Raw genomic sequence first — 57,671 nt, 5'->3', positions numbered from 1 at the left:
GATTCTAACGTTCTTGACAAAGTAGCAATGGTCTACGGTCAGATGAACGAGCCACCAGGTAACCGTTTACGTGTAGCGTTAACTGGTTTGACTATGGCTGAATACTTCCGTGATCAAAAAGACGAAAATGGTAAAGGTCGTGACGTATTATTATTCGTCGACAACATCTACCGTTATACACTTGCGGGTACTGAAGTATCAGCATTGTTAGGTCGTATGCCATCTGCGGTAGGTTACCAACCTACACTTGCAGAAGAAATGGGTGTTCTTCAAGAGCGTATTACGTCTACTAAATCTGGTTCGATCACTTCGATCCAAGCAGTATACGTACCTGCCGATGACTTAACAGACCCATCGCCTGCAACTACATTTGCTCACTTAGATGCAACAGTAGTATTGAGCCGTGACATCGCATCTTCTGGTATTTATCCAGCGATCGATCCACTTGACTCGACTTCACGTCAGTTAGACCCATTAGTTGTTGGTCAAGAGCACTATGAAATTGCGCGCGCAGTACAAAACGTATTGCAACGCTATAAAGAGCTTAAAGACATCATCGCAATCTTGGGTATGGATGAATTGGCAGAAGAAGATAAATTGGTTGTTTACCGTGCGCGTAAAATCCAACGTTTCTTCTCTCAACCATTCCACGTAGCTGAAGTATTTACTGGTGCTCCTGGTAAATTAGTACCACTTAAAGAAACGATTCGTGGCTTTAAAGGTCTATTAGCTGGTGAATACGATCACATCCCAGAACAAGCGTTCTATATGGTTGGTGGTATTGACGAAGTGATTGCTAAAGCTGAGAAACTCTAATTTAAGGAGATCATCTCATGGCGACTATGCAATGTGATGTCGTAAGTGTTAAAGAGTCTATTTACTCTGGCGCAGTGACGATGTTAATCGCGAAAGGTGCAGGTGGTGAACTTGGTATTTTGCCAGGTCATGCTCCACTTGTAACTTTGCTTCAACCGGGCCCGATTCGTGTTCTGTTGGAAAATGGTACAGAAGAAATCGTCTATGTATCTGGCGGTGTTTTAGAAGTTCAACCTCATGTTGTAACGGTTCTTGCAGATACTGCAATCCGTGCTGACAATTTGGATGAAGCTGCAATTTTAGAAGCACGTAAAAATGCTGAACAATTGCTTGCAAACCAAAAGAGTGATTTGGACTCAGCTGCTGCTTTGGCATCTCTTTCAGAGATCTCAGGCCAGCTTGAAACAATCCGTAAAATCAAAAACCGCGCTCAATAAGACGCGGTTCGAGATTGAAAAAGCCACCTTAGGGTGGCTTTTTTTATTGCTAGAAAGAAAATTAAGAATCAGTTTTTGAATCAGACTTTTCATCTCCTGCCATAATCAGTGCAGCAAGTTTGACCATATCCATTTGGATGGTATTGAGTTGCTTCTCAATTTGGTCGAAATCAATTTGTTCTAATTTCCCATTTAATAAAGGCATACTTAAAGCTTGTTGGTTTGCTTGTAGTAAGTTTTGGCGAATATTTTCAACTTCCTGACTTCTTATATCTAAAGTCAATAGTGCTTGATTTAAGCCTTTTAACTGCTGTTTTAAAGTGGTCACAGTTGTTTTTAGTTCTTGTTGATCTTTATCTTGGATGGCTTGCTCAACATCAATTTGAGTGTCTTTAAGCTTTTCAATATAGTCGCCTGCCTTTAACTGTAAGTTAGCTGCATCACGAACGATATAAAAAACATTACCGCTTTTTAACTCAGCTTTATTTTTGGTAGGTACGATTTCTTGTTGAGAATCATCTGCTTGTTCTGATACTTCGTCATTGGTTTGAGCAGATTCTTGTTCCTTAGCATGGTCTTGTGCCTGATCGCATCCAAGTAACAACATACCTGAAGCAAAAATCACAAATGGAAAAAATGCGCCTTGTAAAACTTTTTTCATAACTACAAACAATACCAAGTAAAGCAAGTGCGTACTATATGCATAAAATATGTAGAAATAAGGTATTGTTGCAAATGAACAACATTTTGACCAGACAATAAAAAGAGTGCCGTAGCACTCTTTTTTCTTAAATTGCGCTAAAAATTATTTAGCGAGTTCAGCTTCAACTGCTTTTACAATTTGTTCATCGTCTGCTGTTAAGTTTGGCGCAAAACGAGCAACAACTTCACCTTTTTTATTGATGAGGAATTTCTCAAAGTTCCATAATACTTCTGGAGCAGGGTTTGTTGGAATGCCTAAACCTTCTAAACGCTCACGGAAAGGACCATCACCAATGCGTTCTGGTTGAGCTGTTGTCAGTGCCTGATAAAGAGGATGTTTATCTGCACCTGCTACAGAAATTTTAGAGAAAAGCGGGAAATGAACATCGTAGTTTAATGAACAGAATTGTTGGATTTCTTCATCTGAACCAGGCTCTTGTTCTTTGAAGTTATTTGCAGGGAAACCTAAGATTTCAAGACCTTGATCTTTTTTCGCTTGATAAAGCTTTTCTAAACCTTCGTATTGTGGAGTTAAACCACATTTAGATGCTGTGTTTACGATTAATAAAACCTTACCTTTATATTGGTCAAGGTCAACCGTTTCGCCTGAAATAGCTTTTACTGGAATATGGTATACAGATTGAGTCATATGTCTTTCCTGAAGATTGTAATTGATATCAAGTAACGCATTTGTTTTAACTGCTATTCTTGAGGAGTGCAATAATATTCGTGTTCAAAAAATAAAAAGAGAAGAAAAAACTGTCTGCGATCTAATTGTTTCTGATTTGAACAGGTGTTTGACCTGTATATCTTTTAAAAAATTCAATAAAACTAGAACTATGCTGGTAACCCAAATCGTATGCTAAACGTTTAATGGGCATACCTTGTCGAATTTGATGAATGGCATAAACAATTTTGGCTCTATTACGCCATTCCGATAAAGAAAGTTGTAATTCTTGTTGGCTTAAGCGCAATAAATGGCGATCACTGACAGAAAAATTCTGCAGTAATTGTTGTAAAGAGTGATTAAAAAACAAGGGGTCTGAAAGCTTTTCCAAAATTGGCAATAAAACAGGATGTCGTGTTTGTGGCAAATAATGAGAATATGCGGTGGCTTGCTGTAATTGATCGAATAAAACTTGCAGAAGGTGTACTAAATATTCAGGTTTTCCATTTTGTTTTTGCTGTTCCAGAATTTGTAAAACTAGAGTTCGAAAGAAAGGCTGAATGCTAAAGCACTTACAGACATTACCTAAAATAGGACATAAACGAGGGTGGAGGCGGATACAAATATAGTGAATTTCATGATCGATATGAGTAGATTGATGAACCGTTTGAGGTGGAATCCAAAGCCCATAGCTTGGAGGTGACAAATAGATTTGTTCTTCTACCTGCATTTCCAAAATACCATTCAAACTGAAATTAAAATCTCCCCAAAGTGAAGCATGAGGACGAACAATATCTTCTTTTTCATATAGAAACTCATGAACTTCTATATCATTCAATAAAGAAAATTGTTGGTCCTCATTTTTCATCTACTTACTCTGAATAATATTTTAGTTTTCACAAGTCGCTTTAGGATTATTTAAGCCTTTGGCAAAGGTAAATGTACTAATTAATGCTAAAGCAACGAAGCTTAATACACCATAAATTAAAGTATTTTCATTGAAATGATCAACTACATAACCACCTAATAATGAACCTGTAGCAATCATGACTTGAAACATGCCAACAAAAAGCGGCATACCTTTTTCTACAGCATGGGGTGCGTGTACAAACATCCAAATATTGGCAGAGGTAGGAAAGGCACCGAATGCGAAGCCCCATAGCGCAGTAAGAACGATGGCACCAAATTCATGAATAGCAAAGATAGGGAAGCCAAAAAATACGATTGCAAAACATGTCCCAACAAATGCGAGTGTGTAACGAACATTTAAGTTGCCACTATATCCTGCAAATGCATTTCCAAAGATACCAGCAATTCCGTAAAGCAATAATAATGAACTAATAGTGGTGCCATTGAACCCTGCAATATTCTTAAAAAAAGGCGCTAAATAACTGTAGGCACAGAAATGAGCAAGACCAATTAATAAAACAATAAGCATACCGCTACGTGCTTTGGGCGTACGTAATAGAGCAGGTAAATCACGAATATGAATGGCTGATTCTGGTAAAAGTTTTGGTAAGAAAATAAGCTGAAGGACGAGTACAACAAGGCCGATCGCAGCGGTAATACCAAATGCACTACGCCATCCATAAAACTCGCTTAGCCAAGTTCCAATCGGGACCCCTAATACAGTCGCAAAGGTTACACCAGCCATGACTACGGCAGTTGCTTTAGCAATAGGCAAATGTGCAGGTGCCAGCTTGCCGCTTAACGCAATAGCTGTGGCCCAAAAGCCACCGATTGAGATACCTAAAATTAAGCGGCTCAGTAATAAAACATGAAAGTTTTCAGCAAAAGCAGTAATGCTATTGGCAATCACCATAATTGCAGTCAGTAAAATAAGCACGTAACGACGGTCAAGTTGTTTTACTGAAACAGGTAATAGAGGGGCCGCAATGGCTGCCATAATGCCAGGTACAGTAATAATAAGACCAGCGGTACCGACAGAAATATGTAAATCAGCTGCAACGCTATTTAAAACACCAACCGGTAAAAATTCACTTGTTACTAATGCAAATGCTGCAATGGCAACCGCCAAAATAGCAAACCAGCTCCCTTGTGTGGAAGTCATGGGTCGCGGTTTAGAGGTAGTAGATTGGTCCATAATAAATCCTTACTTGGCTAAATTTAGAGTGAAGAAAGGCAATTTTTAATTAACTAACGATCATTATGAAAATAAAATAGTTGATAAAAAATCGAACGTCAATTAATTTAATAACGATTGTTATAAAAATAGATGTGATCTTTATGACAAATAGGTATGAAACAGATCTTATGGTTAATGAAGATACGTTGAAAAAGAAGCGTGGACGCCCTAAATGCTTTGATGAACAGCAAGTTTTAGAGAAGGCTATGTTGCTTTTTTGGGAACATGGTTATGAAGCAACGTCTATTAGTGACTTAACGCAGGCTTTAGAAATTACGGCGCCTAGTTTATACAGTACTTTTGGCGATAAGGCAGGCTTATTTTATAAAAGTATTGATTATTACTTAGCTCATGAAGCATGTCCTATTGAAACGATCTTTTTAGAAGCAAAAACTGCAAAAATTGCTTTTGAGTTGTATCTTTATGACAATGTAAAACGATTGGTTCAACCCAATAAACCAGCAGGTTGTATGTTGGTGGTTGCAGCTATGAATTGCTCTGATGCGACACAAGAGGTCCAACAAAATCTATTAGATAAGCGTATAAAAACTAAAGAAAAATTATTAAAACGTTTGGAACAAGGTGTAGAGCAGGGTGATTTATCAGCTAATGCTCCTCTACAAGAAATGACAGACTTCTATGCTACTGTTATTCAAGGACTGACTATTCAAGCGAGAGATGGCGCGACCACTGAGCAACTACATAAAGTGGTAGAACATGCCATGAAAGCTTGGACATTATTTTAAAAAATTAATGATGTCCTAAGTTCAATATCAATGTCGGAAATGCGATATTTCAATTTATTAAGACATTCTTCAAAATAAAATCTCTTTTGTAGATGGTGTATTACTATGAGTCAGGTCATGAAATATCACAAATGGGCATTTATTTTTCCCATTCTGGCAGTACTGATTTGGTCTTTAAATATTGTAGTCACCCGCTATGTCTCGGACTATATTTCTCCGGTAAGTATTAGCTTTTATCGGTGGTTAATTGCCTTTATTATTTTGACTCCATTTATGTTTATATCTGTTTGGAGACAAAGACGAATAGTAATACCCTATTTACCTAAGCTTGCTGTGTTAAGTGCATTTGGGATGGTGCTTTATCAAGGCCTTGCTTATACGGCGGCTCATTATACCAGTGCAACTAATATGGGTATTGTTAATGCCTTTATTCCGATTTTTACTATTTTTGTTTCTCTTGTGATTTTAAAAGATGTACCTAATCGTTTTGCTGTTTTTGGTAGTATTTTATCTTTTGCGGGTTTGCTATATGTCATGTCCCAAGGAAATATTAATAAGCTATTAAGTGGTGGAGGGCATCTTGGTGATGCGCTCATGATTGTTGCTGTATTCTTCTATGCATTTTATGGGGTTTTCTTAAAGAAATGGCAGCTTCCACTTCCAATTATGACGAGCTTATATGTCCAGATTGGGTTTTCTGTGCTGTTCCATTTACCTTTAATTTTCTGGTTTGGTCTTGATGGCTTAAATGCACAAAATGCGCCAAGTGCAATTTATGCCGGTGTATTTGCTTCTTTAATTGCGCCGTTAGTTTGGATGTTGGCTGTACAACAACTCGGGCCAAATAGAACCAGTATATTTATGAACCTTGTACCAGTGTTCACAGCCATTATTGCAAGCCTCTGGTTATCTGAGCAGTGGACGATCTATCATACTTTCGGTGGGATTATGATTCTCGTGGGTATTATCATGGCACAAAAGAAGGTTAAATCTAAAAAATCAGATCTCCTGCCAGAGCAAAATTAAGAATAATAAAAAAACTATGGCATATTTTTAAAAAAAGTAATGAAAATATGCCAATTTTTTTGTTAATCCAAGCTTTTCTATATGATTTATAAATATATTTATAAAAATATTGTGTAATATAAATATTAAAAAAGACCAATAAAAATATTAATATAATTTTAACTTAATTGCTAAAAACGCCAAATTCCCTACACTTTTCATGCTTTTTTTAGAGAAATAATATATTTCTCTCATTTAGTCTCTTACCACATAATAGCGACCACTACGAAAGATGCTCTTTTAAGCAATTTTTCTTTCGTTCCAGAGATATCCAAACCCTCTGGATGTGGTATATACCCATCCTTTTTTATGCTCAGTTATCCCTATATAACTGAGCTTTTTTTTGTCTGGAATTAAGGACGAATGACTTCACCAGTTAAGGCGTTAATGATGCGGCTCGGCTGTTGGCTTTGACCTAAATCACCATTAAGATAGTTTAATTGTGAACCAAAGTATTGGCAGGCATCTTGTAAAGAATGGGCTGGTTCTTGTCCACTAGGGTTGGCACTCGTCGAGACAATAAATCCATGAAAAGCATTGCATAAAGCGACACATAAAGGATGTGTCGTTACACGGACTGCAACAAGAGGATGCTCGCCTTTAATCCATGAAGGAATGTGTTGATCGGCTGGCAATAGCCAAGTTGTGGCTCTTTCTGATGGTTGGTGGTTCGTCCAGCAATCAATAATTTCTTGCTGAGTCGTTTGCGGTAAGGAAGTTAGTAGATGTTCTACTTGACTAATATGGCCAGCCAATAAAATGACGCCCTTTTCAATAGGGCGCTGTTTCAATTCAAGAATCTTTTGAAAAGCTTGTTCATTAAATGGATCACAGCCTAGTCCCCAGACTGCCTCAGTTGGATATGCCAAAACTTGACCTTGTTGTAAACATTCGGCTGCTTCGGTCACTGAGGTCGTAATCATGGTAATACTTTCCTTTCAATCAAACAGAATCGCTATTGTGCGCTCTAATACTAAGAACGACAACGTAAATACAGCCCTGATTGTTGCATACATAAACCGAGTAGTTCTAGTTCCATTAGTGAAGAGGTCAGTTCAGAAACCGAAACATTATGATGAATTACAAGCTGGTCAATATTTTGTCCTACCCAGTCTAAAGACTGATAAAGATCAATCAAATGCTCAGGAATTTCTGAAGTATACGTATTAGTTTCTTCATTTTGACTTTGTTGCTGGCTTTGCCATTGAGTTGGTAAGGCGAGGTCTTCAATAATTTGTTCGGGATGATCAACTAAAATTGCTCCCTCACGAATAAGTTGATGGCATCCTTGATGGAACTCACTATAAATATGGCCCGGAATGGCGAATACGGTTTTGCCTTGTTCAGCAGCTTTATTGGCCGTGATGAGCGAGCCACTTTTTAATGTCGCTTCTACCACCAAAACACCTAAACTCAAACCACTAACAATTCGGTTTCTACGTGGAAAATGCTGTTGTAATGGCGGTGTACCAGGTAAAAACTCAGTAATAATGGCGCCGTTCTGAGCCAAAATATGTTCTGCCAGTTTTTTATTTTGAGCTGGATAGGTAGTGTCTAGGCCCGTACCAGTGACTGCAATTGTACGTTGATGAGCGGATGCACCTTGATGAGCTGCTTCATCAATGCCATAAGCCAGACCACTACTAATAAAAAAGCCCTTTTCACTTAAATAGTAGGCGAAATCATAAGCCACCTGACGTCCATGTGGGCTTGGTTTTCGGCTACCGACAATCGCAATTTGCGGTTGCAATAATGCCTGTGCCTGACCTTTTCCAAAAATAACAGGTGGATGATCTGTATAAGGGAGTAATTGAGTAGGGTAGCCAGAGTCATCTAACGTCAAAATAAAATCAGTATGCTGCTGAACTTGTTGTATAAGCTGTTCGAACTGAGCTTGGCCTTGTGCTGTTTGAAATTCGTTTACACGCTTTAAGTGATTAGCATGTAACCCCAAAGAGGACCACTTTGCTAAACCATCAGGTTGAGTTGCTTTTTCACAAGTTCCAAAATAATCGATAATTTTTTTAAAACTAACTAATGAGTGCTGCACCAAATACCACACTTTAAGCGTGTGGTAATGGTGTGAAGAAAGTTGGGTGAGCATTGTAGAAGGTACATCCAACATTAATCATTAAAGCGAGGTGGCTGAATGCTTGAGCCGACTTTAATAGGCAAATCGCTTTCTAGAACATAGGCATAACTCAGCTGATCAAAAGTTCTAAAAACCATCAGACTCCCAATTTGTTGACCAGGAAGTTGAATCGCTTCTTTAGTTTTAGGATCGCGAATTGTCTCGCCTTGTTGTGTAATATCAAAAACTTGACCTACCTGAACACCTTGTGCTGTACCGCGGTCCAAAGTCACTACACTATGTTTTGCAGCTCTACCGATTGAACCCATGACACGAATAATTTTGCCCCCATCAGTCACTTGTTTGGCATCTACTGGGTAAAATAAGGTTGGCAAAGTAGCTTGTTCTTCAGGCATAACACGATCGCCACGACGTACTTCAGCGTTATAACTATCTGTTAGCTCTAATGTAGTAATGTCTTTTTCAGAAGATACCGCAACACCTGAAGCAACCTGTAGTAGCTCAATACCAAGGCTATGCTTTTTACCTTTACTATCTGTGAAATAGTAAGGTTCACCTTCTCGATAGACTGCATAACGCTGACCATCAACTAGACCTTTTCCTCTTGCATAAATAGTTTGACCTTTTCCTGCAAGTACACGTTGGTCGGCTGTACCAACAACGTAAGGTGTGTTGGTAATTGAATCGGCTGGTAAAATAGTGCTGTTCTCTAGCCACTGTTTAATATGTTCAAGTGGAATAACTGGCACACTATTATTTAATGCTTCTACGCGAACTTGTGGTTGTAAGTTTGTGGTTTGGCCTGTGTAACGACGAATAATGCCTACACAGCCATCCCCTTCATCTTTGCCCACAAGTGGACGTCCATCTAAGCTACATAACAGTAACCGATCGCCCGGATAAATCCAGTGAGGGTTTTTAACATGTTGATTACTTGCCCAAATTTCAGGCCAACGCCATGGCTTATTGAGAAAATGGCCGGAAATATCCCATAGGGTATCCCCACGTTTTACAACATACACATTCGGTGCATTGCTTTTAAGAGAAGGTGGATTATGATTTGGACTGGCAGCATGAACCTCTGCTACCGTACCTAGTGCGACAGTTGTACAGAGTGCTAAAGCAAGTAAATGCTTCTTTATCCCCAAAGCATGAAATTCAGCCATGCCGTTAAAAACCTTTTTCATTATGATAATTCCTAAAAATTATGCGTGCAGATGCGTTATAATAGGCGGCTTACACACAATTTTTCGATGAAGTATTTCCTTCATTTGGTTTTTCAATCAATGGCATAAGTGAGGACGTCAGTATGGCCTTATTACCTATTTTAAGTTTTCCTGATCCCCGTCTTCGTACCATTGCTAAGCCTGTTGAAGAAGTTACTGATGAAATTCGTCAACTTGCAGCAGATATGTTTGAAACCATGTATGCGGCACCCGGTATTGGTTTAGCAGCTTCTCAGGTCGATCGTCATATTCAGCTTATCGTCATGGATTTGTCTGAATCTAAAGATGAACCTATGGTTTTCATTAACCCCAAAATAACTCCACTGACTGAAGAGACGCAGCCGTACGAAGAAGGCTGTCTATCAGTGCCACAAATATACGATAAAGTTGACCGTCCGTCACGTGTGAAAATCGAGGCAATTAACCTTGAAGGTCAAGCATTTGAGATAGAAGCTGACGGACTTCTCGCTGTTTGTATCCAACATGAAATGGATCACTTAAAAGGCAAATTGTTTGTGGATTATTTATCGCCACTTAAACGTCAGCGTGCACGTGAAAAAGTCGAAAAGATTGTTCGCCAACGCGAGCGTGAAAAAGTTGCGGTAAAACGTTAAAAGTTTTCAAACATCAATATAGCGTGGATGTGATTTTTGGTTTTTCGTAGTGGTCTGTTGCTCGCATGTGCAGCAGTGTTTTTACAGATTGCGGTATTTCTACAGCCGCTATTACCGAAGCAATATCAAATTGCTCCGGTCTGTGAAACTATTACCCGTGCTTTGCTTAAACCTAAGGCACAGATGGAAACCATGTCACATGCCATGCATCATTCACATCACGACCACCATATCGGACAGGCACAAGTACCTGAACATCATGACCACCATGATGCAAATCACCAGTGCCAATATTGTACCGTCTATGCCAATCTGGTTTTACCACCTGAATTTGGCGTAAAAGAGGTACTTGTTCGTATACAAGTTCGCTTAGTCGCTTATCAACAAGCATTTAGACATGTTTATTTTGCGCTACAGCGACTCTTCTTACTCCCGCAAGGGCGTGCACCGCCTCTATTTGCATAAATAAAAGCAATTTTTGTTGGGGTCTTTATTGACTTCGATATCACTTTATTTATGTTTTAGAGCGTATAAAAATGCCACATTCTAAATTTTTACTACAACCTTTATGGGTTGCGATGCTTGCTGTTTCTCATTCAGGCTTAGCTTTTGCCGATTCAGAGAAAAATGATGCTGATACCAACACACTTCATTCATTAGCACCTATTGTTGTTACAGCACAGCAAGGCAACGATGCAAATGGTCTGATTGTACATGCGGACCCGAAACAGCCAATTCAGCCAGTACCTGCTACAGATGGCGCAGACTATTTACAAAGTATTATGGGTTTTAACTCAATACAAAGCGGTGGAACAAATGGTGATGTGACATTCCGAGGGATGTTTGGTTCACGTATTAAAATTCTAACAAACGGTACGGAGAATCTCGGTGCATGCCCAAACCGTATGGATGCTCCAACTTCTTATATTTCACCAGAAAGCTATGATCGTATTTCTGTGATTAAAGGTCCGCAAACGGTTCAATATGCCAATACAGGTTCGGCAGCAACAGTCCTGTTTGAACGTCAGCCTGAGAAACTTACCTCCGAAAAACCTTATCGTGGGCAAGCAAGTGTTTTACTAGGTTCATATGGACGTATCGACCATAATGTTGAAGCAGCAGTTGGCGATGAGAAAAAATATATTCGTTTAAATGCCAACCGTTCAGAGTCCAATAGTTATCAAGACGGTGATGGTAATACTGTACCTTCAGCATGGAAGAAGTGGAATGCTGATGTAGCACTTGGCTTTACTCCAGATGAAAACACGTGGATCGAACTCACAGGCGGAAAATCTGATGGTGAGTCGCTTTATGCAGGACGTTCAATGGATGGTTCTCAGTTTGCGCGTGAAAGCTTAGGACTGCGTTTCGAAAAGAAAAATATCACCGGTATCATTAAAAAAATCGAAGGGCAGGTGAACTACAGCTATAACGACCATATTATGGATAATTTTAGTTTGCGCACACCGCCATTAGTTGAAATGAACCATGGTGGTATGACCATGCTCATGCCAAACGCGATGGCCATGCAAGTAACGCGCCGTACACTAAATTCTCGCTTAGCCATGACCTCTGAATGGGATAAATGGAGCCTGATCACTGGGGTAGATTCACAATTTAATAAACATGGCGGTAGCATGTCATCGCCAACAATGCCTTCTATGAATGTTCCATATCGACAAGATATGCGTTTTCAATCATATGGAGCTTTCGGTGAACTTGGCTATCAATGGAATGATAAAAACAAGTTAGTGACAGGTGCACGTTTAGATCGGGTAACAGTTGAAGATGAGCGAGCCGATTCTAAAGCCCAAGGCTTTAATACGAAGCTTGAGAAGACTTTGCCAAGCGCATTTGTTCGCTGGGAAAACCAACATCCTGAGCATGACTTCAAAAGCTATATCGGTTTAGGTTATGTAGAGCGTATGCCTGATTATTGGGAGCTTTTCTCTCCTAAACATGGTAATGCTGGCTCAACCAACACCTTTAACGGTGTGAATCCTGAGAAAACATTGCAGTTAGATCTAGGCTTCCAACAACAACATGGTGCTTTAAACACATGGGCTTCTGCTTATGCAGGCTTAGTAGATGACTACATATTAATGAGTTATCACCATCACCCGAGTATGGGAATGGGTGGGCATGATATGAGCCATGATATTACTGCAGGTGCCAAGAATGTTGATGCAACTATTGCTGGTGCAGAAGCAGGTATTGGATATCAATTTACCGATCATATTCAGGCAGATTTGAGTGCTATGTATGCGTGGGGTAAAAACACCACAGATGACAAACCGTTACCTCAAATTTCCCCGTTAGAAGGTCGATTAAATATTCGCTATGTAGCCGACAAATATAACTTAGGCCTGTTGTGGCGAGCTGTTGCTGAGCAAAACCGTGTGAGTCTACATCAAGGTAATATCGTGGGATATGACCTAAAACCAAGTAAAGGTTTCTCAACACTTTCTTTAAACGGAAGTTATAACCTTCGTAAAGATATTGATGTCTCTATTGGTATCGATAACGTACTAGATAAGACCTATACCGAACACTTAAATAAAGCTGGTAGTGCAGGCTTTGGATTTGCGAGCGAAGAGCAGTTTAACAATATCGGAAGAAATTACTGGGTTCGTATGAGCATGAAGTTTTGATCAGCTTAGCGAATTAAATGAATTAATTTAAGAGAGAAATGAAATGACTAATAAATTATCGCCTGAACAGTCTTGGTGGGGATGGAAGTTACTTATTGTGGCGTCTATCTTGAGTGTATTGTTTATGATTGTTTTTTACTTGGCCATTAACAATGAACCTGACTATATGCCTAGTCAAAAAAATAAGCAGATGATGGAAACGCATGAGCAAATGAATCACGCTGAAATGCACGGTTCATCAGCTCAATAAGGTTTTTAATATTTGAAAATGGAAGTCCGGATAACGGGCTTCCATTTTTTATTTTTAGGTTTTAATAATTATTGATGCATACTTGCTAAGGTTTTTATCTTGCCTTGATTTTCATAAAGACGTAGACCAAGTTTTTGTAAATTACGACCCGATTGAGTTAAAAAACTTTCAACCTTTGGTGAAAATTTTGCGCCGTTAAAAAGTACTGAATTACGCAAAATCAGATAATAAGCAAACCATGAAGCAGACTGCTGAGGCAATCCGAGTAGTTTCATCCTTTTCTTACCAATAAAAAATTGGGTAAGTTCTAAATGTTGCCGATAAGCAAGTTTCTGCTGTAAAGAACGCAAATACAGATATTGTCTCTCAAAAGGCTCTTTAGATAAGCTTGATCCTAATTCAATACTGCTGTGATCGGAACGAGGATGAGCAAACTGCATCCAGTAAAGTAATCGCCAGCCTTCAGTTTCAGATTGAATAAGCCACTTTTCATCGATTCCCATTAACCAACCAACATAACGCCAGAAATGTAAAAAACTCTTTGCCTCTTGTTTTGTTGGCCATATACCTAAAGCTCTAATACCGAGTAAAACTACACTACTAAAAGCCAAATTAGTCATGGCTAAATCAAATTGATTAAGAGGAATTCCCCAAACCCCACTATCCCAACGATCAGACTTTTTTAATTGCCGGCGAACGAGTGCATGAATAAAGCGAACATAAATCGTTGACGTAAAACCTGCACTCAAACGACAAAGCCCTTGAGGTTCAGTAATATCCACCCACCATTTTGTGGTTTCTGCTAAACGAGTACCTGCTTGTTTCTTTAATGCCCCGGTTAAAATTAGGGGTTGATTAAATCCCGGATATAAATATCCCCCCATTAAAGATAAATCTCTAAGAATAAAACCATTATTTATTCCTAAACGATGAGTAAATTTAATAGCCTCATCAATTTGTTGCTGGTCTAACCATTCAGGCTTTTGTTCAATGTAATTAAAGAAATTTTCTAACTCAGTAGGTAGAGACTCAGATAGATCATCGCGGCCTTGAAATAATATTTTCTCAAAAATTATTCGGTGATCTTTGGGATTTTGCATAACCCAATCAATCAGCTTATCCATTTCAACGTCCCCTTCGCAAAGAGCACGTTGTAAAGATACATATTCTGTATAGTTTGGTTGTACTGGTTTTTCACAGCAGATATTTAAAAACTGAGTAAAGAAATTACTGTCTTGCATATCATTAAAAGAAGCAAGTCGAGTCGGGTTAATCATTTGCATATCTTTACTTGCGTATTGAACTGAATAATAAATAGGCTAATATGAATAATTATTCGCATTCAATTCGCATTTAATGAATTCAAACTAATGAGAAAAGCTCCACAGCAACAGCGTTCAAAACTTATTGTTGACAATATTTTAGAAGCGACACAGCAATGTATTGCCCAATATGGATTGCTTCATACAACAACTCCCAAAATTGCAGAGAAATCTGGAGTGAGTGTAGGTTCGATTTACCAATACTTTGAGAATAAAGATCAAATCATAGAAGAACTATTACGCCGTAAAAGTGAATTATTAGGGCAGCAACTTAAAGAATTAGTTATGCAGCAGGGGAATATTCCTTTAGATCTGCTTATCCCCTTGGCAATAGAGCTAGGATTTAATGCATTAAAAGCTGATCAAGGCTTTTTTATAGAAGTACTGAAACATTGGCATGACTACAGTCATTCGCAAGCTGCTCAGATTTTAGAAAAGCATTTTTTTGAAGTAGGTTTATATACATTTAGTAGAAATCCTCATCAGTGGGACTTCGAGCAGGTAAAGCATAAATCCTTTGTAATTATTAATAGTACGCTTTTTACGATGATGCGTTACGTGAGCCAGAACAATTTTCTTATCTCAGAACAACAACTTAAACGAGAATTATCAAGCATGATACTGGCTTATTTAGGCCAAAAATAAGAAATAAAAATAATTATTCATATAAAACAAATACTTGATTTGTATTTTGGTTTAAAATTGAACGCTCAAGTCATTAATTTCTAATTTCCGCTTGCAAAGGGATTTGGATGGTCTATAATGCACATCCATCGGCGGTGATGCAGATAGAAACTTGTTGAAAAACAGTTACTTGAGATTAGATTGGTTACTTTAAGTGATGAATTTGATGTTAAGTTGGTTTGAGAAGTAAGTTTTAAAAATATCGAAATTACCTGTTGACTTTTAAGAGATTAAGAGTAATATAGCCGACCTAGCTTGCTGGTGACGAACCAGGAAGAAGATCATTAAGAGAATTGAAGAACAACTTGTGTGGATTTTTACTGATTGATTAATCGAAATAATTTTCATTGATTGATTGGTTTAAATTACTCGAAGTTTATTTGAGCGAAATTTAAGTCAGTAATTGATGAGCCAGAATTGGCACCTTGTCTATAAATAAGGTGCAAAATGATTTTAACTGAAGAGTTTGATCATGGCTCAGATTGAACGCTGGCGGCAGGCTTAACACATGCAAGTCGAGCGGGGGAAGGTAGCTTGCTACTGGACCTAGCGGCGGACGGGTGAGTAATGCTTAGGAATCTGCCTATTAGTGGGGGACAACATCTCGAAAGGGATGCTAATACCGCATACGTCCTACGGGAGAAAGCAGGGGATCTTCGGACCTTGCGCTAATAGATGAGCCTAAGTCGGATTAGCTAGTTGGTGGGGTAAAGGCCTACCAAGGCGACGATCTGTAGCGGGTCTGAGAGGATGATCCGCCACACTGGGACTGAGACACGGCCCAGACTCCTACGGGAGGCAGCAGTGGGGAATATTGGACAATGGGCGCAAGCCTGATCCAGCCATGCCGCGTGTGTGAAGAAGGCCTTATGGTTGTAAAGCACTTTAAGCGAGGAGGAGGCTACTTTAGATAATACCTAGAGATAGTGGACGTTACTCGCAGAATAAGCACCGGCTAACTCTGTGCCAGCAGCCGCGGTAATACAGAGGGTGCAAGCGTTAATCGGATTTACTGGGCGTAAAGCGCGCGTAGGCGGCTAATTAAGTCAAATGTGAAATCCCCGAGCTTAACTTGGGAATTGCATTCGATACTGGTTAGCTAGAGTGTGGGAGAGGATGGTAGAATTCCAGGTGTAGCGGTGAAATGCGTAGAGATCTGGAGGAATACCGATGGCGAAGGCAGCCATCTGGCCTAACACTGACGCTGAGGTGCGAAAGCATGGGGAGCAAACAGGATTAGATACCCTGGTAGTCCATGCCGTAAACGATGTCTACTAGCCGTTGGGGCCTTTGAGGCTTTAGTGGCGCAGCTAACGCGATAAGTAGACCGCCTGGGGAGTACGGTCGCAAGACTAAAACTCAAATGAATTGACGGGGGCCCGCACAAGCGGTGGAGCATGTGGTTTAATTCGATGCAACGCGAAGAACCTTACCTGGCCTTGACATAGTAAGAACTTTCCAGAGATGGATTGGTGCCTTCGGGAACTTACATACAGGTGCTGCATGGCTGTCGTCAGCTCGTGTCGTGAGATGTTGGGTTAAGTCCCGCAACGAGCGCAACCCTTTTCCTTATTTGCCAGCGAGTAATGTCGGGAACTTTAAGGATACTGCCAGTGACAAACTGGAGGAAGGCGGGGACGACGTCAAGTCATCATGGCCCTTACGGCCAGGGCTACACACGTGCTACAATGGTCGGTACAAAGGGTTGCTACACAGCGATGTGATGCTAATCTCAAAAAGCCGATCGTAGTCCGGATTGGAGTCTGCAACTCGACTCCATGAAGTCGGAATCGCTAGTAATCGCGGATCAGAATGCCGCGGTGAATACGTTCCCGGGCCTTGTACACACCGCCCGTCACACCATGGGAGTTTGTTGCACCAGAAGTAGCTAGCCTAACTGCAAAGAGGGCGGTTACCACGGTGTGGCCGATGACTGGGGTGAAGTCGTAACAAGGTAGCCGTAGGGGAACCTGCGGCTGGATCACCTCCTTAACGAAAGATTGACGATTGGTAAGAATCCACAACAAGTTGTTCTTCATAGATGTATCTGAGGGTCTGTAGCTCAGTTGGTTAGAGCACACGCTTGATAAGCGTGGGGTCACAAGTTCAAGTCTTGTCAGACCCACCATGACTTTGACTGGTTAAAGTTATAGATAAAAGATACATGACTGATGATGTAAGCTGGGGACTTAGCTTAGTTGGTAGAGCGCCTGCTTTGCACGCAGGAGGTCAGGAGTTCGACTCTCCTAGTCTCCACCAGAACTTAAGATAAGTTCGGATTACAGAAATTAGTAAATAGAGATTTCGGTCTTGATTTATTAACTTCTGTGATTTAAGTATCACAGTATTAAGCATGACCTGATGAAGGCATGTTTATTCATTAACAGATTGGCAAAATTGAGTCTGAAATAAATTGTTCACTCAATAACAAAGAGAGATGAAGTAATTCTGATCTTGGAGTTAATTGAGAACTAGCAAATTAACTGAATCAAGCGTTTTGGTATATGAATTTAGATTGAAGCTGTACAGTGTTTAAATACACAGTGCTCTAAACTGAAATGTTGAAGTTACTAACTTGTAGGTAACATCGACTGTTTGGGGTTGTATAGTCAAGTAATTAAGTGCATGTGGTGGATGCCTTGGCAGTCAGAGGCGATGAAAGACGTGATAGCCTGCGAAAAGCTCCGGGGAGGCGGCAAATATCCTTTGATCCGGAGATGTCTGAATGGGGGAACCCACCTACTTTAAGGTAGGTATTGCAACATGAATACATAGTGTTGCAAGGCGAACGAGGGGAAGTGAAACATCTCAGTACCCTTAGGAAAAGAAATCAATTGAGATTCCCTCAGTAGCGGCGAGCGAACGGGGATCAGCCCATTAAGTTATGTGTGTTTTAGTGGAACGCTCTGGGAAGTGCGAACGTAGAGGGTGATATTCCCGTACACGAAAGGGCACACATAATGATGACGAGTAGGGCGAGGCACGTGAAACCTTGTCTGAATATGGGGGGACCATCCTCCAAGGCTAAATACTCCTGACTGACCGATAGTGAACCAGTACCGTGAGGGAAAGGCGAAAAGAACCCCTGTGAGGGGAGTGAAATAGATCCTGAAACCGCATGCATACAAGCAGTGGGAGCACCTTCGTGGTGTGACTGCGTACCTTTTGTATAATGGGTCAGCGACTTATATTCAGTAGCGAGGTTAACCGTATAGGGGAGCCGTAGAGAAATCGAGTCTTAATAGGGCGTTTAGTTGCTGGGTATAGACCCGAAACCAGGCGATCTATCCATGAGCAGGTTGAAGGTTGGGTAACACTAACTGGAGGACCGAACCCACTGTCGTTGAAAAGCCAGGGGATGACTTGTGGATAGGGGTGAAAGGCTAATCAAGCCTGGTGATAGCTGGTTCTCCCCGAAAGCTATTTAGGTAGCGCCTCGGACGAATACCATAGGGGGTAGAGCACTGTTTCGGCTAGGGGGTCATCCCGACTTACCAAACCGATGCAAACTCCGAATACCTATGAGTACTATCCGGGAGACAGACTGCGGGTGCTAACGTCCGTAGTCAAGAGGAAAACAATCCAGACCGCCAGCTAAGGCCCCAAAATCATAGTTAAGTGGGAAACGATGTGGGAAGGCATAGACAGCTAGGAGGTTGGCTTAGAAGCAGCCACCCTTTAAAGAAAGCGTAATAGCTCACTAGTCGAGTCGGCCTGCGCGGAAGATGTAACGGGGCTAAAACTATGTGCCGAAGCTGCGGATTTGACATTAGTCAAGTGGTAGGGGAGCGTTCTGTAAGCCGATGAAGGTGTATTGAGAAGTATGCTGGAGGTATCAGAAGTGCGAATGCTGACGTGAGTAACGACAAAACGGGTGAAAAACCCGTTCGCCGAAAGACCAAGGGTTCCAGTCCAACGTTAATCGGGGCTGGGTGAGTCGACCCCTAAGGCGAGGCCGAAAGGCGTAGTCGATGGGAAATTGGTTAATATTCCAATACTTCTGTGTAATGCGATGAGAGGACGGAGAAGGTTAAGTCAGCCTGGCGTTGGTTGTCCAGGTGGAAGGATGTAGGTATGTATCTTAGGCAAATCCGGGGTACTCTATACTGAGATCCGATAGCAAGCTGTACTTGTACAGCGAAGTGGCTGATACCATGCTTCCAGGAAAAGTCTCTAAGCTTCAGTTACACAGGAATCGTACCCGAAACCGACACAGGTGGTCAGGTCGAGTAGACCAAGGCGCTTGAGAGAACTCTGCTGAAGGAACTAGGCAAAATGGTACCGTAACTTCGGGAGAAGGTACGCTGTTGTTGGTGATGGAACTTGCTTCCTGAGCTGATGACAGCCGCAGAAACCAGGCCGCTGCAACTGTTTATTAAAAACATAGCACTCTGCAAACACGAAAGTGGACGTATAGGGTGTGATGCCTGCCCGGTGCTGGAAGGTTAATTGATGGGGTTAGCGTAAGCGAAGCTCTTGATCGAAGCCCCAGTAAACGGCGGCCGTAACTATAACGGTCCTAAGGTAGCGAAATTCCTTGTCGGGTAAGTTCCGACCTGCACGAATGGCATAATGATGGCGGCGCTGTCTCCAGCAGAGGCTCAGTGAAATCGAAATCGCTGTGAAGATGCAGTGTACCCGCGGCTAGACGGAAAGACCCCGTGAACCTTTACTGCAGCTTGACACTGAACTTTGACCTTACTTGTGTAGGATAGGTGGGAGGCTTTGAAGTTGGAACGCTAGTTCCAATGGAGCCGTCCTTGAAATACCACCCTGGTAATGTTGAGGTTCTAACTCTGTCCCGTTATCCGGGACGAGGACCGTGTCTGGTGGGTAGTTTGACTGGGGCGGTCTCCTCCTAAAGAGTAACGGAGGAGTACGAAGGTGCGCTCAGCGTGGTCGGAAATCACGCGTAGAGTATAAAGGCAAAAGCGCGCTTAACTGCGAGACCCACAAGTCGAGCAGGTACGAAAGTAGGTCTTAGTGATCCGGTGGTTCTGTATGGAAGGGCCATCGCTCAACGGATAAAAGGTACTCTGGGGATAACAGGCTGATACCGCCCAAGAGTTCATATCGACGGCGGTGTTTGGCACCTCGATGTCGGCTCATCTCATCCTGGGGCTGAAGCAGGTCCCAAGGGTATGGCTGTTCGCCATTTAAAGAGGTACGCGAGCTGGGTTTAGAACGTCGTGAGACAGTTCGGTCCCTATCTACCGTGGGCGCTGGAAATTTGAGAGGATCTGCTCCTAGTACGAGAGGACCAGAGTGGACGAACCTCTGGTGTACCGGTTGTGACGCCAGTCGCATCGCCGGGTAGCTATGTTCGGAAGGGATAACCGCTGAAAGCATCTAAGCGGGAAGCCTACCTCAAGATAAGATTTCCCTAGGAATTTATTCCTCTAAAGAGCCGTTCGAGACTAGGACGTTGATAGGTTGGATGTGGAAGCATAGTGATATGTGAAGCTGACCAATACTAATTGCTCGTGAGGCTTGACTATACAACACCCAAGCAGTTGTATATAAAGCATCAATCGATTCATAAATCTACAAAGCAACTTGATTTAGTTAAACGCTTAGCTAAAATGAACACAGTCAGATTCAATCAGCCCAGTCTGTAAAGATTTGGAAAACGCTTCGGCAGTTAATAAGACCAAAGCAAGTATCCATAAACAGTTGTGCTGGCGACCATAGCAAGAGTGAACCACCTGATCCCTTCCCGAACTCAGAAGTGAAACCTCTTAGCGCTGATGGTAGTGTGGGGTTACCCATGTGAGAGTAAGTCATCGCCAGCTCATTATTCCAAACACCCCCATTCTAAAGAGTGGGGGTGTTTTTTATTGCGCGAAATAAAGTGAAAATTTAATTCATAGAAAACACATAACTAAAAATCAGATTTGCACAGTTGCTCTGTTTCAGAGATATAGGGTCTTAGTTCAATGTAATAAAAAAACATTTCATAATATTTCAATCTTTGCTTAATCTATAAATAGTTAAATTTGAGTTTTCATCTATGCAGTTCAAAATTATCGCAGCCCAAGATCTAGATAAAAATCAACGCCATCAAATTGCTGAATTATGTTTTGCTGCTTTTGATGAAGATCCTTGGAGCCAATATGCTTTCATGCAAAAAGCATTTCATGTCGTGGGTATATTAGATGATCAAATTGTTTCACATGCCTTATGGACGGATAGAGTTTTTACTATAAATGGTAGCTCCAATGTAAAAACTGCTTATGTAGAGTATGTGACTACTAATTACACGATGAGAGGTAAGGGGCTTGCATCACAATTACTAAAATATTTAGTTGAAGCATTAACTGATTTGGAATATGAACTTGCTGCATTACAACCAGAAGATGAAGCGTTTTATAAAAAATTAGGTTGGACTACTTGGTGGGGAGATTTGTACATCAAACAAGATACATCTACTTATCTGACTGATGACTATGAAATTATGCTATATCCTTTGAGTATCTCTATGAAAGATCTACTATTGCATCGCTCACAGGGCGATAGTATTTGCGCAGAATGGCGAGAGGGTGAGGTTTGGTAGTTAGAATGGTCTAATAATTTTATTATTTTTTTCTAAGTCTAATTTAGATGTAGTTGTCATTTTTTTATATTACTTAACTTTTTCTACTTTCCTGTTTATTAGACAAGCCTATAATGATTCAGAATCATTCCAAATCTAATAAGGATATAACATGTCTACCGACCAGCAATTTCCAACTCCCAACAATTTAGGTATCGCGGTATATTCCAATAATGCCGAAGCTATTGGTAATACACCTTTAGTACGTATTAACCGTTTGATTAAAACGGGCGCAACCGTATTAGCAAAAGTGGAAAGCCGTAACCCTGCATTTTCTGTGAAATGCCGTATTGGCGCGGCACTTATTGCAGATGCAGAGAAACGTGGTGTATTAAAAGAAGGTATGCATATTGTTGAGCCAACCAGTGGTAATACTGGTATTGCATTGGCGTTTGTTGCTGCGGCAAAAGGATATCCAATAACTTTAACTATGCCTGCAAGTATGAGCCTTGAGCGTAGAAAAGTACTGAAAGCTTTAGGTGCTAATTTGGTTTTAACTGAACCCGCAAAAGGTATGAAAGGTGCAGTTGATGAGGCTATACGATTAGCAACTGAACAGCCAGATCTTTATTTCTTGCCACAACAATTTGAAAACCCAGCGAATCCACAAATTCATGTAGACACAACTGGTCCTGAAATTTGGCAAGCTACAGGTGGGCAAGTCGATATTTTAGTTGCGGGCGTCGGTACAGGCGGTACGATTACAGGTATTTCTCGTTACTTTGAACAGGTTCAAAATAAACCTTTGTATTCAGTAGCAGTTGAACCTGCTGAGTCTCCAATTATTACTCAAACCAAAAATGGTGAAAACATTACACCTGCACCACATAAAATTCAGGGAATTGGTGCGAACTTTATTCCAAAGAATCTTGATTTGGACCTTGTGGATGAAGTCTTACCAGTGAGTAGCGAAGAAGCAATTCAATGGGCGAGAAACTGTGCAACCCAAGAAGGTATTTTAGTGGGTATTTCAAGTGGAGCTGCATTAGCAGCCGCTGCAAAAATTGCAGAACGTCCTGAAAATGCTGGTAAAACCATTGTTGTTATTCTGCCAGACAGTGGGGAGCGTTATTTGTCTTCTGTCTTATTTGAAGGTTTATTTGACGAATAAAATTAACCGCATAAAAAAGCCCATCCATTGATGGGCTTTTGTTTAAGTTTTTTATAGAGCACTTTTTAAATTTTTTTGATGATGCTTAATAGATCGAGCATATTTTTTCGCTTTGTGACGGGTCCAGAAGCTTCTCTCATATCCTGTTGGCCCAACATTATAATAAGCTGTAGCTTTAAACCAGCTATCTGCGGTTTGATAGTAATGATTTAAAATATAAGCACCACATTGGATATTTGTAGATTCATCATACAAATTACCAGCACAAGTTTGTTGCCAATAGCTTGGAATAATTTGAGTTAAACCAACAGCCCCAGTCGGAGATCGGGCATTACTGTTGTAATTCGACTCTTGTCTGATAACTGCCGCGAGTAAAAGTGGAGGAACATTATATTTGTCAGCACTTCGAATAATCATAGGAGATAATCTATTCGCTGTACTCGGTGGAACGGAATAAGCTTTTTGTAAACCAGATGATAGCTTATTTGAACGCCAAGTAAATGAGCCACTATTAGGGCCTAAGCTTGTACATCCTGTCATTATGATCATCAAGAAAATTATGAAAAATTTCAGACCAAGGATGTGTAATTGTGATGGTTCAAAACGATTTTGGGTTAAAGATGGGGTAAGCAAAATACAAAACCAATAATGAAGTTTCAAATAAAATGATGGTATTTAGCTGTACTTATAGGATCAATGTTAGTTCTGTTGCTCAGCACATCTAAAAAGTAAGAATTTTGTATAATTGAAATGAAAAAACCCCGACATCCTGTCGAGGTTCCTTCGTATTCAGCTTTATGTAGCTAACTCCTGTCAACTACCGCTTCCTGCGTTCTTATTCTTCTTCAATGAGACATCCTGTCTCTCTATGATTCATATATTATGAAATAATACTAAAGCTGAATATCCGCAAATCACCGCAAGTTTTGTAAGTTTTAACTTACAGACGTACTTTTTTAACTTTCTTAAATACAAGGTCAACGAGTTTCTGGGCTACAGGAGCACAAATCAATACACTCGGAAAAGCCAGTATCCATGCAATAATCCAAGCTGATACCCATAATGAAACGAAGTGATGATTTAGTCCTACTACTTTAAAAGTTGAAATACCTGAAACGATAAAAGACATCATTCCCGATAAAATTAAGAGGAATAAAAGTTTCTGTGCTTTCATGGGTTTATAGTCCTAGATAAGCATTCAATGTTAATGCAAAATTTTCTCCAAATTGTTGAGCAGTTTTAATATCTCCTTCATCAAACCTATCGGCATTACTGCCATGTTCAGCCTGAGCCATTAAGCCTGACCATGAACCGAGACGGTTGGCTGCTTGAGCATAAGGAATACCTTGGTGCTGCTCGGGCAGAATCGGGTTGCCGATCCATAACATACCGTGTTGCATACAAAAGGTAAAAATCGAAATGAGTGTCGATTGTTTATCACCAGCGGGAAGAGAGGAAACGGTAAATCCAGCTGCAAGCTTTCCCTTAAAGTTCTGCTTTTTCCATAATGGGCCCGTTGCATCCATGAGTTGTTTTAACTTGGAAGATGCACCTCCTAAATAAGTAGGAGATCCCCAAATTAAGCCATCATATTGGATAAGAGTCTCTGGGTTCTCGATAAGATCTTCGGCATTGAGTAAATCTACTTCAATATCTTGATGGCTTAAAATACCAGTTTGAATTTGCTGAGCGATAAATTGGGTATGTCCTTGGCGACTATAGTAAATAATGGCAACAGTTTTCATGGATAATTTCCTTTTTATTTAAATTTGAAATAGTTTTGCGGTGAGATATAAACCACAGCCAAAAAAGCTATGATTCAGTAAACTTTTTAGACAGTTCAGGAAAGGGTGCGGGGTTTTTGACGAAGCAAAACCACTACCCATGGCCGGTTGCATAATAAAAAAGGGAATTAGAACAGTGACTACACCAAATATTAGTGCTGAGTAAAACTGAGGATGAATGAGCCAATCTGAGCCGACAATGACAAGAAAGCTCAATGCAAAGATAATCCCAACACTATAATGAGTAATCCAGCCCAATAAATATTCACCCTGAATTTGAGGGCTTTGAGCGATAGATTGATGGATGAGTTTTCCTTGAACTATCCAACCTACCCAGCGTCCAAGAAAGGAAAAATTTAAAGTCGGGATCTTAAATATTTTTAGTATTAACAGCCATATATCCATAATAACTGTTGCACCAACACCAAGACATAAAGCTTGAAAGAATAATGTGGAGGTATTCATTTTTACACCTTGCTTTTATACGTATGAAACGTGATAAATTTATTGTGCAAGTTCAAGTTCACTTGAAGTCAAGGGGGTGTTATGGATATTGGTGAAGTTTCTAAGAAGGCAAAAGTCACAACCGCTACACTACGTTTTTATGAAGAGAAGGGGTTAATTAAACCGATAGGGCGGCAAGGTTTGCGTCGGCAGTATGGTAAGCAGGTGCTTGATCAACTGGCACTTATTGCTTTAGGACGTGCTGCCGGATTTTCTTTAAATGAGATCGCTACTATGTTTGGACAAGATGGTAAGCCTGATCTTGATCGTCAGAAACTAAAAAATAAAGCTGAACAACTAGAGCAAATGGCAAAGCGATTACATTTTATTAGTCAAGGATTACAACATGCAGCTGTCTGTCCAGCCGAAAATCATATGGAATGCCCAACCTTTCAGAACTTTTTGAAAGCAGCAATTGCTGGAGAATATCAGCCAACAAAACTTTAATTCGTTATAGTGAAGACATTTAATTTATGTTTGTATTGAGCAGTGGGCTTGTCATATTTTCGCCATAAAGATTTCATCTTTTTGAAGCAAAAACTTCATATAAGCTTGATTAAATTTGCTTAATTTTTTACCAAATGTATAAAATCATGAGCAAAAAAACTTTAGTCGCATTATTATGCTGTGCCAGTTTAGGATTGACGGCATGTAATGATGATAACGATCAAGAACAAACTTCACCTACTGAAAACGTTACCGAATCAACTTTAATTTCTTTCGCTAAGTTACCTGTAGAAACCTATGCTGCTGGGCCAGACTCTGGTGCATATGTAAAAGGTGCAAATGGAATTTATCCGCCATTTAAAGGCCAGCCTGTACAAGGTTTTTCTGCTGCATTAAAAAATGAAGATGGTAGCTATATGGCAATGGCCGATAATGGTTTTGGTACCCAAGATAATTCTTCTGACTTTTTGCTTCGTATTTATAAATTAAAACCTGATTTCAAAACTAAAGCCAAAGGTACAGGGCAAGTTACTGTACAAAGCTTTATTCAATTGCGTGATCCAAACAAGTTAATTCCTTTTAATATCGTGAATGGTAACACGCCTGAGCGTTTATTAACGGGTGCTGATTTTGACCCAGAGTCAATGCAACGTACTAGCGATGGCACTTATTGGATTGGGGATGAGTTTGGACCTTATTTACTTCATTTTTCAGCGGATGGTGTGTTATTAGATGCCCCAATTCCTTTACCAAATCCGTTAAATCCGACTCAAGAATTACGTTCACCACAAAATCAGTTTAATAAAGCACAAATTAATTTTGTAGAACCTCTAGTTCAGCAAAGTGGTGGTTTTGAAGGTATGGCAATTTCACCAGATGGGCAGTATCTTTACCCGCTTATAGAAAAGCCAATTAAATCAATTCGGGAAACGGAAAGACAATTACTGATTTCTCAATTCGATATTAAGAAAAAAGCCTATACAGGAAAATATTATTGGTTCCAGCTAGATAGTAAGGCAACCAACATTGGAGATTTCCAACTCTTTAATGATAAAGAAGGCATTATTATTGAGCGTGATGCAACTCAGAATAATTTAGGCGGCTATAAAAAATTAATTCGTATTAAATTGAATGAGTCAGGCCAGCTAGTAAGCCGTGAAGATTTAGTCGATTTAATTAAAATTGCTAACCCGAATATGTTGTATGGCACAGCTAGAGCGGGGGATATTGGTACGGGACAGGTGTTTGCTTTCCCGTTTGAAACCATTGAAGATGTGATTATTGAAAATGGCACAACGCTTACAGTACTAAATGACAATAACTTCCCTGGTTCAACAGGACGCAACGCAAAACTGGCTGATGATAATGAGATTATTCAAATTCGTTTGCCAAAAGCTTTGTTCTAATGCCTATAAATAAATTGTGTTAAGACTACGGCGGATTTTATTCCGCCGTATTTATTCCGAGAATAAAATATTGGATAAACTTTAATCAAATTAATTTCTATATTATTGTTTTCGTATGTTTTATAAACAAGGAAAATGAATGAAATTCATGTTAAAATGATCGGCTTTCATCTTTAGATGTCTCTCCTTCATCTGCTAGCCGAGATTCGCAAGCCATGTCTACCGCTTATACCATGCAAACTGCGCCAAAAGCGCTGTTTGATTACGACAAATATTGGGCGTCGTGTTTTGAACCAGCGCCATTTTTGCCGATGTCACGAGAAGAAATGGACCAACTCGGCTGGGATGCGTGTGACTTTATTTTAGTCTGTGGTGATGCTTATATTGACCACCCATCATTTGTGTCGGGTGTGATTGGACGTGTACTTGAAGCACAAGGTTTCCGTGTCGGAATTATTGCGCAACCCGACTGGACCAACGTTGAAAGCTTCCGTGTTTTAGGTAAGCCAACGATTGCTTGGGGTGTAACCGCAGGTAATATGGATTCGATGATTAACCGTTATACGGCAGATCGTAAAATCCGTTCGGATGATGCTTATTCCCCAAATAATGAACCGAACAAACGTCCTGACCGTGCTGCAACAGTATATTGCCAACGTTGTCGTGAAGCATTCCCAGATGTACCAGTATTATTAGGTGGGATTGAGGGCAGTTTACGTCGTATCGCGCACTATGATTATTGGTCAGATAAAGTGCGTCGTTCAATTTTAATGGACTCAAAAGCCGATATGCTGATGTATGGTAATGGTGAACGTGCCATTATTGACGTAATGCACCGTTTGGCTAAAGGTGAAAAAATCCACGAGATTACAGATGTTCGTGGGACAGCATTTATTATTAATAAAAATAACAGAGCATCTAAAGCAAAATTTGTTGAAATTGCCAGTAATGACGTAGATACGATTGGGCGTGTTGACCCAATTATTAACCCTTATGTCATGACTGAAGATATTGATGGCTGTGAGGTTGAGAAAGAAAAAGGTAACTCTTTAGCTCAATATCAAAATTTCCAAAAAGAGATTGTTGCAAATCCGATTGTACGTGAAGGCGATAAACTAGATGACGACACTCAAATTGTTCAACTAAAGCCTGCGCAATCAAAAGCAATTAAACACAAATTACCACCACGAGAGTTAGCGGTCATTCGTTTACCTTCTTTTGAAGAAGTGGCAAATGATCAAGTGCTGTATGCGCATGCAAACCGTATTTTGCACCTTGAAACTAATCCCGGTAATGCCCGTGCATTGGTGCAACGCCATGGTGAACGAGATGTCTGGATTAACCCACCTCCAATTCCTCTAACGACTGAGGAAATGGATTATGTGTTTGATTTACCTTATGCACGGTTGCCACATCCTACTTATGGTGATGCTCGTTTCCCTGCATTTGATATGATCAAATTCTCGGTCAACATTATGCGTGGCTGTTTTGGTGGTTGTACGTTCTGTTCAATTACAGAACATGAAGGTCGTATTATCCAAAACCGTTCGGAAGATTCGATCTTACGTGAGATTGAAAAAATCCGTGATACAGCACCAAACTTCACAGGTATTATTTCTGACTTAGGTGGCCCAACGGCAAACATGTACCGTTTGCACTGTAAAGACCCAGAAATTGAGAAGAACTGTCGTAAACCTTCTTGTGTTTATCCGGGCGTTTGTCAAAACTTGCATACCGATCATGCGCCATTAGTGCAGCTTTACCGTAAAGCGCGCGAAATTAAAGGTGTGAAGAAGATTCTGATTGGTTCAGGTTTACGTTATGACCTTGCAGTATTGAACCCTGAATATGTCAAAGAGCTGGTGCAACACCACGTGGGTGGTTATTTAAAAATTGCTCCTGAACATACTGAGCAAGGCCCGCTATCTAAGATGATGAAACCGGGTATTGGTACGTATGATCGTTTTAAACAAATGTTTGATCGTTTCAGTAAAGAAGCAGGAAAAGAGCAATATCTAATTCCTTACTTTATTGCTGCGCATCCGGGTACTTCAGATTATGACATGATGCACCTTGCTATTTGGTTGAAAAAGAATGGTTTCCGTGCCGATCAGGTACAGACTTTCTATCCTTCACCAATGGCAACTGCAACAACGATGTATTATTCGGGTAAAAACCCGCTTGCTAAAGTCGCTCGCTATACTGAAAAAGTTGATATTGTAAAAGGTGAAAAACGTCGTCGTTTGCATAAAGCATTCTTACGTTACCATGATCCAAATAACTGGCCATTACTTCGTGAAGCCTTAAAAGAAATGGGCCGTGCCGATTTAATTGGTAATTCAAAGCAGCATTTAATTCCGACTTATCAGCCAAAAGGTACTGAAGGGGAATATAAATCTGCCCGTAAGAAAAATTCGTCTACAGCAGGTGACTCAGTTAAACGAAATAACCAGCAAACGAATAATCATTCAAATCACAAGCGTCCACAAAAAGGTCAGGTACTTACTCAACATACGGGTTTACCTCCTCGTGAAACAGGTGAGAAGAGACCATTTGGTGGCAAAAGTAAACCAAAATCCAAAGCTCGTGGATAATGATAAAAAAGGCTCTTAAACAGAGCCTTTTTTATTTTTGAAGAGGGGATTTAAATCGTATAGTGAGATTTTTGAGAATTTTTAACCTAAAAAATGTAATGAAAAATGATAAATTCTAAAAATCTGACGAACTGCACTTGATTGTTGCTGACTCTATGATTATAAATAATATGAGGGTGGCTAAATTTAAGCCAAGCTTGATAACTACAAGTGAAATTACTAAGTGAACCTTTTAAAAAAACGGCTATGTCGTTATCAATTAAAACAAAGCGTGATCTAGCAAAATCATTATAAAAAACTTAAAGGATTGGACCCATGTACTATTTAATTACGATCTTATTACTCTTTTTGACTGTCGTGATGGCAGTGAAAAGTCTCTCAAGAAAGCACCAACAAGACAGTGCTTTAAAGCGTCGCGCCGTGTTAAGTAGTCATGAACAAATGACACTAACCCGCTTACAAACAGTATTGCCTAAATTTACTGTATTAGCTCATGTTTCATTTGATGCCTTATTAACGACTAAATATGCTCATACTCGCCGCAAATATCAGAATATGACGGCTGACTTTGTTGTACTTGATCAAAATTATCAGGTTTTTGTGGTGGTTATGCTTGAGGAAAATGGGCTACGTCGAGCACATCAGCAATATGAGCGCCGTTTATTACAACTTGCAGGGTATCGTGTACTTCGTTATAGCAGTGTGCCTGATTATCATGACTTAAGAAGAGATTTATTAACTCCTGAATCGGAGATGGCAACTTTACCTGCCACACCTCAGTTAGAGAGAATTTCAAATGCTTTCGTGAAGTCTTAAAAGTTATAACTAGATGTTATAGCAATTTAATTTTAGGGCTCATTAAAGAAGATTTGAATAAAATGCTGAAATTAAAATTTCTAAAAACATAAAAAACTGAGCACTATCTTAATCAATATTGCTCAGTTTTTTTATTAATTAAAATCAAAGAGAATTAAGGAAGTACTGCAACGACAGTCATTTCTACCAGTACATCAGGTGCATAAAGTTTAGACTCCACACAAGTACGAGCAGGCGGATGCTCTTTGCTAATCCATGCATCCCATACAGCATTCATAGCCGCATAATCCGTTTCAATATCTTTTAGAAAAATCATGACAGAAAGAATATGACTCTTGTCCGTACCAGCTTCAGCAAGTAAGCGATCAATATTGTCTAAAGTTTGTTGGGTCTGCGCTGTAATGTCCACGCTGGTATCATCAGCGAGCTGTCCTGCTAAATGAACCAAATTACCCGAAATTGCTACTTCACAATATCTTGAAGTTACGTGTAATCGTTTTACCGTCATAAATATGCTCTAAAGTTTCTTTAGTGAATAGTTCGATTTTATGAAGAGTTAGTAGGCAGGTGCAAGCAAGTGCAAAAGAATTTGGGTAGATTATTGTTGTGATTTATAAGAATGGGCAAGCTCCATGTACTTTAAGTGCCCTGTAATATTCGGATTTGGTCGTCGCGCCAATCACAGGACGATATGCCAAAAATAAAGGTTGTTTTTGACATGTTGCAAATACATGGGTAATGAATATGCGCTGATTAGATTACTTCAAACTTTGAGCAAAAGGGAATAGATTTTGTTTAAAAGTTGTTCTTTTGTATAAAAAAACAACACTTACCATAATGACAACTGAAAGTCGTCAGCTTTGGTCTGTAATTGATAAACTCCAATACCAATCAGCCGAAATTGGAAGTTTTCGGGAATATGCATCTCATTTAAAAGTAAGAATAAAACTTGAATGAGGTCTTGTTGAGAATGAATTGGGTTCTTAAAACTTTTACTGTGTTGGAGTGTCTGGAAATTTTTGAGTTTGAGCTTAATATTTACACCACGAGCATTAAGTTGCTTTTTCTCTAAGCTTTGCCAGACTTTTTCGGCTAGGCCATGCCAGTAGGGTTGGCACTGGGCTAAAGTAAAGTCACTATCAAATGTGGTTTCTTTTGAAATTTGCTGACGAGCACGTTCAGCTTGAACGGGCCGGTTATCGATGCCTTGAGCGTATAAATAAAGCTGTTGCCCATATTTACCAAAGTGGTGAACTAAAACAGCTTCTTCAATTTTTTGTAAGTCACCCAGCGTATGTAACTCAAGCTGTTGGAGTTTTTCTTGGGTAACTTTACCGACCCCCGGAATTTTTTTTAAGGGCAAGTCTTGAATGAAATTGGCCACCTGAGAGGGCTTTATCACAAACAGGCCATTCGGTTTATTCCAATCGGACGCAACTTTTGCCAAGAATTTATTGGGTGCTACACCAGCCGAAGCTGTTAGTCCTGTTAGCCTGAAAATATCTTCCCGAATATGCATGGCCACTTCGGTCGCACTCGCGATTTGTTTTAAATTTTCAGTGACATCAAGGTATGCTTCATCTAAAGATAAAGGTTCAATAAGAGTAGTGTATTGTTGAAAAATGCTATGAATTTGAGCCGAGATAGCACGATATTTTTCAAAATTAGGTTCAATAATAACAACTTGAGGACATAGTTTTCTGGCTTGGCTCATAGACATAGCAGAGCGTAAGCCAAACTCACGGGCAGGGTAAGAAGCTGCCGCAATAACAGCGCGCGGATGATGTGAAGATATAACGACGGGCAGATGCTTTAGATCAGGACGTTCTCGCAATTCGACTGATGCATAAAAGGCATCCATATCGATATGAATGATTTTGCGCATATTATTGTGCTTTCACGATGCCTTGCTGCTGTAAAAATTGGTGCCATTCTTTGACTGAACCCTCATAAACATTTAAGTCTACTGGCTTGGTCATACCTTCAATTTTACCTTGATTACTATGTTGCCAAAAGAGCCATTTTCTTTTGTCTTTAAGCTCAGGTTTTCCTTCGTAATCTCTGACCCACAGAGGTGTATTAGGGAAACTACCTATTAATACAATGTGGTAAAAAGTTTTGGAAATATAAAAGATAGGCTGTTTACCATAATGCTGTTTTAAGCGGTCATGCATGATGCCTATTTCTTTAAGTAGTTGTTCTTTGGTGTGCGCATTAATACAGTTGCCGTCATATTCCAAATCAATAACAGGGGGAAGGGCATCGGTCTTGTTGGGCACAGTGGCAATAAAATTTTCAGCTTGTGTTTTACCATCACGGCATAAACGATAAAAATGATAAGCCCCGACATGAAATCCATGTTCGCGTGCTTTTAGCCAGTTTTCTTGAAATTTTGGGTCTTTATAATCACCGCCTTCAGTTGCTTTTAAATAAACAAATTGGAATTTTTATGGGGATATTTTTTTCCAGTTGATATCTTCTTGATGATGAGAAATATCAAAGCCTTGAACAGGGTAATCTTGAGCGATTGCTTTTTGTTGGTAGAACAGACCGAAGTAAGTCAGAACCCCCATAACACAAGCTAAAACAATCCCAATTAGGGTATTGTAGCGTGGTGCAGAAAAGGTTTTTGCCAGCTTGGTCATGCAAAACTCAGTATTGATATGAAGCCCACATCATAGCGTGATTTAAGAAATATAAACCATGCTAAAAATGCAACTGCTTACACAGGTGTATTTTTTGGAATTTGCCAAAAGATAATCGCAGTAATGACATTAATACACCCTAAACAAATAAGGGTGACATGGAACGCTGTTGTTACATGGGCTGTACCATAGTAATTGGTAAATACATTGATGAGTGTACCTGCTAGCGCAACACCAATACTCATTGAAAGCATCATAATCATTGATAAGAAACTATTCCCACTACTCGCATCTTGCTGAGGCAAATCTTTTAAGGTGAGCGTATTCATTCCTACAAATTGTAATGAGTTTAATGTACCAAATAAGAAGAAGTGTAAAGCTCTAAACCAAGTTGGGGTGTCGACAGTCATAATTGCAAAAGACCCAATACATAGTCCCACTAAAGTTGTGTTAATTAACAGAAAACGACGATAACCCAGTTTCTGAATGATCGGTCTAACAATCGGCTTGGAGAAAAGCGAGCCTAACACTAGCGGAATCATCATTAATCCCGCAATGAATGGCTCAAAACCAAAAGCGACCTGTAGCATGAGTGGTAAAACAAAAGGTAGGGCATTACCACCAAAGCGGGCGAAGAAATTACCTAAAATACCAATCGCATAAATTTTATTTCTAAAGAGACGGCTACGGAATAATGCATTTTGATGTGTATGTGAATGATAGGCATACCAAAGCGTTGCGATTACTCCCACCACTAACAGTGAAATACTGAACCATTTGGAGTATTCAGGCGAGGCAATATGTTCAATACCTAAAGACCAGCCAATCATTGCAACGACTAAGAGCACAAAACCAATAAGATCAAAGGATTTTACTGTAGGTTCTTTTACATTTGGCATGACTTTTAATGTCATTAATATACCGAGTATACCCATTGGAATATTAATAAGAAAAATCCAGTGCCATGTTGCAACTTCAACGAGCCAGCCTCCGAGTGTGGGACCTGCCAAAGGACCAAGTAAACCTGCCAGACTCATAAGACTCATGGCAGCTAGGAACTGAGTTCGGGGAATAATTTTTAAAAGTGATAAACGACCAACGGGGAGTAATAATGCCCCCCCTACGCCCTGAATGACACGGAAAAATAAAAGTTCATTAAGGCTTTGAGAAAGACCACAACCTAAAGATGCAAGCGTAAAAATAACAATTGCTGATAAAAACGTATTTCTAACACCAAAGCGGTCTGCCAACCATCCACTTAAAGGAATACAGGCCGCCACAGATAAAACATAAGCTACCACCACGCTATGCATACGTAATGGATCTTCATTTAAATGATGTGCCATTGCAGGAATGGCTGTATTTACAATTGTTGTATCTAATGCCTGCATAAAAAAGCCAATGGAAACCAAAAGAACCAATAGGCGATATTCAGGTTGCAAAGCTTGATGAGTCGGCGTGGCATTCATAACATTTGAAAATTAACGTTTTCGCTTAGTGTAAAACAAATTGAAAGTAAAAAGAGTAAGGCAATGTTGAGTACCCCTTTACTAAATCTAATTGCTTTTGAAGACAACGGTGAAAATAGTTAAAACAAAAAAAGCGGAAGAACCGCTTTTTTATTGAGATAAGAGAGTTTACACAACAAATCTTTTTGGCATTTTTAAATTTTTAATGACGTTATAAATTTGATCGATTTCTTCACATACAATTAATTTAGCTCGATGCTGAAGAGGGAGGAAGCCTTCTTGTACAGCATGGTCTAACTGAGCAATTAATGCATTATAAAAACCATTTACGTTATATAAAATCATAGGTTTTTGATGCTGATTGAGTTGACCCCACGTCGCAATTTCCAAAATTTCTTCGAATGTTCCCAAACCACCAGGTAGTGCGATAAAAGCACTCGCACGTTCTGCCATCATGGCTTTACGTTCATGCATGGTTTCGACCACATGCAGTTCGGTCAATCCAGCATGAGCCACTTCATAATCAAGCATAAATTCAGGAATGACACCTACAGCTTCTCCACCATGCGCAAGTACGCTTTCTGCAACTTGTCCCATTAGACCAATGCTGGCACCGCCGTAGACCAAACCAAAACCTTGTTCAGCAATTCCGCTGGCTAATTCAATTGCCTTTTCGCGATAAATCGGGTTATTTCCTGCTCGTGAGCCACAATATAATGCAATAAGAGGTTGTGTTGTTTTTACAGATGTTATTGGTGAATCATTTACTGCCATTGTTAATACGCTATTCATTGCTTTATTTTCACCTTATCACGTTCATATTTCTTGTCTACACTAAGCAAAAAATATGACAACTTTATAAGCAGTTTTATAGGAAAGATTCATGTTTTGTATGGGTTTGGTGAATACATATAATGATCAAATAAAAATGATGAATTTATGTTAAATCTTGCCTATACTGAAAATTCGTTTAACAACATATGAACAAATATGGGTAGTGGTTGTAGTCGCTCCGTTTTAATTTCTTGTCCTAAAAAAACATTATTCCCCCTTTGTCTAGGCACGCCTGTTGCGTTGCCCAATAAAGATAAAATCCACCCAGCACAGGAGCAGGATCAATGATCTTTGAATGGATGTCTGATCCGTCTGCTTGGGTAGGCTTAGCTACATTAATTGTTCTTGAAATCGTACTAGGGATCGATAACCTCGTCTTTATTGCTATTTTGGCTGAAAAGTTACCGCCAGAACAACGTACTAAGGCACGTATAGTGGGTTTAATACTCGCTTTGGGAATGCGTCTTATTCTGTTAGCTTCAATTGCTTGGGTTGTGACACTCACCCAACCACTTTTCCATATTTTTGACCATCCATTCTCTGGCCGTGATTTGATCTTGTTATTCGGTGGTGTGTTCTTGTTATTTAAAGGCACCATGGAATTGCATGAGCGCATGGAAGGTAAACAGCTCCATAAAGAAGATAATCCAGTTCATGCTGCGTTCTGGATGGTGATTGTCCAGATTGTAGTGCTTGATGCCGTATTCTCACTAGACAGCGTAATTACTGCTGTAGGTATGGTCAAAGAGCTTTCAATCATGATGGTTGCTGTTGTGATTGCTGTGGGTATTATGCTGTGGGCTTCAAGACCACTCATGGACTTTGTAAATAAGCACCCAACAGTCGTTATTCTGTGTCTTGGCTTCTTAATGATGATTGGTTTCTCGTTGGTGGTGGAAGGTTTTGGTTTCCATATTCCGAAGGGTTACTTATATGCTGCGATTGGTTTCTCGATTTTAGTCGAAATGATCAACCAAACCATGCGTCGCAATCAAGAAAAGCTAGTGACGACTACAGATTTACGTTATCGCACAGCTTCTGCGGTTTTACGTATGTTAGGCAGTAAAAATAGCGGTTCTACTTCAGATGCCCAAACGGCTGATAAAGAAGATGTATTGGCTACTCAAGCTTTTGCCGATGAAGTCTTTGATGAAGAAAATGGTGCTTACCATAGTGTGCTTGTACAAGGCGTACTTGGGTTATCTGAACGCCCAGTAAAGTCGGTGATGACTCCACGACCTGAGCTTGAATGGATTGACTTAGATGATGAACCAGAAGTTTTGAAAGAACGCTTAATGTCGATGACACATTCACGTTTAATTGTTGCTCGTGGTGAACTTGATAATATTGAAGGTATCGCGCTTACGCATAAAGTTCTAAATGGCTTCATTGAAACAGGCGTTGTTGATTTTCAAAAGTACTTACGTGAGCCAGTCATTGTGCATGAAAATGCTCAAGTGCTTATGGTGATGGAACAATTACGTCAGGCTCCTTTGCAAATGGCGATTGTTCTAAATGAATATGGTTCAATTGAAGGTATTGCGACACCAATTGATATTTTAGAAGCAATTGCGGGTGAGTTCCCTGATGAAGATGAACTAGATGCAGCAGCTGAAAGCTTAGAAGATGGTTCTTTAATACTTGAAGGTTCAACCGATATTCGTCATGTATCGCTTTTACTCGGTCGTGATTTGGTAGATGAAAGTGAACAGTACTCTACTTTATCGGGTTATTTGTTATTCCATTTAGGTCGCTTACCTGAAAATGGTGAAACTGTTGAAGCGGATGGTTATCGCTTTGAAGTTGTAACCATGGAAGGCCACAAGATCGAGAAAGTTCATATTGTTTCTATCGAACAAGATGAATCGAAAGATTAAATTGCGTTCCAAATTTAGAAACATCATAAAATAGCTCAACTTTGAGCTATTTTTTATTTGAGAAGTATCGAATGACCCAACAAACTTGTCCATGCGGAAAAGGTAGCTATGCAGAATGTTGTGAGCCTTTACATTTAGGCACAGCAAAAGTACTCACCGCAGAGCAGCTTATGCGTTCGCGTTATAGCGCATTTGCATTGCAGCAAATCGATTATATTGTTCAAACTACCGCTTTAGGTCAGCAAGCTGTTCTTGATAAAGAGGGGATTGCCGAATGGAGTAAACAAAATCAATGGCTCGGTTTAGAAGTCATACAGGCTAAAGAAAAACTAGACAAGACTCATGCACAGGTCGAGTTTAAGGCTCATTATCACGATGGAAAAAGTGCTCAAATCCATCATGAAGTTTCACATTTTGTATATCACCAGCAGCAATGGTTTTTCCTTGATCCAACGGTCGATATGCAGGTCACCATGAAACAACCGTGTATCTGTGGTTCAGGAAAAAAATTTAAGCAATGCTGTGCACAATTCCTATAACTTTATCTTAAAATACGCCCACCGTTTGGCCTGAAGGAAAGGGCAATGTTACTCACCGTTATTTATATTATTGCGATTACTGCCGAAGCCATGACTGGTGCATTGTCTGCTGGACGACGGAGTATGGACTGGTTCGGTGTTGTACTGATTGCCTGTGTGACGGCCTTGGGTGGTGGTTCTGTACGTGATGTAGTACTTGGACACTATCCTTTAACGTGGGTAAAGCATCCTGAATATTTAGTTTTAACGTGTTGTGCTGCTTTTGTTACCATCATTATTGCCAAGTGGATGCGCCATTTACATAACATTTTCTTGGTACTTGATGCTTTAGGTTTGATTGGATTTACCATTATTGGTTGCCAGATTGCCTTACAAATGGGACATGGCTTTGTCGTGTCGGCTGTAGCAGGCGTTTTAACGGGAGTATCTGGCGGTATTTTACGTGACATCTTATGTAACGATGTCCCGTTTGTTTTCCGCCGTGAGCTGTATGCAAGTATTTCTTTTGTTGCCGTTATTTGCTATTGGGTCTGTTTAGACTTAGGTCTAAGTCTAGAACTTACTGTTATTTCAACCTTGGTATTTGGTTTTACACTTCGTTTAATTGCCATTTATTTTGGTTTGGAAATGCCTAAATTTATTTATAAAGATGATGATGCAGAGTCGGCTTCTTCAACCGACGAACATTAATCATGCAGAACTTCATGTGGGCATGATATAACAATTCTATATATGGTCTTGTCCACTTATTCTTTCCAGTAGAGTTGTTCCTATGGATCTGGTTTCACGTATACAAAATCTTCCAATTGGCAAATTTCACTACACGCTTTTATGGGTAGTGGGTTTAGGTTGGATGTTTGATGCGATGGATACCGGTATTATCGCTTTTATTATGACGACCCTTGTTAAAGACTGGTCATTAACACCAGTTGAAAGTGGCTGGATTGTCAGTATTGGCTTTGTGGGAATGGCCATAGGAGCAGTTTGTTCTGGTGCCTTAGCAGATCGTTTTGGCCGAAAAACTGTATTTGCGATGACTATGGCCATCTATAGTATTGCGACTGCGTTATGTGCTTTTGCTCCAGATCTGAAGTGGCTATTAATTTTTCGTTTTATTGTGGGACTAGGGGTAGGTGGACAGTTACCTGTAGCAGTTACATTGGTCAGTGAATATGTTCCTGCTCATGTTCGTGGACGGTTTATTGTTCTGCTTGAAAGCTTTTGGGGATTAGGCTGGCTGGTTGCTGCGCTCATTTCTTATTTTATTATTCCTAAATTTGGCTGGCATATTGCCTTTCTTGTGGGAGGTCTTCCACTTATTTATATTTTAGTGATTTGGAAAAAAGTCCCTGAGTCGATACCGTATCTAATTAACCGTGGTCGTATTGAAGAAGCGCATGCACTTGTACAAAAACTAGAAGCTAAAGCAGGTGTGCAAATTGTTCACCATATTGAAGTCGTACCTGTAGCCATGCGACAAAAAGTTTCATTTAAACAGCTCTGGAGTGGCCAATTTGCTCGCAGAAGTCTAATGCTCTGGCTGATCTGGTTTGGTATTGTTTATTCCTATTACGGCATCTTTACGTGGTTGCCGAGTTTATTGGTGAAACAAGGTTACGACGTTGTCAAATCATTTGAATATGTATTGCTTATGATTTTGGCGCAGTTACCAGGCTACTTGGCAGCCGCTTGGTTTGTCGAACGTTTAGGTCGAAAAATCACACTCGCGGCATTTATCGGTTTTTGTGCTTTGTCGGCATATTTCTTTGGACAAGCCGACAGTGTAAATAGCATTATGTTTTGGGGCTGTCTCATGTCATTCTTTAATTTGGGTGCATGGGGAGTGTTATATACCTACACACCAGAACAATATCCAGCCAACATTCGGGCCTTTGGTTCGGGTTGGGCATCGGCAATGGGGCGTATTGGTGGAATTGTTGCGCCAATGGTCGTGACACATATGATGGTTGCCAAAAACGGCTTTAATCACGTTTTTATGATGTTTACTGTTGTTTTACTTGCTGTGGCCTTAGTTATTTTGGTATTAGGTGAAGAGACTCAAGGTAAAAGGTTAGAGTCGATTGGCCTATAGTTTTTGCCTAACTTTATAGCAAGTAACTAAAAATATAGAGAGATAAGACACAATTTGACGCTCAGGTGACAGAGTCCCTCTTGTGTCTGTAACATAGCCCACTTAGCATAATACACACTTAAAATAACGACTGATTTGGAAGATAAGCTGACTATGACCAGCCTTGCGCATCATGCAACAGAAAACCGCTCTGTAGCCGAATTTACTGAGCAGGCTTACTTGAATTATGCCATGTACGTCATTATGGACCGTGCATTGCCGCATATCAGTGATGGCTTAAAGCCTGTACAGCGCCGTATTGTCTATGCTATGAGCGAACTAGGCTTAAAAAATAGTGGTAAGCCTAAAAAATCAGCGCGTACAGTGGGTGATGTACTGGGTAAATACCATCCACATGGTGACTCGGCTTGTTATGAAGCCATGGTCTTAATGGCTCAACCATTTAGTTACCGCTATCCTTTAATTGAAGGTCAGGGGAACTGGGGTTCACCAGATGATCCTAAGTCTTTTGCTGCGATGCGTTATACCGAAGCCAAACTCTCGGCTTATAGTGAATTATTGCTGAGCGAATTAGGTCAGGGCACTAGCGAATGGCAAGATAACTTTGATGGTTCGTTAAAAGAACCGATCACTTTACCTGCACGTGTACCTAATATTCTTCTCAATGGTACAACTGGTATTGCTGTGGGTATGGCCACCGATATTCCACCGCATAATTTGCGTGAAGTGGTAAAAGGAACGATTGCCTTAATCCGTAATCCACAAACCTCAGATGAAAAATTAGCTGAATATATTCCGGCTCCAGACTTACCAACCAAAGCTGAAATTATTACTCCGCCAGAAGAGTTACTTAAAATCCAGACGACTGGTCGTGGTAGCTACCGCATGAGAGCGGTTTATTCTGTTGAAAAGCATGAAATTGTGATTACTGAGCTGCCATATCAAGTATCTGGTTCTAAGGTGATTACTCAAATTGCTGACCAGATGCAGGCTAAAAAGCTGCCATTGGTCGTTGATGTGCGTGATGAGTCGGATCATGAAAACCCGACACGACTCGTGATTGTGCTGCGTTCTAACCGTATTGATGCGGAAGCAGTGATGAGTCACTTATTTGCGACCACCGATTTAGAGTCGAGTTATCGTGTCAACTTGAACATGATTGGTGAAGATGGCCGCCCTCAAGTTAAATCGATTCGTCGTATTTTGCTGGAATGGATTGAGATCCGTAAAAAAACGGTAACTCGTCGTTTGCAGTATCATTTAAACCGTATTGAAAAGCGCCTACATATTTTGGCAGGTCTTTTAATTGCTTATCTCGATATTGATACTGTTATTCGTATTATTCGTGAAGAAGATCAGCCTAAACCAGTGTTGATGGAACACTTCAATATTGATGAGATACAGGCCGAAGCAATTTTAGAGCTTAAATTACGTCATTTGGCAAAACTTGAAGAGATGGAAATCCGTCATGAACAAGATGAGCTTTCGGCGAAAGCTGCCATTATTCGTGAACAACTGGAAAATCCTGAATCTCTAAAAAATCTGATTATTGGTGAACTAAAAGAAGATGCGAAAAAGTTCGGTGATGAGCGCCGTTCTCCAATTGTTGCACGTGCTGAAGCGGTTCAAATTAAAGAACAGGATTTAATGCCAGCCGAAACGGTAACAGTTGTGTTGTCTGAAGCTGGCTGGGTTCGTGCGGCAAAAGGTGCAGATGTTGATGCTGAAAATCTGAACTACCGCGCAGGGGACCAATATTTAAGTCATGCTGTCGGTAAAACCAATCAGCGAGTTTATTTCCTTGATGAAACAGGGCGTAGTTATGCCTTACCGATTAGTAATTTACCTTCAGCCAGAGGCTTGGGGGATCCATTGAGTTCTAAGCTTTCTCCAGCAAGTGGTGTATCGTTTATTCAGGTTTATTTAGATGATGATGAGTCTGAATTGATTGCTGCAAGTTCAGCAGGTTACGGTTTTAAAACTCAAACTAAGCAATTAGATACCAATGCGAAAGCTGGTAAGACATTCTTAACGGTACCAGAGAAGTCAAAAGCTTTACCACTCATTTCTGCCCAAAACATGACGCATTTGGCTGTACTGAGCTCAGCAGGGCGTTTGTTAATTTTAGATTTGGCCGAGCTGCCAAATTTAAATAAAGGTAAAGGTAATAAGTTGATACAACTTGAAGCCAAAGAGCAAATTTTATCCATGACAACCCTGAACTTAGATGAAATAATTCAGGTAGTTGCAGGTCAACAACATCTCAAATTAAAAGGTGATGATCTACAAAAATACATGGGTAAACGTGCTTCGAAAGGTCAGCTCTTACCACGTGGATATCAAAAAGCAAATAAACTGTTGATTCAGAGATAAAGCTAGCGTCTGGCAACATAAATACGCTATATATGGCAACAAGTTCAAGCAGTGAACTGAACTTGTTGGTATGGAATAATGATTAAAAGGGCAGCAATTTGGAGTACATAATTTGTACTCCATGCAAAAAATTTGACAGGGTCAAATTGTCAAAACTTCTGTCTCATAATCTTGTTCGAAAGTGTCATGAATGTGCCAATAAGTTTTAAATATGTTCTGGCACCAAGAAGCTAAAGAATAGCTGGGGCATTGAATAACAGTTATTACTAAGGATTACGAATCGGAGATAATGGCATTATGGAAAAGATTTGGTTTGCAGAATACCAAAAGACAGGGATTCCAGAAACAGTAGCATTGCCTGCAGAAAATACCTCACTTGTTGATATTTTTGAGCGTAATTTTCAAAAATTTGGTTCTCGTGATGCCTTTATCTTTATGGATAAAGCCATGTCATTTAACGAGTTGGAACTTGCAAGCCGTAAGTTCGCGACCTATTTGCAAAATTTGGGGTTAGCAAAAGGTACGCGTGTTGCAGTAATGATGCCAAACGTATTGCAGTACCCTGTAGTGGCATTGGCAGTCTTCCGTGCTGGCTTGATTTTAGTGAATGTTAACCCGCTATACACAGCACGTGAGCTTGAACATCAGTTAAATGACTCAGGTGCTGAAGTTCTTGTCATTATTGAAAACTTTGCGAGTGTTTATCAAAGTATTTTAGGTAAAACTCCAGTCAAGCATGTTGTAGTTGCTTCTGTTGGAGACATGTTAGGTACACTAAAAGGTACTTTAGTGAACTTTGTTTTACGTAAAGTGCGTAAACAAATTCCAGCTTGGAATATTCCTGGCCATGTTAAATTTAATAGCGCATTAAATAAAGAAAACCCAAGCAATTATAAACGCCCGACTTTAACTTTAAGTGATACTGCTGTGCTTCAATATACGGGTGGTACAACAGGCGTTTCAAAAGGTGCTGAGCTGACGCATCGTAATTTGGTTGCTAACCTTTTACAGTGTGACGGTATTTTCCAAAGTAAATTTGGTGCAAATGATGGTGCTAAAGGCGATCGTATCGTTTGTGCATTACCGCTTTACCATATTTTTGCATTCATGGTTTGTGCGATGTACGGCATGTACAAAGGACAGGCAAATATCCTGATTCCGAACCCGCGTGATTTACCAGCCGTGATTAAGGAATTACGTAAATACCAACCTTCTTTCTTCCCAGCAGTAAATACATTGTTTAATGCCTTGGTAAATAATGAAGAGTTCAAACAACTTGACCATAGCAATTTAAAAATGGCAATGGGCGGTGGTATGGCAGTTTTACCTTCTACAGCAGAAGCTTGGAAGAAAATTACTGGCACTACCATTATTGAAGGTTACGGTTTATCAGAAACTTCTCCGGTAGCGACTGCAAACCCTCCAGCTTCTACTGAATTTAGCGGCACGATTGGTATTCCATTACCTTTAACAGAAGTTGCTATTTTAGATGATGAGGGTAAAGAATTACCTTTAGGTGAACAAGGTGAAATCTCCATCCGTGGTCCTCAAGTGATGAAAGGCTATTGGAACCGTCCAGATGAGACCGCTAAAGTGATGACACCTGACGGCTTCTTCCGTACTGGTGACATTGGTGTAATGGACAGCCGTGGATATACAAAAATTGTAGACCGTAAAAAAGATATGATTTTGGTTTCAGGCTTTAACGTTTATCCAAGTGAAATTGAAGAAGTTATTGCTAAACATCCAAAAGTGTTGGAAGTTGCTGCAATTGGTGTTCCAGATGAAAAATCAGGTGAAGTACCAAAACTCTTTATTGTGAAAAAAGATCCAAGCTTGACCACAGAAGAAATTTTGAACTTTGCTAAAGAAAACTTAACAGGCTACAAACGCCCTCGTTATGTTGAGTTTATGGATGAATTACCAAAATCAAATGTAGGTAAAATTTTACGTAAAGATCTACGTAAACCTGCTTAATCGTTAGTGATTAAAAAAAGCGCCGTAGGGCGCTTTTTTATTTAGTGGCTTTTCATAAACCAGCGGTCTACATAAGGACGGCCGATTCCAACCATACCCACAAAAATAATCATTGTGCCGAGTTGTAGGCGTAAGTGAGACAAGTCAAGTTGGCCATAACTAAGGTAATTATCTATCAGACAATACACGGTAATTACAATCAGCCAATGCCATAAAGGAAGTCTTTTGACACCTACTGCAATAAAAATGATTGTCAAAATGACAAAGGTACCCAGTGTCGATTGCCAATTAAAATTCGCGCAAATCACACTCAGTAAAAAAGCGACAATTGGTAATACAATTTTGAAGATAAGATCTACCTGAAGCTGGTTCTTCTTTTGCTTTTCTAAGACCTCGAGCAATTCTTTTTGATCAGGTTGTTGCATACATAGCCCTATAAATCAGTGATGACATGCGATTGCATAAAATTTCAGGTAAAAACGATGAGTTATGATAGCATGATCAACAGTATTTTCAGTGATGGATGGCACTATGCACGGCATCAGCAGCATTATCTATATTATTTTAGTGGCATGTTTGCTGCCATACGCATTTACCGTAATTGCAAAATTTAAGGGTGGTTTTCAGCCCTCTGATAATCAGAACCCAAGAGATTTTCTTGCTAATACAAAGGGGATCGCTGCTCGGGCAAATGCAGTACAACAAAACAGTTTTGAAAGTTTACCTTTATTTTTAACAGCTATTCTGATGGCTGAATATATGGTGGTGCCTGAGTACTTTATTTTGAGACTGGGCTGGGCATATATTATTTTGCGCGTGATTTATGGCATTTGTTACTTGAGTAATTGGGCAACTTTACGCTCGATTGTCTGGTTTTTATCATTGTTATGCCCAATATTCTTGTTGATCGTGACAATTAAGTTGACTTGAGTGTCATTCTGTCACCATTCATATCAACTTTCGCGTGTGCGCATTGTATAATCGGCATCATTTTGATGATATCCACGTTATAATCGAGTGGATTTTACATCTGACTTCATAACGAAAGAGTATTGATATGAGTTACAGCAATATCCCAGCAGGTAAAGATGCACCAAATGACATCTATGTCATCATTGAAATTCCTGCAAATGCAGCGCCAATTAAATATGAAATTGACAAAGATTCTGATGCATTGTTTGTAGACCGTTTCATGGGCACAGCAATGTTCTATCCAGCAAACTATGGTTATGTACCAAATACTTTGTCTGAAGATGGCGACCCATTAGACGTACTTGTTGTAACTCCGCATCCTGTTGCTGCTGGCTCTGTAATTCGTTGCCGTCCAGTGGGTAAATTAAACATGGAAGATGACGGTGGTATCGACGCGAAATTAATCGCGGTTCCACATGAGAAATTATCTCCACTTTACAAAGACGTGAAGGAATATACAGATCTTCCTCCATTGTTGATTAGCCAAGTTGAGCATTTCTTCAGCCACTATAAAGATTTAGAACCAGGCAAATGGGTAAAAATCAGCGGTTGGGAAGGTGCGGACGTTGCTAAAGCTGAAGTATTGAAAGCAATCGAAGCTGCTAAAAAATAAGTTCTGATTTTATGAGTCTAGTGTGTCTCAATTGATATTCTAGACTCAATAAAAAACCTACCTGTGTTACCAGAGGTAGGTTTTTTTATGCTTGATAGATCTATGAATTAGAATAATTTCACAGGGATATCAAGGAAGATACGCCATTCGTTTGTATCACCGATGTACGCATTAGATTGGTAAGCATCGCTCGCACGGTAGTAAGAGTTACGAATACGAAGGCTTGCATCTTTAGCAAAACCACTTTGAACTGTGTATTTCACTTGGTTAAAGAATTCACGCTCTTGAGCATCGTCAGTTACATTACGAACTTTGATGTCCCAGCCGTATACAAATGCAGTTGTCCAGTTCAAGCCAGGTAATACACCTAATTTACCGAAATCAACGTTGTATTGAATTTGTGCAGATTTCTCGTGGTTACCGATGAAATCAGACATATAAGAGTTTGGTAAATAAATACTTTGGAAACCATCAGCATTTTGACCATAGTCATAACCAACATTACCAGTATTTTGTTGGTAAGCAAGCATCACACTATGTGGACCAGTAGCATAAGTTCCTGAAATTGCCCAAATGTTGTTGGTCTTTTCTTCACCAGCTACACCAGTGTTACCATAATTTGGTGCTACAGCTCCAGTCGCTGAATAAGTATGTGCATTTGCATCAAACTTAGTATGGTAGCCACTAAAGTCATAAGTTAATGAGCTGTCATTTGTTAAAGGCTGTTTAAAGTTCACATTAGCGTAATGACGTTCAAGTGCATTTTTGCTGTCTAAGCCATAGTAAGATGCATTTAAGTTGTCATTAAACTTATATTTACCGCCCCAAACGATTGCACGATCAAGACCTCTGCCAGACGCATCGGCATCGGTATTAATTTGATCAGACATTTGGTCTTTAGTGAATTTACCAGCTACTAATTCAAGGTTCTTGATTTCATGGCTTGTTAATAAAGTACCTGTAAAGTATTCAGGAACTATACGGCCTGTGTTACTTGCTAAAACTGGTAAATCGAGTACTTGAGTACCATAACGTACAGTCGTATTTGAGAAACGAGCTTTAACGCTACCGCCACCACGGCCCCAATGATCGTAAGCTGAACCATCATTGTGCTTAGGAATCATTTGGTTACCGGCATTATTATTTTCACCGATTTTAAATGAACCGTCACCAACAACGCCTACACCGAAACCAACAATACCAGGGGTAAAGCCAGATTCAAGATTTACAATTGCCGATTGAGCAAATGAACTAGTATCTTTCGCGCCTTGTTTTTTGTCGCGAGTTAGATAACCTGTACGGAAGAGAATAGAACCGTTCGCATCTTCAACAAATCCTTTTGCCTCACTTTGCTCGCTTGCCTGAGCTGAGGAAATTATTGCCGCAGAAATGAGAACTGCTAATGTAAGTTTTTGTGCATTTAGCATATTTAAAGAACCTCATAAAAACGATAAATCCTGTGTCTTGTTATAGTTCAGGGCCTAGGATTTCCATCAATTGTATAAGTAATCTATAAAAAAGATATATTTTTGTTGATTTTATTTTATATATGCTATGCAGAAATTGATTAATGTGCTACCGGTTATTTAGTAAATTTACTCATAGCCTTTTATACTTAATGTATTGTTTAAAATAAAAAAAGTAATTTATTTTTTAGTTGATTTTTACCATTTATTTTATAGTCAAACTTCAAAAAATACGTGATTCTTGTGTTCATTTTTTATCCTTTTTTGCTGGATATGTTTACTTTTTAACCTTGCTTTGAGTTGATTTTTTCAACGATTTATTTTAAGCCTACTTATAAAATGTTACTGTATAACATTATTTTTAGAAGTACTGTATATATGAACCGATTGTTATAATAAGCCAATAGAATTTAATTGAACTGATCAAATCTAGTGCGATATTTTGCATAAATTCTGTGCAGTACTTTTTTTATTTATATGGGTGCCTAAAAAAGACCCAAAATAGTTCATCGACTTTAACTCAGAAATAAATACAGAAATGAAGTAAGCAAAAATGCTCAATCACAGATCATTTCATCTACCGCCTTCAATAATTTACATACTTTTTATATCTCAACTTTAGATCTAAATAGAAAATTTACGCGTATCAAAGGAATACTTCTTACCTCGGTTACTAATTTCCGATAAGGGGTTTTTCTATGTTGAGTATTTTTAGATTTGTAATAAATCTATTCTATATATTTGTTTTTTATAAATATATTTCTATGAGCGTTAGGCAATATTTTCATTTTAAAAAGAATTTGATTTCAAAACTTATGCAGCCCAGCGATACGAAATATGGACTTGGCACAGCAATTGCTAAAGCTTAAGTAACAAAATTTGTTTAATTCAATTAAATCGTGCGTTCATTGTGGGGGAGATCAAAATGATGAAATTTGCACTTAAAGCAGTAGCAGTCGGCGTACTCACAGCAGGTTCAACCATGGTTATGGCTGAAAGTGCTCCATCTTTCTATGGAATCACGACAACAGGTAGCGTAGCAGCAACTACAGATTATCGTTTCCGTGGTGTTACACAATCTTCAAATAACCCTGCCATTCAAGGTGGTTTTACTTTTTCTCATAAATCAGGTGCTTATTTATCGCTTTGGGGTTCAAGTGTTGATTTTGGTGTAACAGGTAACTCAACTGAAACAGATGTCGCTTTGGGTTATACCAATACATTAAAATTATCCGATAAGCTTGCGCCAACTTATGATGTAGGTGTGATCCATTATGGTTACATTGGTTCGGGGCATAGTTTTGACCGTAACGGTATTGGTTACGATGGCAAAAATGGATTAGATTTTAATGAAGTTTACGGTAAGTTAACGTTTGCCGATTCTTTATTTAAAGGCGATGCGCTCAGTGTGGGCGTTAACTATTCAAATGACTACTGGGCGAACTCTAAACAGTTCTGGTATTTTAACGTAGGTTATTCGGCACCAATTGCAAACACTGGATTTACTGGACTTGCATCAGTTGGTTATAACAAATTCAAAAACAAAGAGGCTTTAGCCGTAGTTGCGGGCGGCCCTGGTACAGACGACAGCTATATCGATTATAAAGTTGGTGTAAACCGTAACATTTTAGGTATTTTGGCTGAATTAGACGTAGTGGGTACCGATGTGAGTACTTCTGGTATGACTGATGCTCAGAAAAAGCCTTATGACGCTGGCCTAGTATTTAGTTTAACTAAAACTTTCTAAGTTTATGCTGTAAAAAAGCGGGTAAATCAACCCGCTTTTTTATTAGTTTTCTATTTCAGAAAGTAGTTGTTTTAACTGATTAAGCTCAATATTCGTGGCTTTAGACAAAGGTTTACGTGGTGACCCCGCAGAAATACCTTTTAACTGTAAACCTGCTTTAATTGTTTGAGGCAAACCACCAGTTACAATAAAACGTAGGACAGGAAGTTGTTGGTAAAATGACTTCTGAGCTTGCTCTAATTCACCATTTTTGACGTGTTGAATAAGCTGTTGAGGTTGCTGGCCTAGCAAGTTTGGTGCTGCTGTACACCAACCGCTTGCTCCCGCACATAAGGCCTCTAAAGCTAGAGGATTACAACCGTTATAAAACGGAAGTTCACCTTTTGATAGTTCATAAATTTTATGCATGCGCTGAATATCGCCGCTGCTTTCTTTTACCATCGTGATATTTGCGATGTTGTTAAACATACGCACAATTAACTCTGGAGACATATCAACGCCACTGGTTGCAGGGTTGTTATACACCATAATCGGTAAACTCGTGGCCTGAGCAATCGCTTGATAATATTCAAAAATCTCTTGATCAGTTAGTTTCCAATAAGATACAGGAATCACCATAAGTGCATCTGCACCATAGCTTTGCGCGATCTGGGCTTTTTTGATGGCTTGATTAGTGGTGAGTTCTGAAATTCCAATAATGACAGGCACGCGCTTATTAATGCTTTCAATTGAGGTTTTTGCGACTAAGCACCATTCATCCCATTCAAGATAAGCGCTTTCGCCTGTACTGCCTAAAGGTGCAATTGCATCGCAACCATTTTCAATAAGCAAATTCAGCATTTGTTTTAGAACAGGAAGATTAATGGTGTTGTCATCAGAAAATGGAGTAACAGGGTAGCCAATAATGCCTTTTAGTTTCATGGTCGAAGTCTCTTTTTAAATACAGTCAGAATGGTTTTTCAAAGCTTTACGTGCGTAGTAAGCAAAGTTCACTTTGTTGCGTTTATCGGTAGATACCCAGTCATGTGCTTCTGTTGCTAGACTGTGGGGGATAGGCTGAATTTGTCCGGCAGACATTGCCAGTAGTTGCAGTTGGGCTGCGCGTTCAATTAAAAGAGCCAAGTTACATGCTTCTTCAATAGTTTTTCCTGTGACCAGTTGGCCGTGGTGAGACAACAAAACAGCGCGGTTTTTACCCAGAGCAGAGGAAATCAAAATACCTTCTTCATTACCCACAGGAACACCTGGCCAATGACCTACAAATGAGCAGTCCTCATAAAGTGCGCAGACGTCCATTTGAGAAATCATGAGTGGAATCCGTAGCATAGATAAAGCAGCTACATGGGTGGGATGTGTGTGAATAATGCAATTCACCTCTGGATGTTCTTTATAAATCCAAGTGTGAAAACGGTTGGCTGGGTTTGCCATTCCTTCTTGATTGATGGGTTCTAGATCTTGATTTACTTCAAGTAAGTTTGAAGCAGTAATTTCATCAAAACCTAATCCGAAACGCTGAGTAATAAAAGTTTCTTTATTTTCACTACGGCAAGTAATTTGTCCCGCTAAACCAGCATCATGACCATGATCAAATAAAATACGACAAGTGAGTGCAAGCTTTTGACGATCAGTTAAATCTGAGTCGCTAATCCACTTTTGCATGTCTTGCTGTGCATGTTGCATCAGCTCTTGTTTGTTTACAGAAGCAGTCTTCATCTCTTCTCCAGTCCAGTTGACCAAATTAAGTAGGTGAAGGCAGAATAGAAAATAACTGGATGAATCAATACATCCAGTTTTTATAAGTTATATGGTCCAGATGGGGCGAATATGCTAAGACCTTGGCAAGTACATTTCCGTATCGATGAAAGAGAAGAAAAAACAGTTTTTTTAAAGCTTACTAACTTGATTAGCCAAGAAATTTTAAATGGGCGTTTAGTACAGGGAACTATGCTACCAGGGTCTCGTAGCTTGTCAAAAGAACTAGGAATTAATCGGAAAACGGTACAAGCGGCATATGAGGAATTAGAGGCACAAGGATGGCTAGTGACTCGCCCCCGAAAAGGCACATTTGTGGCAGATGTTTTGCCGGAAAAACAGCTTCAAATAGAGTCAGTATCTGAGCTAAAAGTTAATGATAAGCCAATTATTCAAGAAGTGATTCAACGTCCACATAACGATGGTGTGCCAGATCCGAGGCTTATTCCATACGAATTATTTTCGAGGGCCTATCGGCATGCACTCATTAAAATTACGCAAAATCAGTACATGGGATATGGTGACCCACGAGGAATGATTGAGTTAAGACAAGCCTTGCAACAAATGCTATCGATGGAACGTTTTATGAATGTTGCCGAAGATGAGATCTGTGTTGTACGTGGAAGCCAGATGGGAATTTTTCTTGCATCGCGCGCGTTACCAAACCGCCAAGGCGTCATTGTCGTTGAAGAGCTGTTTTATCCTTCTGCATTTAAAGCATTTCAGTCAAATGGTTTTCAGGTTGTTACTGTCAAATTAGATGGGCAAGGTATTGTCATTGGAGATCTAGAACGGATTTTAAAAGAACATTCTGTCGCTGCCATCTATACAACGCCACATCATCAATATCCCACAACAGTTACCATGCCAATGAGTCGTCGTCTTCAACTCTTAGAGCTTTCAAAAAAATGGGGGTTTTACATTATTGAAGATGACTATGACCATGAATTTCACTATGACAGCCGACCTATGCCACCCTTAGCGAGTTTGCCTCATTCTGAGTTGGTCATTCATGTGGGCTCATTGTCTAAAGTTTTTGCACCTGGTATTCGGTTAGGCTACATCGTGGCAGCTCCCCCCATCATTCACTCCATTACTGAAGATATTTTATTGATTGACCGGCAGGGCAATAATATTACGGAACTCGCTTTAGCGGATTTAATGCAGAGAGGAGAGATCAAACGACACATACGTAAAATGAAAAAGATTTATAAGTTACGTCGTGATCATGCCTTAGCTGAGTTTCAAAGAGTTTTTGCTCAAAGTATTCAAATACAACCACCTGCAGGTGGAATGGCTTTGTGGGTGAAATTTCAGAAAACATTTACCCAAGAACAGCTCATAAAGTTAAAAGAGCTCAACATTGATGCAGAGCATAAGTTTAAACAGGAAGAACATCCTAATTGTAGTATTCGCTTTGGTTTTGCAGCTTTATCAGAGAAAGAAATTACGACTTTAATTGAAAACTTAAACAATATTCTTAATAGAAATAAATGAACAGCGGACTCATAATCCGCTGTTTTATTTTAAGAATGATTGCCTCGATAAGAGAGTGCTTCTGTAAGGTGAGGACTTTGAATCATCTCACTTTGAGACAAATCGGCAATGGTGCGAGCAACCCGTAAAACACGATGATAAGCACGTGCAGATAAATTTAAACGTTGCTGAGCCATTTCAATCATTCGCTGTGACGCGTCATCTAGGACAGCGAATTGTTCTAGTTGTTTCGGTGAAAGTGCCTGATTCAAACAATCCTGCCTTTTTATTTGTTGTTCATAAGCATAAATCACACGTTGTCGCACAGTTGTTGAATCTTCGGCGGGTGTTGGATCTTGTAGTTCCTGAGCTTTTAATGGCGGTACATCGATATGTAAATCGATGCGGTCAAGTAATGGCCCCGATATACGATTTTGATAGCGCTTAATACTTTCGGGTGAACACTGACAACGACTGTCTTGATTAAATGCGTAACCACATGGGCAGGGGTTCATTGCTGCTATAAGCTGAAAGTTGGCAGGATAGGTAATTTGCCGGGCTGCCCGTGAAATGATAATTTCTTTTGACTCAAGCGGCTGGCGTAAGACTTCTAATACTTTGCGATCAAACTCGGGTAATTCATCTAAAAAGAGAACCCCTAAGTGAGATAAGGTAATTTCACCCGGTTTAGGATGAGAACCGCCCCCAACTAGTGCAATTGCTGAGGCTGTATGGTGGGGTGCACGAAAAGGGCGCTGTCCAAAAATATGCGGTGTATTTGAAATCGAATAAATACTCGCAACTTCAAGCGTTTCTTGAGTAGAAAGTGGTGGTAAAATTGAAGGAAGACGTGAGGCGAGTAAAGTCTTACCTGTACCCGGTGGTCCTTTAAAGAGCAGGGAGTGCCCTCCAGCAGCTGCAATTTCCAGTGCACGACGTGGACGTAGCTGACCTTTTACATCAGCAAGGTCAAATTTATACGGCATGTCATTTGAGCGGGAAGATGATTGCACCTGAGATAGCTTGGTATTTCCTAAAAAGTGTTCACAAACTTCTTTTAAATGACTAACCGGATAACACTCAAGATTTGGTAAATGACTAATATCCTGACTATTATCTTGGGGTAAAACAATTTTATGCTGGGCTTGTTGGCAGGCCATTGCCAAAGTTAAAGCACCTGAAATAGGTCTTACATGACCATCTAGTGCTAACTCTCCAATAAATTCAAAGTCTTCAGTGCAGTTCTCTGGAAGCTGACCTGAGGCAATTAATATCCCTAATGCAATCGGTAAATCTAAACGTGAACCATCTTTGGGCAAATCTGCGGGAGCAAGATTAATAGTCAGCCGTTTAGTCGGAAACTGAAATCCACTATTAATAATTGCTGAGCGAACCCTGTCCTTACTCTCCCTGACTGCTGCTTCAGCAAGCCCTACGATCGTTAGAGAAGGTAAGCCTTGACTCACATGTACCTCTACTTCAATGAGAGGCGCATGTAAGCCTAAAAGTCCCCGAGTATAAATTTTAGAAAAAGACATCTTCTTGTTCCATTGTGGTGCTTAATTTTTAATCGTTGTAAAGTATAAGTGCGCTACATTGGTGCTTATTTTTTATTCTTTAAAGTTTCTTCTAATAGACTTACTTGTTTTTGTAGCTCTTCTAAACGTTGGTTGGCTAAATGAAGTGCAGTTTTTTGTCTTTCGATTTCTTGTTTAGACACGAGGTCTAATTTCTCGACAGTTTCATTTAATAATGCACGTAAGTTTTTTTCTAAATCTTTTTTAGGCTCGTCAATTTGTTCCAAAATAGCCTGTAATAGAGTTTCTAGCATGAGATATCCAAACTGTTGTATTACCTTATGCTTGCCAGTTTAACACTGCTTGAACCTCGTATATAGGCTTCTTGGCTTTTCCATATTGGATAACGATAAAATGAAATAAAAACAGGACTGCAAATTCATTTTATTTTTAGTAGCTCATCTACATCTTGATAACTAAATAGGTTATAAAGAAAGCTCATGCAAAAGATTCATCTCCTCCAACCTTTGAAATATTGGCATGAAAATTGAACATAAAACCTTACTGGTGAAAAGAAGCCGAAGGAAACAAACATGAAGCTTGTAACTGCAATTGTAAAACCGTTTAAATTGGATGATGTGCGTGAAGCACTCTCTGACATTGGTGTACAAGGGATTACCGTAACTGAAGTTAAAGGTTTTGGTCGTCAAAAAGGGCATACAGAACTTTACCGCGGCGCGGAGTATGTGGTTGATTTCTTACCTAAAGTAAAAATCGAAATTGCGATTAGCGATGAAATGGTCGACGCAGTAATTGAGTCAATTACTCGTGTGGCAAGCACTGGGAAAATCGGCGACGGTAAGATTTTTGTGACTAACCTGGAACAAGTCATCCGTATCCGTACGGGTGAAACAGGACCAGATGCTGTCTAAATTGGCACAAAGCTTGCTGAGCAATAAATAGCTCGCAAATGAGGTTGGGGGACACGAATGAAAAAAATGCTTATGGCGCTGAGTCTAACAGGCGCACTTTTGGGTGGTACTGCCGCTTGGGCAGAAGAGACTGTAACAACACCGACATCTGAGGTTACAGCAACATCAACGTCTGCAGCACCTGCAACATCTGCAGCAGCACCAGCAGCTGCCGCAACTCCGGCAGCTCCAGCACCGACACCAAAACTCGATACAGGCGATACATCTTGGATTTTAGTTTCAACAGCTTTAGTACTGTTGATGACGATTCCTGGTTTGGCATTGTTCTACGGCGGTATGGTCCGTAAGAAAAACGTATTAAGTACCATGATGTTCAGCCTTTCTGCTGCAATTTTGGTAAGTTTGCTTTGGGTGATTGCTGGTTATTCACTCGCGTTCTCTGGCACAGGTGCATACTTTGGTGACTTGTCTAAAGCTATGCTCAATGGCGTAGGCTTTAACGCACTAAGTGGAACAATTCCTGAAAGCTTATTTGTTATTTTCCAAATGACTTTTGCCATCATTACTGTCGCAATTTTGAGTGGTTCGATTGCTGACCGTATGAAATATTCAGCTTTCATGGCCTTTATTACAATTTGGGTACTTGTGGTTTATGCGCCAATTACTCACTGGGTGTGGGCAACAGATGGTTGGTTATTTAAAGCAGGCGCATTAGATTTTGCTGGTGGTACAGTTGTACATATCAACTCTGGTGTTGCAGGTTTAGTCGCAGCTTACATGCTTGGTAAACGTATTGGCCTTGGCCGTGAATCTATGGCACCGCATAACTTAACTTTAACTGTAATCGGTGCAAGCTTACTTTGGGTAGGTTGGTTCGGCTTTAATGGTGGTAGTGCGTTAGGCGCTGGTGCTCGTGCAAGTATGGCAATTTTAGTGACTCAAGTTGCTGCCGCTGCTGCTGCGTTCTCTTGGTTAGTTGTAGAACGTATGATTCGTGGTAAAGCTTCTGTATTAGGTGGTGCATCTGGTGCTGTGGCTGGTTTGGTTGTGATTACACCAGCAGCAGGTTTCGTCGGCGTAGGCGGAGCTCTAGTGATGGGCTTAATCGGTGGTGTAGTCTGCTTCTGGGGTATTACAGCACTTAAACGTTTACTCAAAGCGGATGATGCATTGGATGCCTTTGGTTTACATGCAGTAGGTGGTATTGTCGGCGCGATTTTAACTGGCGTGTTCTATAGTGATGAAATCATTAAAGCAGCTAGTGTGACTTTAGCACCAACATTTGCAGGCCAATTGTGGGTACAAGTTGAAGGTGTACTTGCAACTATGGTTTACAGCGGTATTGCAACCTTCATTATTCTTAAAGTAATTGATGTGGTGATTGGTCTGCGTGTTAATGCCGATGATGAACGTATGGGTCTGGATTTAAGCCAACATGGCGAACGTATTGAATAATTCATAATATATTTGCTGTACTAAAAACAGTCTTGGGCTGTGATCAAAGCGATGCTTTGATCTGGCTCAGGGCTGTTTTTTTGTCTCATAGAATGCTGGTTCAGTAAGCGTAGAAATTTTGCTACACTAGGTCAAAGTAATTGACCCTGTTAAGTCCGCTATGCATTGTCCATTTTGCAACGCCGCAGATAGTAAAGTCATCGATTCTCGGCTAGCCGCAGAAGGCTGTCAGATTCGTCGACGTCGTGAGTGTGTAGTTTGCGGTGAACGTTTTACCACTTTTGAAAGCTATGAAGTGGTGATGCCCCGTGTGATCAAATCGAATGGAAAGAATGAACCGTTCGATGAAGCCAAGCTACGTCGTTCACTTATGCATGCTTTACAAAAGCGTCCAGTGACACAAGAGCAGATCGAAACGGTTCTGAGCGATATTCAATTGCAGATTCGCCGTTTAGGTGAGCGTGATGTTAAGTCTAGAACTATTGGTGAAATTGTTATGCAATCTTTATTTGCACTTGATCATGTTGCCTATGTTCGTTTTGCTTCGGTTTATCAAGACTTTCAGGATGTTGAAGCGTTTCGCCGTCAAATTGAGCAAATGCAACAACGTGAACACTAATCATTTGAGATTTATATGTCTGAGTTGAAACAAGATCAGTACTGGATGCAGCAAGCCATTGAACTTGCCAAACGAGGACTCTATTCGACAAAACCAAATCCAAATGTCGGTTGTGTTATTGTCAAAGACAATCAAGTGATTGGTGAAGGTTTTCATCCGAAAGCTGGTCAACCTCATGCTGAAGTTTTTGCGCTGCGTCAGGCGGGTGAACAAGCACAAGGCGCAACTGCTTATGTGACGCTTGAGCCGTGTGCTCATTATGGACGAACCCCGCCGTGTGCTGAAGCATTGGTTAAAGCACAGGTTAAAAAAGTGGTGGTGGCATGTCCCGATCCCAATCCGCTTGTTGCAGGTAAAGGTGTTCAGATCTTAAAAAATGCCGGTATTGAAGTAGAAATCGGGATTTGTGAAGATTTGGCAGCTCAACTTAATCAAGGCTTTTTAAAAGCGATGTCTACGGGCATGCCATATGTGCGTTTAAAAGTTGCTTCTAGTTTAGATGGGCGTACTGCAATGGCATCGGGTGAGTCGAAGTGGATTACTGGTTCTGCTGCTCGTCAAGATGTCCAACATTGGCGTGCGATTTCAGGTGCCGTGATTACAGGTATTGATACTGTGATTGCTGATGACTGTCAGCTTAATGT

At 40.0% G+C, this 57,671-nt stretch carries 50 protein-coding genes, 2 tRNA genes, 3 rRNA genes and 2 pseudogenes (2 of these 57 cut by a window edge); 34 read left to right on the top strand and 23 right to left on the bottom strand.

The window, feature by feature from the left end:
* Both atpD and F984_RS17455 read left to right on the top strand, forming a co-directional pair.
* Positions 1 to 816, top strand: the 3' portion of a protein-coding gene (gene atpD, locus F984_RS17460) for a F0F1 ATP synthase subunit beta (protein ID WP_002054158.1). 579 nt of this gene lie to the left of the window's left edge; the window shows 816 of its 1,395 coding nt (coding positions 580-1,395); its start codon lies off the left edge, out of view; its stop codon occupies positions 814 to 816.
* 17 nt (positions 817 to 833) lie between these two features.
* Complete coding sequence (locus F984_RS17455; protein ID WP_002054176.1) at positions 834 to 1,253, top strand: F0F1 ATP synthase subunit epsilon; 420 nt, start codon at positions 834 to 836, stop codon at positions 1,251 to 1,253.
* Positions 1,254 to 1,314: 61 nt separating this feature from the next.
* Here the strand turns inward: F984_RS17455 and F984_RS17450 are convergent, their stop codons facing one another.
* From F984_RS17450 to F984_RS17435, 4 genes are all read right to left on the bottom strand, one after another.
* Positions 1,315 to 1,914, bottom strand: a complete 600-nt coding sequence (locus F984_RS17450) for a hypothetical protein (protein ID WP_004711043.1) — start codon at positions 1,912 to 1,914, stop codon at positions 1,315 to 1,317.
* Between the two features lie 144 nt (positions 1,915 to 2,058).
* Positions 2,059 to 2,604, bottom strand: a complete 546-nt coding sequence (locus F984_RS17445; protein ID WP_004711042.1) for a glutathione peroxidase — start codon at positions 2,602 to 2,604, stop codon at positions 2,059 to 2,061.
* A 121-nt stretch (positions 2,605 to 2,725) separates the two neighbouring features.
* Positions 2,726 to 3,490, bottom strand: coding sequence for an AraC family transcriptional regulator (locus tag F984_RS17440; protein ID WP_004711041.1), 765 nt, complete (start codon positions 3,488 to 3,490; stop codon positions 2,726 to 2,728).
* Between the two features lie 21 nt (positions 3,491 to 3,511).
* The gene (locus F984_RS17435) at positions 3,512 to 4,726 is read right to left on the bottom strand and encodes an MFS transporter (protein WP_004711040.1); all 1,215 of its coding nucleotides are present in this window, start codon (positions 4,724 to 4,726) and stop codon (positions 3,512 to 3,514) included.
* Positions 4,727 to 4,860: 134 nt separating this feature from the next.
* On the opposite strand from F984_RS17435, the gene F984_RS17430 reads away from it, so the two are divergent.
* Both F984_RS17430 and F984_RS17425 read left to right on the top strand, forming a co-directional pair.
* Positions 4,861 to 5,514 (top strand): TetR/AcrR family transcriptional regulator, encoded by a 654-nt coding sequence (locus F984_RS17430; protein WP_080631576.1) that lies wholly within the window; start codon positions 4,861 to 4,863, stop codon positions 5,512 to 5,514.
* Positions 5,515 to 5,619: 105 nt separating this feature from the next.
* A complete protein-coding gene (locus tag F984_RS17425; RefSeq protein ID WP_080631575.1) occupies positions 5,620 to 6,540 on the top strand; it encodes a DMT family transporter in 921 nt (306 codons plus the stop codon).
* Between the two features lie 392 nt (positions 6,541 to 6,932).
* On the opposite strand, the gene F984_RS17420 is transcribed toward F984_RS17425, so the two are convergent.
* Genes F984_RS17420 through F984_RS17410 form a run of 3 tightly spaced genes read right to left on the bottom strand, consistent with a single transcriptional unit; the run spans position 6,933 to position 9,858 of the window.
* Positions 6,933 to 7,502 carry an L-threonylcarbamoyladenylate synthase type 1 TsaC gene (locus F984_RS17420; protein WP_000633612.1) on the bottom strand — a complete coding sequence of 190 codons (570 nt, stop codon included), beginning with the start codon at positions 7,500 to 7,502 and terminating at the stop codon, positions 6,933 to 6,935.
* A gap of 50 nt (positions 7,503 to 7,552) precedes the next feature.
* Positions 7,553 to 8,683 (bottom strand): DNA-processing protein DprA, encoded by a 1,131-nt coding sequence (gene dprA / locus F984_RS17415; RefSeq protein ID WP_031944817.1) that lies wholly within the window; start codon positions 8,681 to 8,683, stop codon positions 7,553 to 7,555.
* Between the two features lie 20 nt (positions 8,684 to 8,703).
* Complete coding sequence (locus F984_RS17410) at positions 8,704 to 9,858, bottom strand: LysM peptidoglycan-binding domain-containing protein (RefSeq protein WP_004711032.1); 1,155 nt, start codon at positions 9,856 to 9,858, stop codon at positions 8,704 to 8,706.
* Positions 9,859 to 9,980: 122 nt separating this feature from the next.
* On the opposite strand from F984_RS17410, the gene def reads away from it, so the two are divergent.
* The 4 genes from def to F984_RS17390 all read left to right on the top strand — a co-directional run bounded on the left by def (position 9,981) and on the right by F984_RS17390 (position 13,412).
* Positions 9,981 to 10,511, top strand: coding sequence for a peptide deformylase (gene def / locus F984_RS17405; protein WP_002054252.1), 531 nt, complete (start codon positions 9,981 to 9,983; stop codon positions 10,509 to 10,511).
* A 36-nt stretch (positions 10,512 to 10,547) separates the two neighbouring features.
* The gene (locus F984_RS17400) at positions 10,548 to 10,976 is read left to right on the top strand and encodes a DUF2946 family protein (RefSeq protein WP_002054220.1); all 429 of its coding nucleotides are present in this window, start codon (positions 10,548 to 10,550) and stop codon (positions 10,974 to 10,976) included.
* A gap of 71 nt (positions 10,977 to 11,047) precedes the next feature.
* Complete coding sequence (locus F984_RS17395) at positions 11,048 to 13,162, top strand: TonB-dependent copper receptor (RefSeq protein WP_004711028.1); 2,115 nt, start codon at positions 11,048 to 11,050, stop codon at positions 13,160 to 13,162.
* Positions 13,163 to 13,205: 43 nt separating this feature from the next.
* On the top strand, positions 13,206 to 13,412 hold the full coding sequence (locus F984_RS17390) for a DUF4199 domain-containing protein (RefSeq protein WP_004711026.1): 207 nt from the start codon (positions 13,206 to 13,208) through the stop codon (positions 13,410 to 13,412).
* Positions 13,413 to 13,480: 68 nt separating this feature from the next.
* Here F984_RS17390 and F984_RS17385 read toward each other — a convergent pair whose 3' ends face one another.
* A complete protein-coding gene (locus F984_RS17385) occupies positions 13,481 to 14,695 on the bottom strand; it encodes an oxygenase MpaB family protein (protein ID WP_004711024.1) in 1,215 nt (404 codons plus the stop codon).
* A gap of 87 nt (positions 14,696 to 14,782) precedes the next feature.
* Here F984_RS17385 and F984_RS17380 point away from each other — a divergent pair.
* From F984_RS17380 to cysK, 8 genes and pseudogenes are all read left to right on the top strand, one after another.
* Positions 14,783 to 15,353 (top strand): annotated as a pseudogene (locus tag F984_RS17380) (TetR/AcrR family transcriptional regulator).
* 519 nt (positions 15,354 to 15,872) lie between these two features.
* A 16S ribosomal RNA gene (locus F984_RS17375) occupies positions 15,873 to 17,410 on the top strand.
* Between the two features lie 59 nt (positions 17,411 to 17,469).
* Positions 17,470 to 17,546: transfer RNA gene (locus F984_RS17370), tRNA-Ile, on the top strand.
* Positions 17,547 to 17,601: 55 nt separating this feature from the next.
* Positions 17,602 to 17,677 (top strand) — tRNA-Ala (locus F984_RS17365).
* A gap of 348 nt (positions 17,678 to 18,025) precedes the next feature.
* A 23S ribosomal RNA gene (locus F984_RS17360) occupies positions 18,026 to 20,916 on the top strand.
* 179 nt (positions 20,917 to 21,095) lie between these two features.
* Positions 21,096 to 21,210, top strand: a 5S ribosomal RNA gene (gene rrf / locus F984_RS17355).
* Together the 16S, 23S and 5S rRNA genes with 2 tRNA genes alongside form the textbook arrangement of a ribosomal RNA operon.
* 218 nt (positions 21,211 to 21,428) lie before the next feature.
* A complete protein-coding gene (locus F984_RS17350; RefSeq protein ID WP_004711020.1) occupies positions 21,429 to 21,971 on the top strand; it encodes a GNAT family N-acetyltransferase in 543 nt (180 codons plus the stop codon).
* 151 nt (positions 21,972 to 22,122) lie between these two features.
* Positions 22,123 to 23,121: a cysteine synthase A gene (cysK, locus tag F984_RS17345; RefSeq protein ID WP_004711017.1), complete on the top strand. Its 999-nt coding sequence runs from the start codon at positions 22,123 to 22,125 to the stop codon at positions 23,119 to 23,121.
* Positions 23,122 to 23,172: 51 nt separating this feature from the next.
* Here cysK and F984_RS17340 read toward each other — a convergent pair whose 3' ends face one another.
* The 4 genes from F984_RS17340 to F984_RS17325 form a co-directional block, all read right to left on the bottom strand.
* Positions 23,173 to 23,781 carry a lytic transglycosylase domain-containing protein gene (locus F984_RS17340; RefSeq protein ID WP_080631574.1) on the bottom strand — a complete coding sequence of 203 codons (609 nt, stop codon included), beginning with the start codon at positions 23,779 to 23,781 and terminating at the stop codon, positions 23,173 to 23,175.
* Between the two features lie 280 nt (positions 23,782 to 24,061).
* Positions 24,062 to 24,295, bottom strand: a complete 234-nt coding sequence (locus F984_RS17335; protein WP_004711014.1) for a DUF2798 domain-containing protein — start codon at positions 24,293 to 24,295, stop codon at positions 24,062 to 24,064.
* Positions 24,296 to 24,299: 4 nt separating this feature from the next.
* Positions 24,300 to 24,866: a flavodoxin family protein gene (locus tag F984_RS17330; protein ID WP_004711012.1), complete on the bottom strand. Its 567-nt coding sequence runs from the start codon at positions 24,864 to 24,866 to the stop codon at positions 24,300 to 24,302.
* Between the two features lie 18 nt (positions 24,867 to 24,884).
* Complete coding sequence (locus tag F984_RS17325) at positions 24,885 to 25,370, bottom strand: DUF2938 domain-containing protein (RefSeq protein ID WP_004711009.1); 486 nt, start codon at positions 25,368 to 25,370, stop codon at positions 24,885 to 24,887.
* An 81-nt stretch (positions 25,371 to 25,451) separates the two neighbouring features.
* Between F984_RS17325 and F984_RS17320 the strand changes: the two genes are divergently transcribed.
* The 4 genes from F984_RS17320 (at position 25,452) to F984_RS17305 (ending at position 30,672) form a co-directional block, all read left to right on the top strand.
* A complete protein-coding gene (locus tag F984_RS17320; protein ID WP_004711008.1) occupies positions 25,452 to 25,856 on the top strand; it encodes a helix-turn-helix domain-containing protein in 405 nt (134 codons plus the stop codon).
* Between the two features lie 146 nt (positions 25,857 to 26,002).
* Entirely contained in the window at positions 26,003 to 27,262 is a 1,260-nt protein-coding gene (locus F984_RS17315; RefSeq protein WP_025469358.1) for an esterase-like activity of phytase family protein, read from the top strand.
* 215 nt (positions 27,263 to 27,477) lie between these two features.
* Positions 27,478 to 29,856: a YgiQ family radical SAM protein gene (locus F984_RS17310; RefSeq protein WP_004711003.1), complete on the top strand. Its 2,379-nt coding sequence runs from the start codon at positions 27,478 to 27,480 to the stop codon at positions 29,854 to 29,856.
* A gap of 315 nt (positions 29,857 to 30,171) precedes the next feature.
* Positions 30,172 to 30,672, top strand: a complete 501-nt coding sequence (locus F984_RS17305) for a DUF2726 domain-containing protein (RefSeq protein ID WP_002048972.1) — start codon at positions 30,172 to 30,174, stop codon at positions 30,670 to 30,672.
* Positions 30,673 to 30,826: 154 nt separating this feature from the next.
* Here F984_RS17305 and F984_RS17300 read toward each other — a convergent pair whose 3' ends face one another.
* The 5 genes and pseudogenes from F984_RS17300 to F984_RS17285 form a co-directional block, all read right to left on the bottom strand.
* The gene (locus tag F984_RS17300) at positions 30,827 to 31,180 is read right to left on the bottom strand and encodes a RidA family protein (RefSeq protein ID WP_004711002.1); all 354 of its coding nucleotides are present in this window, start codon (positions 31,178 to 31,180) and stop codon (positions 30,827 to 30,829) included.
* Positions 31,181 to 31,501: 321 nt separating this feature from the next.
* Entirely contained in the window at positions 31,502 to 32,557 is a 1,056-nt protein-coding gene (gene dinB, locus F984_RS17295) for a DNA polymerase IV (RefSeq protein WP_002048935.1), read from the bottom strand.
* Between the two features lies 1 nt (position 32,558).
* A pseudogene (locus F984_RS0104035) lies at positions 32,559 to 33,317 on the bottom strand (glycoside hydrolase family 25 protein).
* Between the two features lie 77 nt (positions 33,318 to 33,394).
* Positions 33,395 to 34,786, bottom strand: a complete 1,392-nt coding sequence (mdtD, locus tag F984_RS17290) for a multidrug transporter subunit MdtD (protein ID WP_002048895.1) — start codon at positions 34,784 to 34,786, stop codon at positions 33,395 to 33,397.
* 168 nt (positions 34,787 to 34,954) lie between these two features.
* Complete coding sequence (locus F984_RS17285; RefSeq protein ID WP_001089658.1) at positions 34,955 to 35,578, bottom strand: LOG family protein; 624 nt, start codon at positions 35,576 to 35,578, stop codon at positions 34,955 to 34,957.
* 326 nt (positions 35,579 to 35,904) lie between these two features.
* Between F984_RS17285 and F984_RS17280 the strand changes: the two genes are divergently transcribed.
* From F984_RS17280 to F984_RS17255, 6 genes are all read left to right on the top strand, one after another.
* Positions 35,905 to 37,497, top strand: coding sequence for a TerC family protein (locus F984_RS17280; RefSeq protein WP_004710994.1), 1,593 nt, complete (start codon positions 35,905 to 35,907; stop codon positions 37,495 to 37,497).
* Positions 37,498 to 37,568: 71 nt separating this feature from the next.
* The gene (locus F984_RS17275; RefSeq protein WP_004710992.1) at positions 37,569 to 38,036 is read left to right on the top strand and encodes a YchJ family protein; all 468 of its coding nucleotides are present in this window, start codon (positions 37,569 to 37,571) and stop codon (positions 38,034 to 38,036) included.
* Between the two features lie 45 nt (positions 38,037 to 38,081).
* The gene (locus tag F984_RS17270) at positions 38,082 to 38,726 is read left to right on the top strand and encodes a trimeric intracellular cation channel family protein (RefSeq protein ID WP_004710990.1); all 645 of its coding nucleotides are present in this window, start codon (positions 38,082 to 38,084) and stop codon (positions 38,724 to 38,726) included.
* Between the two features lie 82 nt (positions 38,727 to 38,808).
* Entirely contained in the window at positions 38,809 to 40,128 is a 1,320-nt protein-coding gene (gene niaP, locus F984_RS17265) for a niacin transporter NiaP (RefSeq protein ID WP_004710988.1), read from the top strand.
* A 153-nt stretch (positions 40,129 to 40,281) separates the two neighbouring features.
* Entirely contained in the window at positions 40,282 to 42,501 is a 2,220-nt protein-coding gene (gene parC / locus F984_RS17260; protein ID WP_004710986.1) for a DNA topoisomerase IV subunit A, read from the top strand.
* A 297-nt stretch (positions 42,502 to 42,798) separates the two neighbouring features.
* Entirely contained in the window at positions 42,799 to 44,478 is a 1,680-nt protein-coding gene (locus F984_RS17255) for a long-chain-fatty-acid--CoA ligase (RefSeq protein ID WP_004710985.1), read from the top strand.
* 41 nt (positions 44,479 to 44,519) lie between these two features.
* Here the strand turns inward: F984_RS17255 and F984_RS17250 are convergent, their stop codons facing one another.
* Positions 44,520 to 44,903 carry a hypothetical protein gene (locus F984_RS17250; protein WP_004710984.1) on the bottom strand — a complete coding sequence of 128 codons (384 nt, stop codon included), beginning with the start codon at positions 44,901 to 44,903 and terminating at the stop codon, positions 44,520 to 44,522.
* A gap of 106 nt (positions 44,904 to 45,009) precedes the next feature.
* Here F984_RS17250 and F984_RS17245 point away from each other — a divergent pair, with 106 nt between their 5' ends.
* Both F984_RS17245 and ppa read left to right on the top strand, forming a co-directional pair.
* Complete coding sequence (locus F984_RS17245; RefSeq protein WP_002048944.1) at positions 45,010 to 45,408, top strand: MAPEG family protein; 399 nt, start codon at positions 45,010 to 45,012, stop codon at positions 45,406 to 45,408.
* A gap of 127 nt (positions 45,409 to 45,535) precedes the next feature.
* A complete protein-coding gene (ppa, locus tag F984_RS17240) occupies positions 45,536 to 46,063 on the top strand; it encodes an inorganic diphosphatase (RefSeq protein ID WP_002048945.1) in 528 nt (175 codons plus the stop codon).
* Positions 46,064 to 46,170: 107 nt separating this feature from the next.
* Here the strand turns inward: ppa and F984_RS17235 are convergent, their stop codons facing one another.
* On the bottom strand, positions 46,171 to 47,490 hold the full coding sequence (locus tag F984_RS17235) for an OprD family outer membrane porin (protein ID WP_004710979.1): 1,320 nt from the start codon (positions 47,488 to 47,490) through the stop codon (positions 46,171 to 46,173).
* 964 nt (positions 47,491 to 48,454) lie between these two features.
* Between F984_RS17235 and F984_RS17230 the strand changes: the two genes are divergently transcribed.
* Positions 48,455 to 49,276: a TorF family putative porin gene (locus tag F984_RS17230; protein WP_002048960.1), complete on the top strand. Its 822-nt coding sequence runs from the start codon at positions 48,455 to 48,457 to the stop codon at positions 49,274 to 49,276.
* 42 nt (positions 49,277 to 49,318) lie between these two features.
* On the opposite strand, the gene F984_RS17225 is transcribed toward F984_RS17230, so the two are convergent.
* Together F984_RS17225 and F984_RS17220 are read right to left on the bottom strand one after the other, a co-directional pair.
* Positions 49,319 to 50,197 carry a dihydrodipicolinate synthase family protein gene (locus F984_RS17225; RefSeq protein ID WP_004710978.1) on the bottom strand — a complete coding sequence of 293 codons (879 nt, stop codon included), beginning with the start codon at positions 50,195 to 50,197 and terminating at the stop codon, positions 49,319 to 49,321.
* A gap of 15 nt (positions 50,198 to 50,212) precedes the next feature.
* Complete coding sequence (locus F984_RS17220; RefSeq protein ID WP_004710976.1) at positions 50,213 to 50,989, bottom strand: aldolase; 777 nt, start codon at positions 50,987 to 50,989, stop codon at positions 50,213 to 50,215.
* A gap of 111 nt (positions 50,990 to 51,100) precedes the next feature.
* On the opposite strand from F984_RS17220, the gene pdxR reads away from it, so the two are divergent.
* Positions 51,101 to 52,525 (top strand): MocR-like pyridoxine biosynthesis transcription factor PdxR, encoded by a 1,425-nt coding sequence (pdxR, locus tag F984_RS17215; protein WP_004710974.1) that lies wholly within the window; start codon positions 51,101 to 51,103, stop codon positions 52,523 to 52,525.
* 29 nt (positions 52,526 to 52,554) lie between these two features.
* Here the strand turns inward: pdxR and F984_RS17210 are convergent, their stop codons facing one another.
* Positions 52,555 to 54,042: a YifB family Mg chelatase-like AAA ATPase gene (locus F984_RS17210; RefSeq protein ID WP_004710972.1), complete on the bottom strand. Its 1,488-nt coding sequence runs from the start codon at positions 54,040 to 54,042 to the stop codon at positions 52,555 to 52,557.
* Positions 54,043 to 54,107: 65 nt separating this feature from the next.
* Complete coding sequence (locus F984_RS17205; RefSeq protein ID WP_002048939.1) at positions 54,108 to 54,335, bottom strand: accessory factor UbiK family protein; 228 nt, start codon at positions 54,333 to 54,335, stop codon at positions 54,108 to 54,110.
* A gap of 279 nt (positions 54,336 to 54,614) precedes the next feature.
* Here F984_RS17205 and glnK point away from each other — a divergent pair, with 279 nt between their 5' ends.
* The 4 genes from glnK to ribD all read left to right on the top strand — a co-directional run.
* Complete coding sequence (gene glnK, locus F984_RS17200) at positions 54,615 to 54,953, top strand: P-II family nitrogen regulator (RefSeq protein WP_000780326.1); 339 nt, start codon at positions 54,615 to 54,617, stop codon at positions 54,951 to 54,953.
* Between the two features lie 57 nt (positions 54,954 to 55,010).
* On the top strand, positions 55,011 to 56,408 hold the full coding sequence (locus tag F984_RS17195; protein WP_002048891.1) for an ammonium transporter: 1,398 nt from the start codon (positions 55,011 to 55,013) through the stop codon (positions 56,406 to 56,408).
* A gap of 160 nt (positions 56,409 to 56,568) precedes the next feature.
* Entirely contained in the window at positions 56,569 to 57,027 is a 459-nt protein-coding gene (nrdR, locus tag F984_RS17190; RefSeq protein ID WP_004710970.1) for a transcriptional regulator NrdR, read from the top strand.
* A gap of 15 nt (positions 57,028 to 57,042) precedes the next feature.
* Positions 57,043 to 57,671, top strand: partial view of a bifunctional diaminohydroxyphosphoribosylaminopyrimidine deaminase/5-amino-6-(5-phosphoribosylamino)uracil reductase RibD gene (gene ribD, locus F984_RS17185; RefSeq protein WP_004710968.1) — the 5' portion only. 457 nt of this gene lie beyond the right edge of the window; the window shows 629 of its 1,086 coding nt (coding positions 1-629); the start codon lies at positions 57,043 to 57,045; the stop codon falls past the right edge of the window.

Source organism: Acinetobacter nosocomialis NIPH 2119, assembly GCF_000368085.1.
Classification (GTDB): Bacteria; Pseudomonadota; Gammaproteobacteria; order Pseudomonadales; family Moraxellaceae; genus Acinetobacter; species Acinetobacter nosocomialis.
This window is presented reverse-complemented; position numbering and strand designations above follow the sequence as displayed.

What these genes read in the sequence shown, in the direction of transcription:
- F984_RS17455 (WP_002054176.1), top strand. Translation starts at nt 834, where the DNA reads ATGGCGACTATGCAATGTGATGTCGTAAGTGTTAAAGAGTCTATTTAC.
- F984_RS17450 (WP_004711043.1), bottom strand. Translation starts at nt 1,914, where the DNA reads ATGAAAAAAGTTTTACAAGGCGCATTTTTTCCATTTGTGATTTTTGCT.
- F984_RS17445 (WP_004711042.1), bottom strand. Translation starts at nt 2,604, where the DNA reads ATGACTCAATCTGTATACCATATTCCAGTAAAAGCTATTTCAGGCGAA.
- F984_RS17440 (WP_004711041.1), bottom strand. Translation starts at nt 3,490, where the DNA reads ATGAAAAATGAGGACCAACAATTTTCTTTATTGAATGATATAGAAGTT.
- F984_RS17435 (WP_004711040.1), bottom strand. Translation starts at nt 4,726, where the DNA reads ATGGACCAATCTACTACCTCTAAACCGCGACCCATGACTTCCACACAA.
- F984_RS17425 (WP_080631575.1), top strand. Translation starts at nt 5,620, where the DNA reads ATGAGTCAGGTCATGAAATATCACAAATGGGCATTTATTTTTCCCATT.
- F984_RS17420 (WP_000633612.1), bottom strand. Translation starts at nt 7,502, where the DNA reads ATGATTACGACCTCAGTGACCGAAGCAGCCGAATGTTTACAACAAGGT.
- dprA (WP_031944817.1), bottom strand. Translation starts at nt 8,683, where the DNA reads ATGCTCACCCAACTTTCTTCACACCATTACCACACGCTTAAAGTGTGG.
- F984_RS17410 (WP_004711032.1), bottom strand. Translation starts at nt 9,858, where the DNA reads ATGAAAAAGGTTTTTAACGGCATGGCTGAATTTCATGCTTTGGGGATA.
- def (WP_002054252.1), top strand. Translation starts at nt 9,981, where the DNA reads ATGGCCTTATTACCTATTTTAAGTTTTCCTGATCCCCGTCTTCGTACC.
- F984_RS17395 (WP_004711028.1), top strand. Translation starts at nt 11,048, where the DNA reads ATGCCACATTCTAAATTTTTACTACAACCTTTATGGGTTGCGATGCTT.
- F984_RS17390 (WP_004711026.1), top strand. Translation starts at nt 13,206, where the DNA reads ATGACTAATAAATTATCGCCTGAACAGTCTTGGTGGGGATGGAAGTTA.
- F984_RS17385 (WP_004711024.1), bottom strand. Translation starts at nt 14,695, where the DNA reads ATGCAAATGATTAACCCGACTCGACTTGCTTCTTTTAATGATATGCAA.
- F984_RS17350 (WP_004711020.1), top strand. Translation starts at nt 21,429, where the DNA reads ATGCAGTTCAAAATTATCGCAGCCCAAGATCTAGATAAAAATCAACGC.
- cysK (WP_004711017.1), top strand. Translation starts at nt 22,123, where the DNA reads ATGTCTACCGACCAGCAATTTCCAACTCCCAACAATTTAGGTATCGCG.
- F984_RS17335 (WP_004711014.1), bottom strand. Translation starts at nt 24,295, where the DNA reads ATGAAAGCACAGAAACTTTTATTCCTCTTAATTTTATCGGGAATGATG.
- F984_RS17330 (WP_004711012.1), bottom strand. Translation starts at nt 24,866, where the DNA reads ATGAAAACTGTTGCCATTATTTACTATAGTCGCCAAGGACATACCCAA.
- F984_RS17325 (WP_004711009.1), bottom strand. Translation starts at nt 25,370, where the DNA reads ATGAATACCTCCACATTATTCTTTCAAGCTTTATGTCTTGGTGTTGGT.
- F984_RS17320 (WP_004711008.1), top strand. Translation starts at nt 25,452, where the DNA reads ATGGATATTGGTGAAGTTTCTAAGAAGGCAAAAGTCACAACCGCTACA.
- F984_RS17315 (WP_025469358.1), top strand. Translation starts at nt 26,003, where the DNA reads ATGAGCAAAAAAACTTTAGTCGCATTATTATGCTGTGCCAGTTTAGGA.
- F984_RS17310 (WP_004711003.1), top strand. Translation starts at nt 27,478, where the DNA reads ATGTCTACCGCTTATACCATGCAAACTGCGCCAAAAGCGCTGTTTGAT.
- F984_RS17305 (WP_002048972.1), top strand. Translation starts at nt 30,172, where the DNA reads ATGTACTATTTAATTACGATCTTATTACTCTTTTTGACTGTCGTGATG.
- F984_RS17300 (WP_004711002.1), bottom strand. Translation starts at nt 31,180, where the DNA reads ATGACGGTAAAACGATTACACGTAACTTCAAGATATTGTGAAGTAGCA.
- dinB (WP_002048935.1), bottom strand. Translation starts at nt 32,557, where the DNA reads ATGCGCAAAATCATTCATATCGATATGGATGCCTTTTATGCATCAGTC.
- mdtD (WP_002048895.1), bottom strand. Translation starts at nt 34,786, where the DNA reads ATGAATGCCACGCCGACTCATCAAGCTTTGCAACCTGAATATCGCCTA.
- F984_RS17285 (WP_001089658.1), bottom strand. Translation starts at nt 35,578, where the DNA reads ATGAATAGCGTATTAACAATGGCAGTAAATGATTCACCAATAACATCT.
- F984_RS17280 (WP_004710994.1), top strand. Translation starts at nt 35,905, where the DNA reads ATGATCTTTGAATGGATGTCTGATCCGTCTGCTTGGGTAGGCTTAGCT.
- F984_RS17275 (WP_004710992.1), top strand. Translation starts at nt 37,569, where the DNA reads ATGACCCAACAAACTTGTCCATGCGGAAAAGGTAGCTATGCAGAATGT.
- F984_RS17270 (WP_004710990.1), top strand. Translation starts at nt 38,082, where the DNA reads ATGTTACTCACCGTTATTTATATTATTGCGATTACTGCCGAAGCCATG.
- niaP (WP_004710988.1), top strand. Translation starts at nt 38,809, where the DNA reads ATGGATCTGGTTTCACGTATACAAAATCTTCCAATTGGCAAATTTCAC.
- parC (WP_004710986.1), top strand. Translation starts at nt 40,282, where the DNA reads ATGACCAGCCTTGCGCATCATGCAACAGAAAACCGCTCTGTAGCCGAA.
- F984_RS17255 (WP_004710985.1), top strand. Translation starts at nt 42,799, where the DNA reads ATGGAAAAGATTTGGTTTGCAGAATACCAAAAGACAGGGATTCCAGAA.
- F984_RS17250 (WP_004710984.1), bottom strand. Translation starts at nt 44,903, where the DNA reads ATGCAACAACCTGATCAAAAAGAATTGCTCGAGGTCTTAGAAAAGCAA.
- F984_RS17245 (WP_002048944.1), top strand. Translation starts at nt 45,010, where the DNA reads ATGCACGGCATCAGCAGCATTATCTATATTATTTTAGTGGCATGTTTG.
- ppa (WP_002048945.1), top strand. Translation starts at nt 45,536, where the DNA reads ATGAGTTACAGCAATATCCCAGCAGGTAAAGATGCACCAAATGACATC.
- F984_RS17235 (WP_004710979.1), bottom strand. Translation starts at nt 47,490, where the DNA reads ATGCTAAATGCACAAAAACTTACATTAGCAGTTCTCATTTCTGCGGCA.
- F984_RS17230 (WP_002048960.1), top strand. Translation starts at nt 48,455, where the DNA reads ATGATGAAATTTGCACTTAAAGCAGTAGCAGTCGGCGTACTCACAGCA.
- F984_RS17225 (WP_004710978.1), bottom strand. Translation starts at nt 50,197, where the DNA reads ATGAAACTAAAAGGCATTATTGGCTACCCTGTTACTCCATTTTCTGAT.
- F984_RS17220 (WP_004710976.1), bottom strand. Translation starts at nt 50,989, where the DNA reads ATGAAGACTGCTTCTGTAAACAAACAAGAGCTGATGCAACATGCACAG.
- pdxR (WP_004710974.1), top strand. Translation starts at nt 51,101, where the DNA reads ATGCTAAGACCTTGGCAAGTACATTTCCGTATCGATGAAAGAGAAGAA.
- F984_RS17210 (WP_004710972.1), bottom strand. Translation starts at nt 54,042, where the DNA reads ATGTCTTTTTCTAAAATTTATACTCGGGGACTTTTAGGCTTACATGCG.
- F984_RS17205 (WP_002048939.1), bottom strand. Translation starts at nt 54,335, where the DNA reads ATGCTAGAAACTCTATTACAGGCTATTTTGGAACAAATTGACGAGCCT.
- glnK (WP_000780326.1), top strand. Translation starts at nt 54,615, where the DNA reads ATGAAGCTTGTAACTGCAATTGTAAAACCGTTTAAATTGGATGATGTG.
- F984_RS17195 (WP_002048891.1), top strand. Translation starts at nt 55,011, where the DNA reads ATGAAAAAAATGCTTATGGCGCTGAGTCTAACAGGCGCACTTTTGGGT.
- nrdR (WP_004710970.1), top strand. Translation starts at nt 56,569, where the DNA reads ATGCATTGTCCATTTTGCAACGCCGCAGATAGTAAAGTCATCGATTCT.